At 73.4% G+C, this 56,658-nt stretch carries 52 protein-coding genes and 1 pseudogene (2 of these 53 only partly in view); 32 read left to right on the top strand and 21 right to left on the bottom strand.

Annotated elements, in window-relative coordinates; all coding sequences use genetic code 11:
* The 4 genes from DDJ31_RS37945 to DDJ31_RS37960 form a co-directional block, all read right to left on the bottom strand.
* Positions 1–319, bottom strand: the 5' portion of a protein-coding gene (locus DDJ31_RS37945; protein ID WP_127175901.1) for a DUF3592 domain-containing protein. The gene continues 83 nt to the left of window position 1, outside the view; 319 of the gene's 402 nt are visible here — the first part of the coding sequence; the start codon lies at positions 317–319; the stop codon falls past the left edge of the window.
* Positions 320–407: 88 nt separating this feature from the next.
* On the bottom strand, positions 408–1,490 hold the full coding sequence (locus DDJ31_RS37950) for a WxL protein peptidoglycan domain-containing protein (protein ID WP_127175900.1): 1,083 nt from the start codon (positions 1,488–1,490) through the stop codon (positions 408–410).
* Positions 1,491–1,560: 70 nt separating this feature from the next.
* Positions 1,561–3,537, bottom strand: a complete 1,977-nt coding sequence (locus tag DDJ31_RS37955) for a purple acid phosphatase family protein (RefSeq protein ID WP_127175899.1) — start codon at positions 3,535–3,537, stop codon at positions 1,561–1,563.
* Positions 3,538–3,707: 170 nt separating this feature from the next.
* The gene (locus tag DDJ31_RS37960) at positions 3,708–4,928 is read right to left on the bottom strand and encodes a HupE/UreJ family protein (protein ID WP_127175898.1); all 1,221 of its coding nucleotides are present in this window, start codon (positions 4,926–4,928) and stop codon (positions 3,708–3,710) included.
* A gap of 235 nt (positions 4,929–5,163) precedes the next feature.
* Here DDJ31_RS37960 and DDJ31_RS37965 point away from each other — a divergent pair, with 235 nt between their 5' ends.
* The 17 genes from DDJ31_RS37965 (at position 5,164) to DDJ31_RS38045 (ending at position 22,616) form a co-directional block, all read left to right on the top strand.
* Positions 5,164–5,844: a hypothetical protein gene (locus DDJ31_RS37965; RefSeq protein ID WP_127175897.1), complete on the top strand. Its 681-nt coding sequence runs from the start codon at positions 5,164–5,166 to the stop codon at positions 5,842–5,844.
* A gap of 164 nt (positions 5,845–6,008) precedes the next feature.
* Positions 6,009–6,737: a DUF1684 domain-containing protein gene (locus DDJ31_RS37970; RefSeq protein ID WP_127175896.1), complete on the top strand. Its 729-nt coding sequence runs from the start codon at positions 6,009–6,011 to the stop codon at positions 6,735–6,737.
* Positions 6,738–6,784: 47 nt separating this feature from the next.
* Positions 6,785–8,305 (top strand): ABC transporter substrate-binding protein, encoded by a 1,521-nt coding sequence (locus tag DDJ31_RS37975; RefSeq protein ID WP_127175895.1) that lies wholly within the window; start codon positions 6,785–6,787, stop codon positions 8,303–8,305.
* Entirely contained in the window at positions 8,305–9,270 is a 966-nt protein-coding gene (locus DDJ31_RS37980; RefSeq protein ID WP_127175894.1) for an ABC transporter permease, read from the top strand. Before DDJ31_RS37975 ends, DDJ31_RS37980 begins: the two co-directional genes overlap by 1 nt.
* On the top strand, positions 9,267–10,130 hold the full coding sequence (locus tag DDJ31_RS37985) for an ABC transporter permease (RefSeq protein ID WP_127175893.1): 864 nt from the start codon (positions 9,267–9,269) through the stop codon (positions 10,128–10,130). The genes DDJ31_RS37980 and DDJ31_RS37985 overlap by 4 nt, the downstream gene beginning before the upstream one ends.
* Entirely contained in the window at positions 10,127–10,927 is an 801-nt protein-coding gene (locus DDJ31_RS37990) for an ATP-binding cassette domain-containing protein (RefSeq protein WP_127175892.1), read from the top strand. The genes DDJ31_RS37985 and DDJ31_RS37990 overlap by 4 nt, the downstream gene beginning before the upstream one ends.
* A complete protein-coding gene (locus DDJ31_RS37995) occupies positions 10,924–11,688 on the top strand; it encodes an ABC transporter ATP-binding protein (protein ID WP_127175891.1) in 765 nt (254 codons plus the stop codon). The genes DDJ31_RS37990 and DDJ31_RS37995 overlap by 4 nt, the downstream gene beginning before the upstream one ends.
* A gap of 649 nt (positions 11,689–12,337) precedes the next feature.
* Positions 12,338–13,090: a thioesterase domain-containing protein gene (locus DDJ31_RS38000; protein ID WP_127175890.1), complete on the top strand. Its 753-nt coding sequence runs from the start codon at positions 12,338–12,340 to the stop codon at positions 13,088–13,090.
* Between the two features lie 118 nt (positions 13,091–13,208).
* Positions 13,209–14,390, top strand: a complete 1,182-nt coding sequence (locus DDJ31_RS38005; protein ID WP_127175889.1) for an acyl carrier protein — start codon at positions 13,209–13,211, stop codon at positions 14,388–14,390.
* The gene (locus tag DDJ31_RS38010; RefSeq protein WP_127175888.1) at positions 14,390–15,907 is read left to right on the top strand and encodes a class I adenylate-forming enzyme family protein; all 1,518 of its coding nucleotides are present in this window, start codon (positions 14,390–14,392) and stop codon (positions 15,905–15,907) included. The genes DDJ31_RS38005 and DDJ31_RS38010 overlap by 1 nt, the downstream gene beginning before the upstream one ends.
* A complete protein-coding gene (locus DDJ31_RS38015; protein WP_127175887.1) occupies positions 15,894–17,183 on the top strand; it encodes a type III PLP-dependent enzyme in 1,290 nt (429 codons plus the stop codon). Before DDJ31_RS38010 ends, DDJ31_RS38015 begins: the two co-directional genes overlap by 14 nt.
* A gap of 30 nt (positions 17,184–17,213) precedes the next feature.
* The gene (locus DDJ31_RS38020) at positions 17,214–17,486 is read left to right on the top strand and encodes an acyl carrier protein (RefSeq protein WP_127175886.1); all 273 of its coding nucleotides are present in this window, start codon (positions 17,214–17,216) and stop codon (positions 17,484–17,486) included.
* Positions 17,483–18,658, top strand: a complete 1,176-nt coding sequence (locus DDJ31_RS38025) for an acyl-CoA dehydrogenase family protein (RefSeq protein ID WP_206280602.1) — start codon at positions 17,483–17,485, stop codon at positions 18,656–18,658. Before DDJ31_RS38020 ends, DDJ31_RS38025 begins: the two co-directional genes overlap by 4 nt.
* On the top strand, positions 18,651–19,856 hold the full coding sequence (locus tag DDJ31_RS38030) for an acyl-CoA dehydrogenase family protein (RefSeq protein WP_206280601.1): 1,206 nt from the start codon (positions 18,651–18,653) through the stop codon (positions 19,854–19,856). The genes DDJ31_RS38025 and DDJ31_RS38030 overlap by 8 nt, the downstream gene beginning before the upstream one ends.
* Positions 19,853–20,503 (top strand): 4'-phosphopantetheinyl transferase family protein, encoded by a 651-nt coding sequence (locus tag DDJ31_RS38035; RefSeq protein WP_127175885.1) that lies wholly within the window; start codon positions 19,853–19,855, stop codon positions 20,501–20,503. The genes DDJ31_RS38030 and DDJ31_RS38035 overlap by 4 nt, the downstream gene beginning before the upstream one ends.
* The gene (locus DDJ31_RS38040; RefSeq protein ID WP_127175884.1) at positions 20,500–22,035 is read left to right on the top strand and encodes an AMP-binding protein; all 1,536 of its coding nucleotides are present in this window, start codon (positions 20,500–20,502) and stop codon (positions 22,033–22,035) included. The genes DDJ31_RS38035 and DDJ31_RS38040 overlap by 4 nt, the downstream gene beginning before the upstream one ends.
* 29 nt (positions 22,036–22,064) lie before the next feature.
* On the top strand, positions 22,065–22,616 hold the full coding sequence (locus DDJ31_RS38045) for a flavin reductase family protein (RefSeq protein ID WP_127175883.1): 552 nt from the start codon (positions 22,065–22,067) through the stop codon (positions 22,614–22,616).
* Here DDJ31_RS38045 and DDJ31_RS38050 read toward each other — a convergent pair.
* Complete coding sequence (locus DDJ31_RS38050) at positions 22,607–23,155, bottom strand: CGNR zinc finger domain-containing protein (protein ID WP_127175882.1); 549 nt, start codon at positions 23,153–23,155, stop codon at positions 22,607–22,609. The genes DDJ31_RS38045 and DDJ31_RS38050 overlap by 10 nt on opposite strands.
* A 61-nt stretch (positions 23,156–23,216) precedes the next feature.
* Here DDJ31_RS38050 and DDJ31_RS38055 point away from each other — a divergent pair, with 61 nt between their 5' ends.
* The 3 genes from DDJ31_RS38055 (at position 23,217) to DDJ31_RS38060 (ending at position 25,964) form a co-directional block, all read left to right on the top strand.
* Entirely contained in the window at positions 23,217–24,203 is a 987-nt protein-coding gene (locus DDJ31_RS38055; RefSeq protein WP_164784807.1) for a DMT family transporter, read from the top strand.
* Positions 24,204–24,394: 191 nt separating this feature from the next.
* On the top strand, positions 24,395–24,523 hold the full coding sequence (locus DDJ31_RS39785) for a putative leader peptide (RefSeq protein ID WP_276319287.1): 129 nt from the start codon (positions 24,395–24,397) through the stop codon (positions 24,521–24,523).
* Positions 24,524–24,641: 118 nt separating this feature from the next.
* Positions 24,642–25,964 (top strand): LLM class flavin-dependent oxidoreductase, encoded by a 1,323-nt coding sequence (locus DDJ31_RS38060; protein WP_127175880.1) that lies wholly within the window; start codon positions 24,642–24,644, stop codon positions 25,962–25,964.
* Here DDJ31_RS38060 and DDJ31_RS38065 read toward each other — a convergent pair.
* The 7 genes from DDJ31_RS38065 to DDJ31_RS38090 all read right to left on the bottom strand — a co-directional run bounded on the left by DDJ31_RS38065 (position 25,941) and on the right by DDJ31_RS38090 (position 34,718).
* Positions 25,941–27,149, bottom strand: coding sequence for an MFS transporter (locus tag DDJ31_RS38065; protein ID WP_127175879.1), 1,209 nt, complete (start codon positions 27,147–27,149; stop codon positions 25,941–25,943). The genes DDJ31_RS38060 and DDJ31_RS38065 overlap by 24 nt on opposite strands.
* Before the next feature lie 34 nt (positions 27,150–27,183).
* The gene (locus DDJ31_RS38070) at positions 27,184–27,675 is read right to left on the bottom strand and encodes a cupin domain-containing protein (RefSeq protein ID WP_127175878.1); all 492 of its coding nucleotides are present in this window, start codon (positions 27,673–27,675) and stop codon (positions 27,184–27,186) included.
* Between the two features lie 44 nt (positions 27,676–27,719).
* Positions 27,720–28,739, bottom strand: coding sequence for a PLP-dependent cysteine synthase family protein (locus DDJ31_RS38075; RefSeq protein ID WP_127175877.1), 1,020 nt, complete (start codon positions 28,737–28,739; stop codon positions 27,720–27,722).
* 49 nt (positions 28,740–28,788) lie between these two features.
* Positions 28,789–29,409 (bottom strand): serine O-acetyltransferase EpsC, encoded by a 621-nt coding sequence (gene epsC / locus DDJ31_RS38080; protein ID WP_240677927.1) that lies wholly within the window; start codon positions 29,407–29,409, stop codon positions 28,789–28,791.
* Between the two features lie 92 nt (positions 29,410–29,501).
* Positions 29,502–30,431: a DMT family transporter gene (locus DDJ31_RS38085; protein WP_240677926.1), complete on the bottom strand. Its 930-nt coding sequence runs from the start codon at positions 30,429–30,431 to the stop codon at positions 29,502–29,504.
* Positions 30,432–30,519: 88 nt separating this feature from the next.
* Positions 30,520–30,744: a tautomerase family protein gene (locus DDJ31_RS39560; RefSeq protein WP_240677925.1), complete on the bottom strand. Its 225-nt coding sequence runs from the start codon at positions 30,742–30,744 to the stop codon at positions 30,520–30,522.
* A gap of 20 nt (positions 30,745–30,764) precedes the next feature.
* Positions 30,765–34,718: an amino acid adenylation domain-containing protein gene (locus DDJ31_RS38090; RefSeq protein WP_240677924.1), complete on the bottom strand. Its 3,954-nt coding sequence runs from the start codon at positions 34,716–34,718 to the stop codon at positions 30,765–30,767.
* Between the two features lie 479 nt (positions 34,719–35,197).
* Here DDJ31_RS38090 and DDJ31_RS38095 point away from each other — a divergent pair, with 479 nt between their 5' ends.
* Entirely contained in the window at positions 35,198–36,115 is a 918-nt protein-coding gene (locus tag DDJ31_RS38095) for a helix-turn-helix transcriptional regulator (protein ID WP_164784806.1), read from the top strand.
* 33 nt (positions 36,116–36,148) lie between these two features.
* Here DDJ31_RS38095 and DDJ31_RS38100 read toward each other — a convergent pair whose 3' ends face one another.
* Positions 36,149–37,201 (bottom strand): transporter substrate-binding domain-containing protein, encoded by a 1,053-nt coding sequence (locus tag DDJ31_RS38100; protein ID WP_127175874.1) that lies wholly within the window; start codon positions 37,199–37,201, stop codon positions 36,149–36,151.
* Between the two features lie 900 nt (positions 37,202–38,101).
* Here DDJ31_RS38100 and DDJ31_RS38105 point away from each other — a divergent pair.
* The 3 genes from DDJ31_RS38105 to DDJ31_RS38115 are packed head-to-tail and all read left to right on the top strand — an operon-like array spanning position 38,102 to position 41,881.
* A complete protein-coding gene (locus DDJ31_RS38105; protein WP_127175873.1) occupies positions 38,102–38,632 on the top strand; it encodes an EF-hand domain-containing protein in 531 nt (176 codons plus the stop codon).
* Positions 38,633–38,688: 56 nt separating this feature from the next.
* On the top strand, positions 38,689–40,509 hold the full coding sequence (locus DDJ31_RS38110) for an acyl-CoA dehydrogenase family protein (RefSeq protein ID WP_127175872.1): 1,821 nt from the start codon (positions 38,689–38,691) through the stop codon (positions 40,507–40,509).
* Entirely contained in the window at positions 40,502–41,881 is a 1,380-nt protein-coding gene (locus tag DDJ31_RS38115; RefSeq protein WP_240677923.1) for a cytochrome P450, read from the top strand. The genes DDJ31_RS38110 and DDJ31_RS38115 overlap by 8 nt, the downstream gene beginning before the upstream one ends.
* A gap of 75 nt (positions 41,882–41,956) precedes the next feature.
* Here DDJ31_RS38115 and DDJ31_RS38120 read toward each other — a convergent pair whose 3' ends face one another.
* Both DDJ31_RS38120 and DDJ31_RS38125 read right to left on the bottom strand, forming a co-directional pair.
* Entirely contained in the window at positions 41,957–42,178 is a 222-nt protein-coding gene (locus tag DDJ31_RS38120) for a hypothetical protein (RefSeq protein ID WP_127175871.1), read from the bottom strand.
* Between the two features lie 45 nt (positions 42,179–42,223).
* On the bottom strand, positions 42,224–42,895 hold the full coding sequence (locus DDJ31_RS38125; RefSeq protein ID WP_127175870.1) for a TetR/AcrR family transcriptional regulator: 672 nt from the start codon (positions 42,893–42,895) through the stop codon (positions 42,224–42,226).
* 150 nt (positions 42,896–43,045) lie between these two features.
* Between DDJ31_RS38125 and DDJ31_RS38130 the strand changes: the two genes are divergently transcribed.
* On the top strand, positions 43,046–44,179 hold the full coding sequence (locus DDJ31_RS38130; RefSeq protein WP_127175869.1) for an FAD-dependent oxidoreductase: 1,134 nt from the start codon (positions 43,046–43,048) through the stop codon (positions 44,177–44,179).
* 74 nt (positions 44,180–44,253) lie between these two features.
* On the opposite strand, the gene DDJ31_RS38135 is transcribed toward DDJ31_RS38130, so the two are convergent.
* Both DDJ31_RS38135 and DDJ31_RS38140 read right to left on the bottom strand, forming a co-directional pair.
* Positions 44,254–45,717 (bottom strand): APC family permease, encoded by a 1,464-nt coding sequence (locus DDJ31_RS38135; RefSeq protein ID WP_127175868.1) that lies wholly within the window; start codon positions 45,715–45,717, stop codon positions 44,254–44,256.
* Entirely contained in the window at positions 45,711–46,514 is an 804-nt protein-coding gene (locus DDJ31_RS38140) for a carbon-nitrogen hydrolase family protein (protein ID WP_127175867.1), read from the bottom strand. The genes DDJ31_RS38135 and DDJ31_RS38140 overlap by 7 nt, the downstream gene beginning before the upstream one ends.
* 154 nt (positions 46,515–46,668) lie before the next feature.
* Here DDJ31_RS38140 and DDJ31_RS38145 point away from each other — a divergent pair, with 154 nt between their 5' ends.
* The 4 genes from DDJ31_RS38145 to DDJ31_RS38160 all read left to right on the top strand — a co-directional run bounded on the left by DDJ31_RS38145 (position 46,669) and on the right by DDJ31_RS38160 (position 50,490).
* Positions 46,669–47,466 (top strand): FadR/GntR family transcriptional regulator, encoded by a 798-nt coding sequence (locus tag DDJ31_RS38145; protein WP_127175866.1) that lies wholly within the window; start codon positions 46,669–46,671, stop codon positions 47,464–47,466.
* Positions 47,467–47,863: 397 nt separating this feature from the next.
* Complete coding sequence (locus DDJ31_RS38150; RefSeq protein WP_127175865.1) at positions 47,864–48,769, top strand: LysR family transcriptional regulator; 906 nt, start codon at positions 47,864–47,866, stop codon at positions 48,767–48,769.
* Positions 48,770–48,856: 87 nt separating this feature from the next.
* The gene (locus DDJ31_RS38155) at positions 48,857–49,426 is read left to right on the top strand and encodes a cysteine dioxygenase family protein (protein WP_127175864.1); all 570 of its coding nucleotides are present in this window, start codon (positions 48,857–48,859) and stop codon (positions 49,424–49,426) included.
* Positions 49,426–50,490 carry a YeiH family protein gene (locus DDJ31_RS38160; protein WP_127175863.1) on the top strand — a complete coding sequence of 355 codons (1,065 nt, stop codon included), beginning with the start codon at positions 49,426–49,428 and terminating at the stop codon, positions 50,488–50,490. Before DDJ31_RS38155 ends, DDJ31_RS38160 begins: the two co-directional genes overlap by 1 nt.
* Positions 50,491–50,604: 114 nt before the next feature.
* On the opposite strand, the pseudogene DDJ31_RS39960 reads toward DDJ31_RS38160, so the two are convergent.
* The 3 genes and pseudogenes from DDJ31_RS39960 to DDJ31_RS38175 all read right to left on the bottom strand — a co-directional run.
* Positions 50,605–50,886: pseudogene (locus DDJ31_RS39960) on the bottom strand (SAM-dependent methyltransferase); the annotation flags it as partial.
* A 286-nt stretch (positions 50,887–51,172) separates the two neighbouring features.
* On the bottom strand, positions 51,173–51,370 hold the full coding sequence (locus DDJ31_RS38170) for a hypothetical protein (RefSeq protein ID WP_127175862.1): 198 nt from the start codon (positions 51,368–51,370) through the stop codon (positions 51,173–51,175).
* Positions 51,371–51,571: 201 nt separating this feature from the next.
* Positions 51,572–53,062, bottom strand: coding sequence for an FG-GAP-like repeat-containing protein (locus DDJ31_RS38175; RefSeq protein WP_127175861.1), 1,491 nt, complete (start codon positions 53,060–53,062; stop codon positions 51,572–51,574).
* 634 nt (positions 53,063–53,696) lie between these two features.
* Here DDJ31_RS38175 and DDJ31_RS38180 point away from each other — a divergent pair.
* Positions 53,697–53,906, top strand: a complete 210-nt coding sequence (locus DDJ31_RS38180; RefSeq protein ID WP_127175860.1) for a hypothetical protein — start codon at positions 53,697–53,699, stop codon at positions 53,904–53,906.
* Positions 53,903–54,652 (top strand): restriction endonuclease, encoded by a 750-nt coding sequence (locus DDJ31_RS38185; RefSeq protein WP_127175859.1) that lies wholly within the window; start codon positions 53,903–53,905, stop codon positions 54,650–54,652. Before DDJ31_RS38180 ends, DDJ31_RS38185 begins: the two co-directional genes overlap by 4 nt.
* Before the next feature lie 144 nt (positions 54,653–54,796).
* On the opposite strand, the gene DDJ31_RS38190 is transcribed toward DDJ31_RS38185, so the two are convergent.
* A complete protein-coding gene (locus tag DDJ31_RS38190; RefSeq protein WP_240677922.1) occupies positions 54,797–55,354 on the bottom strand; it encodes a hypothetical protein in 558 nt (185 codons plus the stop codon).
* Positions 55,355–55,856: 502 nt separating this feature from the next.
* Between DDJ31_RS38190 and DDJ31_RS38195 the strand changes: the two genes are divergently transcribed.
* Positions 55,857–56,658, top strand: partial view of a DUF4132 domain-containing protein gene (locus DDJ31_RS38195; protein WP_240677921.1) — the 5' end (the start) only. 2,726 nt of this gene lie beyond the right edge of the window; only the first 802 of its 3,528 coding nucleotides appear in the window; it begins with the start codon at positions 55,857–55,859; its stop codon lies off the right edge, out of view.

The following is a 56,658-nucleotide window of genomic DNA, read 5'->3' on the forward strand; positions in this document are numbered from 1 at the left end:
GTCGCGTCAGCACCCGTGCCTGGCGCGGGCGTCCGGGCGGATGGACCACCGGTACGGTGGCGCCGGTCGGCAGACCCATGCCCCGGCCGCGCATCCGGGGCCTGAACTCCACCCGCCTGCCCTGCTGGTCGGCGAACGCGATCACCGGGATACGGGCCGGACCGTCGTCGACGCGCAGCGGCACGTTGGCGATCACGGTCCCCTCGGTGCGCACCCCGCTGCGGGTGAGCCGCCTGGTGTGCAGGACCTCGATCAGCGCGCAGAGGAGGAGGAACAGGGCCGTCCCCGCGCAGAGCAGCCCCCCGGTCACCGTCGCCATGGTCGGTCTCCCTCGCGCCGTCGGGCTCTGGACAGCTCAGACGCGCCCGGACCGTGCGCGGTTGCGGCCAGGTCCTGGTGCGCGCGGCTCAGACGTCCTGCCGCTCCCGCTCGTGCAGGGCCCGCGCGACGGCGTCACGGACCCGGGTCTCCTCGCGCTCGGCGGCGCGGGAGCGGGCGCGGCGGCGCAACAGGAAGGCGGCGGTCGCGGCGGCGAGCAGGCACAGCACCGCGAGGACGAGGGTCCAGGGCACGGCCCAGCCGGTGACGGTGGCCTCGACGGGCCGCAGGGACGTGGTGGAACCGGCCGCGTCGGTGATCGCCGGGGTGACCGTGGCGGTGGCGGTCAGCCGCAGCGCGGGCGTGACGCCGTGGACGGGTACCGTCACCGTCCAGCGCTCGCCCGGCAGCAGCTCGGGCGCCGCGGCGATGGTGCCCGCGTCGGTGCGCAGGGTGCCGAAGGGACCGGTGAGGGTGACCTGTTGGGCGGCGGAGAGCAGGGCGTTGCCGGTGTTGTGGAGGGTGTAGGTGACGGTGGCGTCGCCCTGGCCGAAGGGGTTGGCGGTGCTGTGGTAGTCGATGTGCGGCCGCTCGACGGCGAGGGTGGGGCGCAGGGGGCCGCTGACGCGCAGCTTGACGCGGATGCCGAGGCGTCGGTCGACGGCGATGCCCTCGGTGTCGTCGGCCTGCTTGAGGGAGGTGAGGATGCCGCCGACGTGGTCACCGGGGGTGGCGTTGCGCGGTATGTCGATGGTGAAGGGGACCTCGGCACTCTTCCCCGGGGCGATCAGGACGCTCTCCTTCCGGGCGCGCACCCAGGCGCCGACGCCCGCGGACTTCTTCTCCCGCGTGAGCAGGTCGAGTTGGCCCTTCTCGGTGGTGTAGCCGTCGGCGGCGTAGACCGTCAGGCGCAGCGGCTCCTCACCGTGGTTGGCGACGACCATGGCGTCCTCGACATGCCCGCCGGGGTTGACGGCGTGGCTGAAGCTCGACCGGTCCTTCCCGTACCCGTTCGCGGCGGTCCTGACCGTCCAGGTGACGTCTCCGCCGGCGGCGCGGGCGGGAGCCCCGGCCGTGCCGGTGAACGCGAGGGCCGCGAGCAGCGTCGCGACGACGGCGCGGGTCAGGGCGCGGAGGCGGGAGGTGCGGGGGTGCGGTGCGGGTGCGCGCATGGCGGGGTCTCCTGGAGGGACGGGGCAGGCGACCTGACGGCCGCCTGCCCCGCGGGTGGAACGGGAACGATCAGCTGCTCAGCGCGGTGATCGTGAGGGTGGCGCGGTAGCCGCCCTTCTGGACGCTGTCCGGGATCTTGAGATCCAGGTCGGCGCCCAGCTTGGCCTTGCCGCGGGCGTGGCCCTGGTCGGCGGAGCCGAGGCCGCGCGAGACGGACAGGCCCTTGCCCTGGTCGTCGTAGCCCGAGGCGACGGAGGCGCCGGCCTTGGCACCGGCCCCCGCGTCGAGGAGGTACGGCGTCCAGCCGAGGTAGGAGCCGGAGAACGTCTTGGCGGCGTCCTTGAAGTCGCTGACGTCGGCCGACACCGACCACGGGGAGAGGGTGCGGCGGGTGTCCGAGACGAGGATCGAGTTGATCTTGCCGGTGGCGGTGAAGTGGTCGCCGTCCCGCTCCTTGGCGGTACCGAGGTCCACCAGGCCGTTGTAGCCGTCGATCGTCCAGCCGAACTCGCCCGGAGCCGGGTTGGGCACGGTGACCTGGAGGGACTGGCCGTCACCCTGGTACGGGTGGACGCTCACCTTGTCGACGACCGAGCCGACCGGCTGGCCCGACGCGGTGTTGGAGCACGACATGCCCTGCTCCACCTCGGAGTTGGGCGCCGCGCAGGTGCCGCTGCGCAGGTTCTCCACGACGAGCTTGTCGTTGCGGACCTGCACCTTGACGTAGCTGCGGACGTGCTCCTGGTTCTGGACCGAGTTGTACCAGTAGTTCTTCGGGTTCAGCGGGTCGGCGCCGTTGCCCGCGCCGCTGGTGCCGCTGCTGTCGGGCGCCGTGATGTCGTAGTACTTCGAGCCCGAGGCGGAGTTGGCGGTGACGTACAGGACGCCGCCGGGACCCGGGTAGACGTCGGCCGCGCCCGGCTGCTCGTTCTTGTCGGCCTTCTCGCCGTTCTTGACGAGGTAGCTGCGGGAGTAGCTGTGGTCGTGGCCCTGCAGGACGAGGTCGACGCCCAGCTTGGAGAAGGTGGTCGGGAAGTCGACGCGGCGCTTCTTGTTGTCGCTGTCCTTGGCGTGCGAGGCGGGCGAGTAGATGGAGTGGTGGTAGACCAGCACCTTCCACTTCGCCTCGGAGCCGTGCTGCTCGATGACGTCGCTGACGTACTTGGTGTGTGCCTCGTCGCCGCCGCCGCCCTGCGTGGTGGCGTAGCTGTTGCTGTTGAGGTCGATGAACAGCACATCCTTGTAGATGTACCAGTAGTCACCGCCCGAGGTGTTGGAGGCGGGGTTGCCGTTGGAGTAGTACGAGCCCGAGCGGTCCGTGTTGGGCGTCGAGAAGTGCTGCTCGTAGGCCTTGCCGCCGACGTCGTGGTTGCCGATGGTGGCGGCCCACGGGTACTGGCGCAGCTGGTCGGGGGCGAGGAACGCGTTCCACTGGGACTCGGTGTTCGCCGTCTCTACCTGGTCGCCGCCCGAGACGAGGAGTTCGGCGTTCGGGTTGGCCTTGGTGGCGACGTCCAGGGTGTCCTGCCAGCCCGCCTGGTCACCCGCGACGTTCCCGGAGGAGCCGATCTGCGGGTCGCCGAGGAACAGGAAGTCGTAGGCGCCCTCGAAGTCCTGCGTCTTGAAGGCGTACGCGGTCGACCAGTTGCCGTCACTGCCGACACGGTAGGAGTACGCGGTGTTCTCCTGGAGGCCGGTGATGGTGGCGTGGCGGTTGTAGCCGCCGCTGGTGGCGATGTTGGCCGCGCCCAGCGCGTCGAACGTGGCGGCGTCGCCGGGGAACTCGCCGCCGGTGAGCCGGGCGGTGGGAGCGAGCTGGATCTTCTGGGCGGTGTCCGCCGAGGAGTACCAGCTGACCGTGCGCTGGGTCTCGTTGGCGCCCACACCGAGGACGATTCCGGAGAGGGTGGCGGTGTCGGCCGCCGCGGCGGGGGACGCGAGTCCGCCGCCGAGGGCCACGAGCAGGCCCAGGGATGCCGCGGTGGCCGAGGCGGCGGCACGGCGTCGCAGCGGCCCGTGGGCCCCCGCGGGGTTCTTCGATCTCATGAGGTGTCGTTTCTTGTGTGTGCACGATGTGTGCGTGCAGTGGAGATCGCCAAGCTTTCGCCGCAAGGTGAACTCCAGCTAAATGTGATCTTGGGTGTGGCTGAACATGCAGGTGGCGATGGCTGATTCGCACCCCTGCGGCCGGCCGCACGCATCCGGCGGAGGCCGGTTCAGACCTCGAACAGGCGCTGCGCGAACCAGACGAGGCCCATCGCGGCGACGCCCGCGCAGAGCGCGCCGGTCATCCACAGGCCCGCCCGCGGTGAGCGGCGGCGCACCAGGAGCAGCAGCGGGAACACCACGGCGATGACGGCGAGTTGCACCGCCTCGATCCCGACGTTGAAGACCAGCAGCGACCACAGCAGCGTCCAGGACCAGGCCGCCTCGATCCCGAGCGCGCCCGCGAAGCCGAGGCCGTGCACCAGGCCGAAGCAGAACACCACGGCCAGCCGGAGCCGGCCGGCCCGGTCGAGGCCGAACCGTCCGCCGGTGGGCGCGAGATCGGTGGCGTGGACGCCGCGTCCGAGGGCCCGCCAGAGGTGCCAGCCGGCCACCACGGCGATGGAGAGCGCGATGACGGGTTCCACGATCCTGGCCGGCACCTCCACCAGGCCGAGGGCGGCGAGCAGGAACGTCACCGAGTGGGCGAGGGTGAAGCCGGTCGCCGCGAGGACGATCTCGCGCGGTCGCCGTGACCCGGCGATGAGCGCGAGCAGGAACAGGATGTGGTCGATGCCGCCCAGCAGATGCTCGGCGCCCAGCCGGAAGAACTCCCAGAACCGCGCGGTCCAGGGCTGGGTGACGGAGAACGACGGGTGGGCGGAGTCCAGCGCGGCGCTGCCGCTGTGCCCGCCGACCGTGTAGGTGACGATGGTCTTGGTCCCCTTGACGTACCCCTCGGCGTCCGGGAAGAGAGCGCTGCGGATCTCGTGGTCGCCGCCGCCCTCGCCGTCCGGCGGGCAGGTCCAGTCGAGGGTCAGCAGGGCGTAGGGCACCCCCTCCTCCTCGCCCATGCGGAAACCGCCGGCCGGCGCGGGGGCGCAGGCGCCGCCGCCGCTGACGGTGAAGCGGCGGGTGACGTAGCCGACGACCGTGTCGCGGTGCGCGTCCAGGGCCGCGGCCCGGTCGCGGCTGTCCCCGTTCTCGAAGGCGTCGGTTCCGGTGCGGAAGAGGGGGTCGTCCTTGCCGGTGTCGGCGGCCGAGACCACCAACAGGTCGTACTCCAGTCTCAGTTCGGTGCGCAGGCGTCCGTCGTCGGCGTCGACGACACGCGCGTACACGGTCGAGGAGAAACCGTGGGCCGAGGCCGACGGCACCGGACCGAGGAGGGCGAGGAAGAGGGGTACCGCCGCGGCGAGGATGACCAGGAGGCGGCGAACAGGGCGTGACATGGGGCTCCTTGGGGTTGCCCGTGCACCGTGCGGGTCGGGTGTGAACCCACGGCGGCCGTTCGGCGAACCGTGTGGGAACAACTGCTCGATCAAGGTCACAGACGTGGAGATCCCGAAAAGCGGCGGCGCAGGATGTGAAGGCACCCCCCCTTGCGACGGGCGGCCGGCCGCGTTCCGCCGCCGGCCGCCCGCGCCCGCCGCGTCGTCGCGGCCCACACTCCGGAGGACGATCGTCTTGCGCCGCCCGCTCCTGGCCGCCGCCGCCCTGTGCGCGGCCACCGCCCTGCTCACCGGATGCGGTTCCGGTGACGACTGGTCACGTCCGCACCCGAGCCCCTCCGCCGTCGGCGAGCTGGGCGCCGGGTTCCTCGGCCTCGCCGATCCGTCCGCCTCGCCCGCCCCCGAGGCGACCGTCACCCCGCGGCCCGGCTCCTGGTCCGGGGTGCGCCCCTCGCGCGGCTACCGGGTGGTGCTCCTCACAGCGGGCACCGACCGGCCCACCAGGACGCTGGTGGCGGCGGTGCGCGCGTGGGCCGAGCGGGAGGACGTCGAGCTGCGGACCGTGGACGCGGCCGACAGTCCCGATCTGCTCACCGCCGCCGACTCCGCGGTCGCCCTGCGGGCCGACCTCGTGATCAGCGCGGGCAACGACCTGATCGATCCGCTCGCGACCGTCACCCCGAACCATCTCGCCCAGCAATTCCTGGTGGTGGGCGCGGAGTTGGCCGAGCCCACGCACAACGTCACCGCCGTCGACTGGACGGGCGCGTCCTTCCGGGGCGAGGGCCTCGGCATGTCGTCGACCTACGCCCCCGCGTCCTTCACCCCGGCCCGCTGCGCCGCCGCCGTACGGGCCGGCACGGCGGCGGTGCTGTCGGGGCGGACCGGCATCGTGGTGTGGCTGGACACCTTCTAGCCCCTCCCGGACGGGCCCGCGCGCCCCCCGTGGCCGTGGACGGCCGTCTCAGAGGGCGAGACGGGGGTTTGACATTAGAAGACCTTATGGACGATAAAGTGCATGCTTTGGCCAGCTACGCACAATCCGTGACGGCCGTGACCTTCTAGCCGAATGAGTACGCCGTGTCCCAGTCCTACGCCTCGCCGTCCTCCGTCGACCGGGGGGAGGAGTGGAACACCTGGCGCGCCGGGCGCCGCCGCGCGCTCACCGCGCCGACCGGGAACCTCGCCCTGATCGAGACCCGCTGGCTGCCGGCCGGCGAGGAGCCCGACCTGGACGCGGCCCGCGCCGGACAGCCCGACACCGTGACCGTCACCACACTGCGCCGCACCGACCTGGTCACCGGCGCCCCCGAGCACGGCCTGCGCTTCTGGGACGCGGCCGCGCCCGCCGTCCGCCACTTCGAGGACGTCGAGGCCTTCCCGTACGACCCGTCCTGGGTCCTGGAAGCCACCTACACGCCGGTGGCCGACGCCCGCCGCATCGCCTTCGAGCACATCCGGGACAACGGCGGCACCCGCGACCTCGTCGTCCCCGGCGACATCGCGCTCACCGTCGACGGCCGCGACTACACCCTCAGCGCCTTCGACGACGGCGGCACCCTGCTCCTCGTCTTCGGCGACCCGACCAACGGGGACACCACCTACGGCGCGGGCCGCTTCCTCTTCGTCCGGCGCACCGACGACGAGAGCCGCGTCGTCCTCGACTTCAACCGCGCCTTCGTGCCGCCCTGCGGATTCTCCGATCAGTACAACTGTCCGATGCCGCCGCGGCAGAACCGTTTCCACCTGCCCGTGGAGGCAGGCGAGAAGCGACCCGTCTTCCGCGACGGCTTCGACCCGCAGCACTGATCGACCCCGCCGCCTCCCGCACCACCCGCACGAAAGCGCTGGACACCATGAGACTTCCCCGGAACACCCGCTACGCCGTCGCCGCCTCGGCCGCCCTCGCCGTCACCCTCACCGCCTGCTCGGGCTCCGGCTCGGGCAGCAGCGCCTCCACCGGCACCTGGGACAAGGACGCGACCGTCAACATCGGCTCCCTCTACGAGCCGCAGAACCTCGACAACACCGCGGGCGGCGGCCAGGGCGTCACCGAGGCCCTCAACGGGAACGTCTACGAAGGCCTGTTCCGGCTCACCGACGACGGCAAGGTCGAGAACCTCCTCGCCAAGGACTACAAGGCGAGCGCCGACGGCCTCACCTACACCTTCACCCTCCGCGACGGCGTCACGTTCCACAGCGGCAAGAAGCTCACCAGCGCCGACGTCAAGTACAGCCTGGAGAAGGTGCTCGCCGACGACTCGCAGTCCGCCCGCAAGAGCAACCTCGAGGTCGTCAAGGACATCGCCACCCCCGACGAGCACACCGTCAAGGTCACGCTCTCGAAGAAGTCGATCTCCTTCGTCTACAACCTCTCCTACGTCTGGATCATCAACTCCCAGGCGAAGAACCTGAAGACGGACGAGGACGGCACCGGCCCCTACACCCTCGACAAGTGGACCCGCGGCTCCGCCCTCAGCCTGAACCGCTACGCCGGGTACTGGGGTGACCAGGCGGCCAACAAGAAGGTCGTCCTCCACTACTTCAAGGACGCCACCGCCCTCAACAACGCCCTGCTGACCAACGCCGTCGACGTGGTCACCAGCGAGCAGTCGCCCGACGCCCTCGACCAGTTCAAGAGCAACCAGAACTACAAGGTCACCGACGGCGACTCCACCACCAAGCTGCTGCTCGCCTTCAACGACAAGGCGAAGCCCTTCACCGACGTCAAGGTCCGCCAGGCCGTCTCCGCCGCCATCGACGACAAGAAGCTCCTCGAATCCGTCTGGGGCGGCTACGGCAAGCTCATCGGCTCGATGGTGCCGCCCACCGACCCCTGGTACGAGGACCTCACCCAGGTCAACGCCCACGACGTCGCCAAGGCCAAGAAGCTGCTCGCCGAGGCCGGTTACGCCAAGGGCTTCTCCTTCACCCTCGACACCCCCAACTACGACCCGCACCCCACCGCCGCGACCTTCATCAAGTCGCAGCTCGCCCAGGTCGGCATCACCGTCAAGATCAACACGATCACGCCGGACGAGTGGTACACGAAGGTCTACAAGAACCGCGACTTCACGGCCACGCTCCAGGAGCACGTCAACGACCGCGACCTCGTCTGGTACGGCAACCCCGACTTCTACTGGGGCTACGACAACAAGCAGGTCACCCAGTGGGTCGAACAGGCCGAGGAGGCCTCGACCACCGCCGAGCAGACCGCGCTGCTGAAGAAGGTCAACCGCAGGACCGCCGAGGACGCGGCCAGCGACTGGCTCTACCTGTACCCGCAGATCGTGGTCGCCAGCAGCAAGCTCTCCGGCTACCCGCTCAACGGCCTCAACTCCCAGTTCTACGCCTACGACATCAAGAAGAAGGGCTGATGGGGCGCTATCTCCTGCGCCGCCTCGCGTTCCTCCTGGTGTCGCTGGCCCTGGCGAGCGTGGTGCTGTTCGTGCTGCTGCGCCTGCTGCCGGGCGATCCGGCCAACGCGCTCACCTCGGTGGGCGCGAGCCCGCAGCAGATCGCCGCGGCCCGCCACTCCATCGGCTCCGACCGGCCGCTGCCCGAACAGTTCACCCACTGGCTCGGGCAGCTGGCGAGCGGCGACCTCGGCACGTCCTTCGTCAGCTCGCTGCCGGTGGGCCCCGAGGTCGCCGCCCGCCTGAACGTCACCGTCCCGCTGACGCTGGCCGCGTTCGTCCTGGCCGTCGTCATCGCGGTACCCGTCGGGTTCGTGGCCGCCCACAGACGGCACACCTGGTACGGCGCCCTGCTCAGCGGGATCTCCCAACTGGGCATGGCGGTACCGGTGTTCTGGCTCGGCATGATCCTCATCGCGGTGTTCGCCCTGAACGCGGGCTGGCTGCCGTCCGGCGGGTTCCCGCAGGACGGCTGGTCCGCGCCCGCCGACGCGATCCGCTCGCTCGTCCTGCCCGTCGTCACCATCGCCCTCGTGATGAGCGCGTCCCTGATCCGCTACGTGCGCTCCGCCGCCCTCGAAGTCCTCGGCAGCGACTACCTGCGCACCGCCCGCGCGCTGGGCGCCTCCTTCCCCGCCGCCATGGCGCGCCACGGGCTGCGCAACGCCTCCGTCCCGGTGATCTCCGTGCTCGGCATCGAACTCGCCTCCACCCTCCTCGGCGCGGTCGTCGTCGAGTCGGTGTTCGCGCTGCCGGGACTCGGCTCGCTCCTCGCCACCGGCATCGCCCAGCACGACTACCCGGTCGTCCAGGGCGTCCTGTTCGTGTCCACCCTCGCCGTCCTGCTGATCGGCTTCGTCGCCGACCTGGCGCAGCGGATCGTCGACCCCCGGCTGCGCGGCCGGCTCTCCGGAGGCGCCCGATGACCCCCACGGACCTCGTCGCCGCGCCGCCGGCCCCCGCCCGCCGCCGCCGGCGCTCGGTGACCCTCGCCGTCGGCGTCACGCTGGCCGGACTGATCGCGCTGCTCGCGCTGGTCTCCCTGGTCTGGCTGCCCTACGCCACCGACGACACCTCCGGCGGACGGCTCGCGGGACCCGGCTCCGGGCATCTGCTCGGCACCGACAAACTCGGCCGCGACCTGTTCACCCAGCTGATGACCGGCTCCCGGATCGCCGTCGAGGCCGGTTTCGGCTCGGTGCTGATCGCCGCGCTCGTCGGCGTCACCCTCGGCGTGCTGGCCGCGTTCGCGCAGGGCTGGCTCGACGACACGCTCGCCGCGTTCCTCGACATCCTCATCGCCTTCCCGACGCTGCTGCTCGCGATGCTCGTCGTCGCGGCCCGCTCGGCCACCCTCGGCTCCGCCGTCCTCGCCATCGGACTCGCCCAGAGCGCCGTCGTCGCCCGCCTGGTGCGCATCCTCGTCAAGCGCGTCCTGGCCGAGGACTACGTGACGGCCGCCCGCACCTCGGGCACCTCCTGGCCGCGCACGGTCGCGGGACACGTCCTGCCGAACATCTGGCCCACCCTCGTGGTCAACCTGGCCCTCCAGTTCGGCCTCGCCGTCCTCGCCGAGGCGGGCCTGTCCTACCTCGGCCTCGGCGCGCCGCCGCCCAACGCCTCGTGGGGCCGCATGCTCCAGGAGGCCCAGGCCACCTTCACCACCGCGCCCGCGGGCGCCCTCGCGCCCGGCGTCCTGCTGGTCCTGCTCGTCGTCGGGGTCAACCTGATCGCCGACGGGCTGCGCGACACCCTCGACCCGGCGACCCGCGGGAGGCGGTCATGACCCTCCTCGACGTCCGCGGCCTGACCGTGCGCACCGACGAAGGACGCACCCTGGTCGACGACCTCTCCTTCACCGTCGGCGGCGGCGAACGCCTCGGCCTGATCGGCGAGTCCGGCTCGGGCAAGTCCCTCACCACCCTCGCGGTGCTCGGTCTGCTGCCCGCCGGGATGACCGCGACCGGCAGCGTGGAACTGGCCGGCACCCAGATCGTCGGCGCCCCCGAGAAGCGGCTCACCGCCGTCCGCGGCCGGGACGCGGCCGTCGTCTTCCAGGAACCGCTGACCGCCCTCGACCCGCTCATGCGGGTGGGCCGGCAGATCGCGGGACCGCTCGGCCGCCGTACCGGCCTCAGGGGCGCGGCCCTGCGCGCCGCCGTCGTCGAGGCCCTCGAACAGGTGCGGCTGCCCGAGCCGGCCCGCGTCGCCCGCGCCTTCCCGCACGAGATCTCCGGCGGCCAGCGCCAGCGCGTCGCCCTCGCGATGGCGCTGGCCTGCGCGCCCGCCCTGCTGATCGCCGACGAACCCACCACCGCCCTGGACGTCTCCGTGCAGGCCGAGATCCTCGCCCTGCTCGACACCCTGGTGCGGGAGCGGGAGATGGCGGTGCTGTTCGTCAGCCACGACCTGGCCGTCGTCGCCCAGGTGACCGACCGGGCCCTGGTCCTGAAGGACGGCCGCGCCGTCGAGGAGGGCCCCGTCCTCGACGTCGTCGGCGCCCCGCGCGCCGCGTACACCAGGAGCCTCGTGGCCGGCGCCCGCACCCTGCAGGCCGCCCTGGATCTGAGGAGTTCGCGATGACACCGGTACTGGAGCTGGCCGACGCGGCGGTGCGCTACCGGGGCGCCGCGGGCGATGTCGTGCGCGAGGTGTCCTTCGCGGTCGAGCCGGGGCAGTCCCTGGCCCTGGTCGGCGAGTCGGGCGCGGGCAAGACGACCCTGCTGCGGCTGCTCTCGGGCCTGGTCAGGCCCACCGAGGGCGCCGTCCGCTTCGACGGCGAGCCGCTGGCCCCGCGCGACCGCCGCCAGATGCGCCGCTTCCGGCGCGGCGTCCAGGTGGTGTTCCAGGACCCCTACTCCTCGCTCGACCCGCGCCGCCGGGTGGCCGCGATCGTCGCCGAGCCGCTGCGCTCCCTCGGCATCGACAGCCGCGCGAGCGCCGCGCCCAAGGTGGCCGCCGCCCTGGAGCGGGTCGGCCTGCCCGCCGACGCCGCCGCCCGCTACCCGCACGAGTTCTCCGGCGGCCAGCGCCAGCGCATCGCGATCGCCCGCGCCATCGTGTGCGATCCGCGCGTCCTGCTCGCCGACGAACCGGTCAGCGCGCTCGACGTCACGACCCGCGTCAAGGTCGTCGAACTGCTCGCCGAACTGAAGGAGGAGCGGCGGATGACGATGGTGATGGTCTCCCACGACCTGTCCGTGGTCGCCTCCCTCTGCGAGCGCACGGCCGTCCTCGAACGCGGCCGGATCGTCGAACAGGGCCCCACCGAGCAGGTGTTGAGCAACCCCGCGCACCCCTACACCCGCCGCCTCATCGACAGCGTGCCCCGGCTGCCCGCCTGAGCGCGGGCCCGGCGCCCGGCCGGGGGACGGACGTCCGCCGCGCGGCCGGCGGCCCGCCGCGGGCGGCCCCCCGGGATGTCCGGTTGTCGGCGGGGAGCGGGGCGACGGCGCGCGAACGGGCGTCCCGGCCGCCGAGCGGGCGGCCGAGCGGGCAGCGGTGGCCGGGAAGCGGCGCCCGCCAGGTCCCGGTGTCCGAGAAGCGGCGGCCGAAATCCTGGTACGGCCGTCGGCCACCGCCGGGAGCCGTAGCGCCCGAGCGCGGCGACCGCCCGCCCGGCATCACCGCATGTCGCTCGGGCATATGCCCGGCCCCCAGAATTCGATCATCCTTTCGAAATCTGACCGAAACGGTGTCTGGACATTCGGGATCCGGCCGAATGCACACCCGCGCACCAGATTCTTTTCCGTCAACGCCAGCCGATCATTCGGAATGAGACAACTGCCCACCCGGTGCCGAGTTCACCGAGATCCGGTTGACACCGTGAGACTCGTGGTGTGACTCTCTTACGGGCCGCGACACCGATTTGAGACAACGTCGTGACGTTGAAGTGATATCCCGGTGTCCGCCTGGCCCAGCTGCCGAAATGTGCCCGGCCAGCTCTTTTCGGAATTTCGCGCGACCCGTCCCACCAGGAATGCGGAGCGTTGGATGTTCGCTGCCGATCAACCGTTAACGCAGAATTCATCGTCGTTGCTCATATCATTCGGAAGGAGACGCGCCGATCCGTCGCGAGGCGATTCTCTCCGCACTGTCCTGTTCCATCCGTCGGGCGGCCGGCTCGGTCAGTACCTGGCACTCGTCGGCCATCTCTCCCGGCGCGGCCCCGTGCACGGGGTGCGGGGGAGCGGCCTCCACCCGGGCGAGGAACCCCACGACGACGTGCACACCATGGCGGACCTCTACGCCGGACTGCTCGCCGACCGCCCCGAGCCGCCCACGCTGCTGGCGGGCTGGTCCCTCGGCGGCCTGCTGGCCTGGGAGGTCGCACACCGCCTCGCCGCCGACGGCCCGCGCCCGGCCGTCGTCATGGTGGACAGCTTCGCCGACCCCTGGTCCGCCTGCCACACCGCACGCGACCACCTGCGCCGACGCATCCTCGACGCCCTGCCCGACACCACCGACGCCGAGGAGCGCGCCCTCGCCGCCCGCACCGCCGACGCCCACCTGACCGCGTCCGCCGTCCACCGCGCCACCCCCGGCAGCCTTGGCCCCGCCCTGCTGCTCGCCTGCGAGAGCGAGGAACTGCCCACCCAGCGGGACGACTGGCTGCGCAGGGACCCCGCCCTCGATGTACGGAGCCTGCCCTGTACGCACTTCGAGGTGTTCGACGCGGCCCGCACCCCGCTGCTCCTGCGCCACCTCGACGACTTCCTCGCCGCGCAGGCCCCCGCGGACCGCTGACCGGCCCTTCCCCCGCGCCCCGCAGCCCGGCCCGCCCCCACCCCTCACCTCAGCCCGCGACGGTCCCCCTCGACGCGCGGCAGACATCGTTGCCCCACGCCCCCACGGGAGTCGCCCTGTGACCGCCGAATCCGCGTTACCCGCCGAACCCGCCCAACTCGCCCTGGACGCCCACCTCTTCGACTGCGTCCAGGTCAACCTGGCCGCCGCCGCCGAACGATGGCACGGACCCGGAACCGGCCTGCGGCTCGGCGCCAGGCTCCGCTTCGACCCCCGTGTCGGACCCTCGGGGCTGCCGACCGTGGAGAGCGGCCCGGCCACCCAACTCGCCCTCGCCGAAACCACCTTGGGCATCACCGCCCGGCCCGGACGCGCCGTCCGCGTCGAGGAACTGACCCCGGGGGAGGGGTGCTTCGTGCTGGCCGACGCCTACCACCTGCCCTGGGTGCCCTACCACCGGCAGCAGCACATCGAGCACAGCTTCCTGCTGGTGGCGGCCGACGCCACGACCGTCACCGTCGAGGACCACTACCACAACGAGACCCCCTGGGGCAGCGCCAGGCCCGGCACCTGGCGGCTCACCCGCACCCAGGCGGCCGCGCTGCCCGAGTGCACCCTCGCCGTCGAGCTGGCACCCGACACCCTGCCCCCGCGCCCCGCGCCGGCCGTCGACCCCGTCACCGGCGCCCAGGAGTACGCGCACGCCTACGCCGCCCACCCCGACCGGGCCGCCGCACTGCGCCAACTCACCCTGGAAACCTGGTTGCTGGCCCGCTCGCGCGCCCTGCACGCCGCCTGGCTCGGCCGGTACAGGACGGTCGGCCCCCGGGCCACCGAACAGGTCGCCGCCTGGCGCGCGCTCGCCGAACAGACCTACCTCGCCTCCCGGCGCGTCGCCCGCGGACGGCCCGAGCCCAGCGGCCTGACCGACCGGCTCGCCGACCTGCTGCGCACCGACCCCGACGCGTTCACCGCACCGGCCGCCCCCACCGCGCCCGCCGCCGCGTCCCCGGAGAGCGGCGCCGCCGCCGACCGGCTGGCGGTCGCCGCCACCGCCGCGCGCGTCCTCGACACCACCCCCCACACCCTGCTCGCCGGTACCCGCTTCAACGACGTACCCGGCTTCTCGTCGTTCCGCCTCGCGGAGCTGATCGACCGCCTGGAGGACGACCTGGGCGTCGAGTTCGACAGCGACGACCTCACCCCCGAGAACTTCCAGGACGTCGACGCCGTCTGCCGGATCGCCCGGTGGACCGCGCCGCTCGGCGCCCAGGACGACCCGGCCCGACGGGAGGCGTGATGCGCACCGAACCCGCCCTGCTGCACGAACTCCTGCACCACACCGCCGAACGGCTGCCCGACCGCACCGCGATCAGCGCCGAGGGCCTGACCCTCGACCACGCCGGGCTCGCCGCCGCGGCCCGCCGCGCCGCCGCCAGGATCAGCGATCTCGGCGTCCGGCCCGGCGACCGCGTCGTCATCAGCGCGCCGTCCTCCGTGCTGCTCACCGCGCTCGTCTACGCCTGCTCCGAGGCGGGCGCCGTCTTCTCGCTCCTGCACGAACAGGTCGGCGGCCCGCAGTTCGCGCACATCCTCGACGACTGCCGGCCCACGCTGGTGATCAGCGACCGCCCCGAGCACCGGGCCGCCGCCGAGAGCCGCGCCCTGCGGGCCACCGGATGCGACGACCTCGCCGCGCACGCCTTCGACGACAGCGCGCCCCCGCCGCCCGCCCCCGCAGGCCGGGACCGGCTCTCCGTCGACCCGGTCTGCCTCATCTACACCTCGGGCACCACCGCCCTGCCCAAAGCGGTCGTCAGCACCCACGGACAGGTCCTGTTCGCCGCCCGCGCCATCCAGCAGGTCCTCGGCTACCGCGCCGACGACATCGTCCACAGCCCGCTCCCGCTCTCCTTCGACTACGGCCTCTACCAACTCTTCCTCGGCGCCCTCAGCGGAGCCGCCGTCCACCTCGGACGGCCCGCCGAGACCGGGCCCGCGCTGCTCACCCGGCTGCGCGAGAGCGGCGCCACCGTGCTGCCCGCGGTGCCCTCCGTCTCCGGCGCCCTCGCCCGGCTGCTGCGCCGGGCCGGCACCGGACTGCCGAACCTGCGGCTGCTCACCAACACCGGCGCCGCGATGCCCGAGGAGACCCTCGGCGCGCTGCGCGCCGCCTGCCCCCGGCTCAAGGTCCAGCTGATGTACGGGCTGACCGAGTGCAAACGGGCCACCGTCATGCCCGCCGACGGCGACCTCGCGCGGCCCGGCTCCAGCGGCCTGCCGCTGCCGGGCACCGACGTGTACGTCACCGACGACGAGGGCCGCAGGCTGCCCCCGGGAGCCGTCGGCGAGATCACCGTGCGCGGCCCGCACGTGATGGCCGGCTACTGGCGCCGCCCCGAGCTGACGGCCGAGAAGTACGTCCGCGACGAAGGACTCTTCCCCCGGCTGCGCACCGGCGACTACGGCTGGCTCGACGAGGACGGCTACCTGTACGTCACCGGCCGCCGCGACGACCTCTACAAGGCGGGCGGCTTCCGGGTGGGCGCCGCCGAGGTGGAGGCCGCCGCCCGGCGGGTGACCGGCGTGCAGTCGGCCGCCGTCCTGCCGCCGCACGGGGAACGCCCCGCCCTGCTCTTCGTCACCGGCGACGTCGAGGAACGCCAGGTCCTCGAAGGACTGCGGGAGCAGATCGAGGAGTTCAAGATCCCGCCCCGCTGCCTGGTGCTCGAACGGCTGCCGCTGACCGGCAACGGCAAGGTCGACCGCAAGGCGCTCACCGCCCACGCCGAGGAGGCGCGCGATGCCCGTCACTGACCGCACCGCCCACCCCGCCGCGCGCCTGCCCGACCTGACCGGACTCCCGGTGCCCGCCTACGTCTACGACCTGGCGGAGGTACGGGCCGCGCACACGGCACTGACCGAGGCGCTGCCCGAGCGGGCCGGGCTCTACTACTCCCTCAAGGCCAACCCGCACCCGGCGCTGCTGCGCGCGCTGCGGGCCGGCGGCGCCCGCGCCGAGGTCTGCTCCACCGGCGAACTCCTCGCCGCCCTCGACGCCGGCTGGCCGCCGGACGACCTCCTCGTCACCGGCCCGGGAAAATCCGACGGCGAACTGCGCCACGCGCTGGAGCACGGGGTGCGCCACTTCTCCGTCGACTCGGCGTACGCGCTGGCCCAGGCGGACCGGGCCGCGGGCCGGTCGGGGGCGTCCGCCCGCTGCCTGCTGCGGATCAACGACGACCGGCCCGCCGCCGGCCAGGGACTGTCGATGACCGGCGTCGCCTCCCCGTTCGGCGTCGACACCGGCGCGGTGCTGGCCGATCCGGCCGCGTTCGCCGACCGCCCGCACGCCAGGATCACCGGACTCCACCTCTACATGGGCACCAACCTCAGCGGCGTCGAAGCCCTGCTGGCCCAGTTCGCGCACTCCCTGGCCACCGCGCGGCAGGTCTCCGACGCGCTCGCGGCACACGGGGTGCGGGCCGACGTCTGGGACCTCGGCGGCGGCTTCCCCGCCCCGTTCGCCGCCGCGGGCGAGCGCGCCGACCTGACCGGACTGCGGGCCCCGCTCGAGGAGCTGCTCGACACGGCCGCCCGGGGCAGGCCCGCGGGCGCGCCCGAGGTGTGCTTCGAGTCGGGCCGCTACCTGGTGGGCACCTCGGGCACCCTCGTCACCCGGGTGCTCGACACCAAGACGTCCCACGGCCGGGACGTCGTGGTCCTCCAGTCCGGCATCCACCACCTCGGCGGCATGTCAGGGCTGCGCCGCCTGCCGCCGCTCGTCCCGCACCTGGTGTCCGCGGACCGCCCCGCCGCGCCCGCGACCACCGAGTCCATGGTCACCGGACCGCTCTGCACCCCCCTGGACACCTGGGCCCAGCGCGCCGCCCTGCCCGCCCTGCGCCCGGGTGACCTGGTCGCCGTACCGAACACCGGCGCCTACGGCCTCTACGCGAGCCTCGTCGCCTTCCTCGGCCACGACCTGCCCGCGGAGATCGTCATCGACGGCGACGACCCCGACAGCCCCCCGGACATCACCCGCCTCACCCTCACCAGGACCCCGGGCGCCCCCGGCCACCCCCACCGCTGAACTCCCCCCACCCGAAAGGCAGTCAGCCCCATGGACGATCAGTTCACCGCTGTCCTGACCCCGTTCCTGAAATTCCACGACGACGGCCCCCTCGACCCCGAGACCGACCTGCGCGGCCTCGGCCTCGACTCGATGCAGGCGATCGACCTGCTGTTCGCCATCGAGGACGCCTACGGCATCTCCCTGCCGGACGAGGCGATGAACGACACCACCTTCGCGACCGCGGGCAACCTGTGGAAGGAAGTCAGCGCCGCCCTCACCGGACAGAGCGGCTCCGGCACCCCGGAACCGGGTGCCGCGTGAGCGCCCCCGCGACGACCCGCCCGGCCAGGACCCTGGACGCGCTCGCCGAACAGGTCTGCGAGGTCGCGGCCCGGCACGCCGACCACGCCGACGAGACGGCCGCCTTCCCCACCGAGGCCCTGGCCGAACTGCGCCGCACCGGACTGCTCGGACTGCTCGTCGAGGAGCGGCACGGCGGACTGGGCGGCGGCCTGGAGGAGATGGTGCGGGTCACCCTCAGGCTCGGCCGCACCGACCTGTCCCTCGCCATGATCTTCTCGATGCACTGCCAGCAGGTCCTGACCATCGACCGGCACGCGGAACCCGGCATCCGCGACCGGCTGCTGCCCTGGATCGCCGAGGGCCACTACCTCGCCTCCGTCACCACCGGAGCCTCGACCGGCGGACACCTCCTGACCTCGGAGACCGGCGTGCGCGCCGACGGCGACCAGCTCGTCGTCGACCGCTTCGCACCGGTCGTCACCGGCGGACTGCACGCCGACGCTTTCCTGATGACCGTCCAGGCCGCCGACACCGACGCGCCGACCGCGGTCAGCCTGCTCTTCGCCGCCCGCGACCAGCTCACCGTGGAGCGCGCCGGGGACTGGCGCCCGATGGGGATGCGCGCCAGCGACAGCCCGCCGCTGCGCCTGACCGGGCGCGTCCCGCGCTCCCAGATCATCGGCCGCGACGGCGACTTCCGCACCATCGTCACCCGCACCTTCGGACCCGCCGCGCACCTCGGCTGGGCCGCAGCCTGGCTCGGCACCGCCGCCGGAGCGCTCTCCCGGGTGCTGACGATGCTGCGCTCCCCGGCCGGCCGGGAACGGACCGCGACCTCCTCGGAACTCCTGCTGACCCGGCTCTCCCGGGCCCGCCAGCGCCTCGACGTCGTCCACGCGCTGCTGGAGCGGACCCTGACGACGGTCACCACGGCGGACGACCTCAGCAGGCCGCCCCACCAGTTGCAGATCAACGCGCTGAAGATCACCGCCGCCGAACAGTGCCACCGCGCCGTCGACGAACTGGTCGACGCCCTCGGGATGCGGCACGGCTACCTCAAGGACTCACCGACGGGACTGGAACGCGCCCTGCGCGACCTGCGCTCCGCCTCCCTCAACTACAGCAACGACCGGCTCCACCTCGTCGACGGCAAACTGGCCCTGCTCGACCCCGAGGTGCGCTTTGTCTGACACCCGCTACGCCCCGCCCGACACCCCGCTCGCCCCCGCCGACCCGCCCCAGGACCACGCCGCCGACCCCGGCCTCGACCCCGACTTCTCCGCGCTGCTGCGCCGGACCCTCGGACCGCTGCCCCCCGACGCCGACGCCGCCGCCGTCTGGCGGGCCCTCGGCCGCGACGGCGTCACCGCCGCCCTCTACCCCACCGGCAGGCCGGGCCCGCCAGGCGCGCCACCGGTCGACCTGGCCCGCCTCGGCGCCCTGCTGGCCGCGCTCGACGCCCGCGCCGAGAACGGCGTCACCCTCAGCGTCCTCGTCCAGACCGCCAGCGCCCTCCCGCTGCTGGCCGCCGCACCCGGCGAACGCTGCGCCACCACCCACGCGCACCTCCTCACCGGCGCCGCCCGGGTCGCGCTCGCCGCGACCGACGAAGGCGCCCCGGGCTCCGACCTCGCCGCGCTCACCACCCGCGTCGACGTCCACGACGACCACCTCACCCTGCACGGCGGGAAACGCTGGATCACCAACGCCGTCGGCGCCGACCACCTCCTGGTCCTCGCCCGCCAGCGGCCCGGCCGGCACTTCACCAGCTTCCGCTGGGTCCTGGTCCCCGCCGACGCCCCCGGCGTGACCGCCACCCCGGCCGACACCCCCCTGCTGGCCGGCTCGGGCACCGGCCACCTCCGCTTCGACGCGGTCCGCCTCACCCCCGACCACCTGGTCGGCGGAGCCGGCCGCGCCCTCGCCTCCTTCGCCCGCCACATGGCGACGGAGCGGATCGCGGGCGCCCACTGGGCCGTCGCCCTCACCGCCCGCGTCCTGCGCGCCACCCGGGACCGGCTCGAACACCGCGAGGCGGACGGCCGCCCGCTGTGGCAGAACCCGGTGATCCGCCGCGACTTCGCCGCCTGCCTGGTCCGCGTCACCCAACTGCGGGCCCTGCTCGACACCGTCACCGAGCGGGTCACCGCCGACCGCGACCTCGCCTGGGCCGGCCTGCTGAAGGCGGCCGTCGGACAGGAGGCCGACGCGGTCCTCAGCCGCTGCGCCGACCTCCAGGGCGCCGACGGCCTCGCCGAGGGCGGCGCCCAGCGGATCCGCGCCGAGGCCGCCGTCCTCGGCCTCGGCGGCGGCGCCACCGACCTCATGCTCGCCCAGGTCGCCGACCGCGCCGACACCTTCCTCGACCGGCTCGGACCGTGCCCATGAGATGGGCACAGGTGGCCGACCTGGTCTGGGTGATCAGCGGCCCCCGCCCCCGGCCGTCCTCCGCACCCCACCCGCGCGACCTCGCCTCCTGCGCAGGACTGCCCCCGTGGCGGGCCGGGCAGCGCCTGGCGGGCCGGGCCGCGCTGCGCGAACTCCTCACCCGGGTCAGCCCCGCCCACGCCGCCGCGCCCGTCGTCGCCGACCCCGGCGGCCCGCCCCGGCTGGCGGACGCCCCCGGCGTCGCCGTCAGCGTCTCCCACGACGGTGACGCCGTCGCCGCCGCCGTCTCCCTCGCCGGACCGGTCGGCGTGGACGTCCAGCAGGTGCCCGACGGCGACCACGACCGGCTGCTGCGCCGCTGCCTCGGACCCTGGGCTGCCGAGGCCGCCCGCTGGCCCCGGCACGAGCAGCGCACCGAACTGGCCTGGGTGTGGACCGCCCAGGAAGCGTGCGTCAAGGCCGCGGGAACGGGACTGCGCGGCCGCCCCTGGACCATCGAGGTACCGCCGCACGCCACCGCGGGACGCTGGCGCGACCTGCGCTGGGTCAGCCTGCGCGACTGGTCCGCCACCCCCCTGAGCTGCGCCTTCCACGATCCGGCCGACGGCGGGCGCACCGCACCCAGCGAACCGGAGAACCGACCATGACGACGGATCAGCACCTGTACACCTGGTTCGCGGACTGCGCCGACCGCTTCGGCGACCACCCCGCCCTCGAAGCGGGCGACACCCGGCTCACCTACGACGAACTGCGCGCCCTCGCCGAGGACATCGCCGCGGGACTCCTCGCCGACCTCGGCGACGTCCCGCGCCGCGCCGGACTCCTCTCCGGGCGCGGCGTCCTCACCTACGCCTCCTACCTGGCGCTGCAACGCCTCGGCAGCACCGTCGTCCCGCTCTCCGCCGCCGCGCCCGCCGAGCGCAACCGGCGCATCGTCGACGCCGCCGCCCTCGACGTCGTCGTCGGACAGCCGGGGCAGAAAGCGGTCGACGGCGTGCGGCGGCACGCGCCCGCGCCCGGCGGCGGCCCGCTGACCGCCCTGCCGAAGGAACCGGCCGGCGGACCCGACGACCAGGCGTACATCCTGTTCACGTCCGGCTCGACCGGCACCCCCAAAGGCGTGCCGATCACCCACCGGAACGTCTCCTGGTACCTCGCCCACCTCACCGACGCCTTCCCCACAGGGACCGGCAGCCGGGCGTCCGCCACCTTCGACCTCACCTTCGACCTCTCCGTCCACGACATGTTCACCACCTGGGGCACCGGCGCGACCCTCGTCGTGCCCTCCCCGCGCGACCTGCTGACCCCGGTGCGGTGGGCGGCCGAACGGGAACTCACCCACTGGTTCTCCGTGCCGTCGGCCGTCTCCCTCGCGCACCGGATGCGGGAACTGCGACCCGGCAGGCTGCCACGGCTGCGGCGCAGCCTGTTCTGCGGGGAACCGCTGACCCGTCAGCAGGCCCTGTGGTGGGCCGAGGCCGCCCCGGCGAGCACCCTGGCCAACCTGTACGGCCCCACCGAACTGACCATCAGCTGCGCCGCCCACATCCTGCCCGCGGATCCCGAGTCGTGGCCGCCCACCAGCAACGACACCGTACCCATCGGCGTGTTGCACCCCGGACACGACCACCTGATCCTCGACGAACGCGGACGGCCCGCGCCGACCGGGGAGTTGGTCGTCCGAGGGCCCCAACGCTTCGCCGGATACCTGGAACCGGCCGAGAACGCCGGCCGGTTCCGCCACCCCGACCCGGCGCGCGGACCCCTCGGACCCGACGACGACGGCGCCCGCCCGAGCGAGGGGCACTGGTACCGCACCGGCGACCGGGTCACCCACGAGGACGGCCGCCTCGTCCACCTCGGGCGGCTCGACCACCAGGTGAAGGTCAACGGCTACCGGGTCGAACTCGGCGAGATCGAGGCCGCGTTGCGCGCCCAGCCCGGGGTCACCGACGCCGTCGTGGTGGCGCTGGCCGAGCCGCGCGGCGACACCGCGCTGCGCGCCGCCTGCGCGGCCACCGGCGCCGACCCCGACACCCTGCTCGCCGGAGTCCGCGACCGGCTGCCCCCGTACATGGTGCCGCGCACCGTCACCGTCCTCGCGCGGCTGCCGCTCAACGCCAACGGAAAGCTCGACCGCACGGCCGTCGCGGAGATCGTCGCGCGCCCGCGCCCCTGACCACCGTCCCCCCAGCATTGGACCGCCTCATGAACCCGCCCGTCTCCCCGCCCCGGGCCCACCGGCCCCGGCACCCCGCCGTGCCGTCCGCCACCTACCGCGCCGCCATCTCCCACCTGCCCACCGGCCTCGCCGTCGTCACCGCGCACGGCCCGGAGGGACCGGTCGGCTGCACGGTGACGGCCGTGCTCTCGCTGTCCGTCGACCCGCCGAGCCTGCTGGTGTCGCTCGCCTCCCGCAGCCGCACCCTGGCCGGACTGCTGCGGGCCCGCAGCTTCGCCGTCAACGTCCTCTCCTGGCAACACCGCGCCCTCGCCCACCAGTTCGCCACCGGCACCGCCGACGCCCGCTTCGCCGGGGTCGGCGTCCGCCAGGTCAACGGGGCGCCCGTCCTCGACGGGTGCGCGGCGGCCGTCGTCTGCGAGACCCGGGAGAGCGTCGAACTCTTCGACCACACCCTGGTCGCGGGCGTCGCGACCTGGACCAGCACCGACACCCGCGAACCCGCCGTCCTCTACCGGCGGGCCCCGCACACCCTGACGCCTTGCCCCACCGCCGACGCCCCGCCCGCTCAGGGCTGACGGACCTGCCGACGGCGCCGGTACGCCGCCGAGTTGGCCGAACTGCCGCAGCGCAGCTTGTCGCACCAGCGGCGGCTCGCGGCCCGTGAGCGGTCCAGGAACATCCGGGTGCAGTTCTCGCGGGCGCAGACCCGGATGTGGTGCCGCTCCTGTGACCCCAGCAGCTCGCTCGCGGCGACGGCGAGATCCGCCAGCACCTGCGACAGGTCACCTGCGCGGTGCAGCTCGCCGATCGCCGACAGGCGCGGCACCACACCCGGGCGCCCGGCCGCGCGCCGGATCACCGCCAGATCGGCCGGGTCCGCCCCGGCCCCCTCCGGGACGCCCGCCGCGGCCCGGTACACGGCCTCGCGCAGCTCCACGGCGGTGCGGAACCCCGCGGCGGTGACCCGCAGCGGCCCGTCCGTGAGACCCGAGAGCCGCACCCACCGCTCCAGCTCGGCCGGGCCGGTCAGCAGCTCCACCCGTTCGGTGGTGCGCCAGGACAGCGTCCCGGCGAAGTCGAGCGCGAGGTGATCACTGATGAAGTCGAAGTCCACACCCCCAGTCTCGGCCGTCCCCGGCATGGTGCGCCACCGCGTTCCGTCATACCCTCAACCGATGACGATGGACGACCGGAACGACGCCCCCCACCCCGGCGCCGGCACCTCGGCCGCGGCCTCCCCGCGCCCGCCCGCCACCGCCACCACCCCCGGTTCCCCGACCCCCGCCGCCCGGCCCACGACGGCCGTCACCACCCTCCTCACCCTCGCGACCGCCGTGCTGTGGGCCCTGCTCTGGGCCCTCGCCTTCATCACCACCAAACTCGCCCTCGAGGACGCCTCACCCGGCTGGGTCGTCGGCGTGCGCTGCCTCGCGGCCGGCGCCGTCCTCGTCTCCCTGCGCGCCCGCCACCTCCCCGCGGCCCGCCGCGAACTCGGCCGCCTCACCCTCGCCGGACTGCTCACCACCACCGGCTACCTCGGCGTCATCGGCTTCGCCCTGCCCCACCTGTCGGCCGGCATGGCCGCGGTCCTCTCCTCAGGCACCCCGCTGCTCGTCGTCACCCTGACCGTGCTCAGCAGCAGGAGCAGGCTCCGCCCGGTCCACGCGGCCGGCCTCGTGCTGGGCGTCGTCGGCATCGTGATGTCGGCCGTCGACCGGCTGAACCTGGGCGTGGTCACCGTCGGCGGCATCGTCCTCGGCTGCTGCGCCGTCTGCTGCCTTGCCCTGGGCACGTTCCTCACGCCGTACCTGATCCGGCCGGGAACCGACCTGTTCCTCGCCACCGGCTGGCAGTCCCTGACCGGCGCCGTCCCGCTCCTGCTGATCACCGCCTGCACCGGCGACCTGGTGCCCGACGGCATGGGCCCGCGCCTCGTCGGCCTCATGCTCTACCTGGCGCTGGGCGCCTCGATCCTCGGGATGACGCTCTGGCTGCTGCTGATACGCAGGGTCGGACCGAGCCGCGCCAGCATCGCCCAGTTCATGCCCCCGCTGTTCAGCATCGCCCTGGCCGCCGCCCTGCTCGGGGAGCCCGTCACCCCGCTTGAGGCGCTCGCGGTCGTCCCGGTGGCGCTGAGCACCGTACTGACCACCCGCCGGTGAACGGCGGCCGGTCCGCGCGGCCCCGTCCCGCCGCCGGACGGAGCACCCGGGCCGGCCGCCCCCATCGCCGCTGCGCACCATTGTCCGGCGACGGCCGAGACGTTAACGTGAGGCACGATCACCGGAGTCGGCGGCCGTCCACCGGCGCGCCCCGACCCCGTGACCGGTCCGACGATCCGGAGGTGAACGGCATGCGGGCGCGACGCGACAGCCGACTGCCGCACTACGGACGGGCCTTCACCACGCGCGTGCTGCGCCGCCACGTCGACCTGCTCCGGGTCAGCAGCGCCCTCTGTCCGGGGACCCCGCCGCGCCACTGAGCGCGCCCGCCCCGCCGGCGTCGCCACGCGCCGCGCACCGATCGCACCGCGCGATCCTCCGCCTGCCCCGAACCCGTTCGCCGCCGCCGTGCGGCGACCCGCGCGTGAGGTGAGAGCCATGTCCCCGTTCGCGCCCCGACCCCAGCTGCATCTGGGGGTGTTCTACCCGGGCGTCGGCGCCCAGCTGATCTGGGACGACCCCGACGCCCTCCCGCACACCGCCGCCGACACCTTCGTCCGGGTCGCCCGGACCCTCGAACGCGGCCTGTTCGACGCCTTCTTCCTCGGCGAGGGGCTGCGGGTGCGGGAGAACCGCGGCCGCGTCTTCGACCTCGACGCCGCCGGCCGGCCCGACGCCATCACCCAGCTCTCCGCCCTCGCCGCCGTCACCGAGCGGATCGGCCTGGTGGCCACCCAGAACACCACCTACAACCACCCCGCGGACCTGGCCCGCCGACTGGCCGGCCTCGACCTGCTCTCCGGCGGGCGGGCCGGCTGGAACGTCGTGACCACCGACAACGCCTGGACCGGCGCCAACTTCCGGCACGGCGGCTGGCTCGCGCACGAGCGCCGCTACGAACGCGCCGACCGATTCATCGACGTCGCCAAGGAGCTGTGGTCGTCCTGGGGCCGGCCCGACGCCACCGTCGAGCGGGACGACGACCTGGTCAGGCTGACCGCCACCGCCACCGTGCCCGGCAGCCCCCAGGGCCGTCCCGTGCTGTTCCAGGCGGGCGACTCCGACGGCGGCCGCGAACTCGCCGCCCGCCACGCCGAAGTGGTCTTCTCCGCCCACACCGAGTACGGCAAGGCACTCGCCTACGCGACCGACCTGCGCGCCCGACTGGCCCGGCACGGACGCCCACCGGACGCGCTGCGCATCCTGCCCGGCGCGGGCGTCGTCCTCGGCGACACCCAGGACGACGCCGTGGAGAAGGCCCGCTGGGTGCGCGAGCAGCAGGTCAACGGAGCCCGCGCGACCGCCTGGCTGGAACAGTACTGGGGCACCGACCTGTCCGCCTACGACCCCGACGGGCCGCTGCCCGACATCGAGCCCACCGCCGACGAACTCGACCCCTCGCGCGGCACCGTCGCGGTCGAGCACCGCACCGGCAAGCTCGCCCTCGTCCAGAAATGGCGGGCGCTCGCCGCCGAACGCGACCTGTCCATCAAGGAGTTGGTGCGGGAGGTCTCCCCGGTCCACCCGACGTTCGTCGGCACCCCGGGCGCCGTCGCCGACGAATGGGCCCGCTATCTGCGCGACGGCGCCGTCGACGGCTTCAACCTCGCCCCGCACACCCTCCCCACCTCCGTGGACGACGTCGTCGACCTGCTCGTCCCGGAACTCCAGGAACGGGGCGTCTACCGCACCGAGTACCGGGGCAGCACCCTCCGCGACCACCTCGGCCTGCCGCCGCTACCGACCGCCGGACGCCCCTGACCGCCGCACGGCCGCGGCGCCCAGGTCGGCCAGGAGGAACACCGTCAGCAGCGCCGCCGTCGCCGGGAAGAGGACGGGCGGGCCGCCCAGGGCCAGTACCGGGCCGCCCAGGAGCGAGCCCGCGCCCGTCCCGGCGTCGAAGGCGATGTTCCACGCCACCCCCGCGAGGACCGGCTCCCCCGACGTCTCCTCCGCCGCCCGCATCGCCAGGACCAGCGTGGCGCTCTGCACCGCCCCGAACCCCACGCCGAACAGCGCGGCACCCCCGAGCAACAGCACCGGCTGATGGGAGGCGGCGCCCGCGGCGGCGCCCACGGCGGTGAGGACGGCGGCCGGCACCAGCACCGGCCGGCCGCCGTGGCGGTCGATGAGCCAGCCCGCGCCGAGCCGGGAGAGCACCGTGGCACCCTGCGCCACCAGCAGCGCCTCGGGCGCGGCCGGCGCCGTCAGCGGCAGGAAGGTGAAGACGACTCCGTACGCCGTCGTCGACGCGAACTCCACGAGCAGCGGCCCGGACAGCGGGCGCAGCGACCGCCAGGTGCCGCGCCGCTTCCGCGGCCGGCCCGCGGCGGCCGGCGGCGCCCCCCGCGGGAAGCCGAAGGCGCCGGCCACCACCAGGGCGGCGGCGCCCGCCGCCAGCGCGAACGTCACCCCGTACGCGCCCCGCCTGGCCAGCGCGATGCCCAGCGGGGCGCCCAGCACACCGGCGACCCCGACCACCGCGCCGTACCAGCCGAGCGCGCGCCCCCGGCTGCCCGGCGGGAACAGCTCCGTCGTGAAGGTGACCCCCGCCACGACGAACACCCCGAACCCCAGCCCCCGCACCGCCGAGAGGACGGCCAGCGCGGGCATCGACGCCGCGACCGGCAGCGCGAGAGCCGGCAGCCCGAGCAGCACGCCGCTCAACGCGAGGGAGCGGCGCCTGCCGAGCCGGGCGAACAGCCGGGGCGTGAACGGCTGCACGGCCAGGGTCGCCGCCATCAGCGTGGCGGTCAGCGTCCCGGCGCCCGCGGGACCCGCGCCCGAGGCGACCGCGTACGCGGGCAGCGCGGAGAGCAGCAGATTGAACCCGGCGAAGCCGCCGAACGCGGCGAGCAGCGCGCCGCCGACCGCCGCCCGCCGCCGCCCGAGGGGCGGAGCGGGCGCGCGGCCGGCGGGCGCGGACGGACCGGCGGGCCTGGTCACCGGGGTACGACCGGGCCCGCGCCACGGGCGCCGGTCAGTGCCGGCCCCAACCGGGAACCGTCCCGTCGACGGTCACCTCGTACTGGTCGTAGCGGGACATCAGGTCGAGCAACTCGTCCTCGGTGGGCCGGTTGCCGTCGGCGTACAGCTCCGCGAGGCCACGGAAGTAGTCCTCGCGGTCCTTGGCCGGGGTGAAGATGATGAGCATGGTGGCCTGGTCCTGGTACGGGTTGCGGAAGCCGTGCGACATGTTCTCGGGCACATTGACATAGGTACCCGGCTTGGCGGGGAAACTGCGTCCGTCGAGGTGGAGTTCCACCGTCCCGTGCAGCACGTAGAACGCCTCCAGCTGCTCCTTGTGTATGTGCGGTGAGGCTCCGGGCGCGCCCGGGTCCATCCGGTGCTCGAAGAGACCGAGGCGGTTGTCGGTCTCCCCTCCGACGGCCTTGAACGTGGTCTGCGTGGTGGTGCCGATCTGCACGGACTCGCCCTCGGCGGGCAGGACGATGCGGGGAAGCTGAGTCATCGTACGGGCTCCTCAATGGGTGGTGGGTGCGGCGGCGGAAACCGTCAGACGGCGCTGTCCTCGGCGGCCGCGGCCGCCTCCAGCCAGGACAGATAGCGCTCGCCCGTGTCGGGGAAGAGGGTCACGAAGGTGTGCCCGGCGTGCTCGGGGCGGGCCGCGAGCACCCGGCAGGCGTGCGCGGCGGCCCCCGAGGAGACGCCGACGAGCAGGCCCTCGGTGCGGGCCAGCAGCCGGCTGGTGTCGAAGGCGGCGGCGTCGGAGACGGTGAGCACCTCGTCGATCAGGTCGGTGTCGGTGGTGTCGGCGACGAACCCGCCGTTGAGGCCGGGGATGCGGTGCAGTCCGCCCCAGCCCTCGCTGAGCACCGGGGAGCGCTCCGGCTCCACCGCCACCACCCGCAGCGCCGGGTGGCGCTCCTTCAGGTAGCGGGCCGTCCCGCTGAGCGTGCCGCCGGTGCCCACCCCGACGACCAGCACGTCGAGACGGCCCCCGGTGTCGGCCCAGATCTCGGGTCCCGTGGTCGCGTAGTGCGCGGCCACGTTGTCGTCGTTCTCGTGCTGGCGCGCGAACCAGGAACCCGGCCTCTCCCGGTGGATCTCCTCGGCCTTCTCGATGGCGGCGGTGTACCCCTCCTCGGCCGGCGTCAGCACCACCTCGGCGCCGAACGCCCGCAGCAGCTGGATCCGTTCCTGGGTGGCGCTGTCCGGCAGCACGATGACGCACGCGTAGCCGCGCGCCGCGCTCAGCGCGGCCAGCGAGATGCCGGTGTTGCCCGACGACGCCTCGACGACCGTGCCGTGGCCCCGGGTGAGCAGGCCGCGCCGCTCGGCCGCCTCGATCATGTAGAGGCCGGTGCGGTCCTTCACGCTGGAGAGCGGATTGGCGCTCTCCAGCTTGGCGTACACGGTCGCGCCCGGGGTGCCGGGATCGATCCGGACCAGCGGGGTGCCACCGACCAGTTCCTCAAGCGAGCCGGCCGGCCGGCGTCCGCCGGGCAGCGGCCCGAGGTCCGCCCCGGAGCCGGGGGGCGCGGTGTCCTGCGGTGGGGAGGTGTTCGTGGTCATCGTCTGCTCCTCGGTCGGCGGTGGACGGTCGGCGACATGCCGTCGCGGATCACCAGTTGGGGAAGGCGGTCGCGGCCGCCGGGGTGCGCGGCGGCGTGCCCGTGGTCACGGCCAGGGCCTGCGGCAGGCGGCGCGGTGCCGGGCGGCGCGGCACGGGACGCCGCGGCCCTGCGGCCGGGGCGAGGACCCGGCTGCCGCTCGGCACGTCCCTGATCACCAGCGCCTGGGCGCCGATGACACTGTCGTCGCCGACGGTCACCGGGCCGAGGACGGTCGCGTTCGCGCCGATCACGACCCGGTCGCCCACCCTCGGGTGGCGCCGGTCGCCGGCCGGCCTGGCCCGGTCGTGCCACCAGCCGGTGGAACCCAGCGTCACCTGGTGGAAGAGCGTCACGTCGTCCCCGATGACGGCCGTCTCGCCGATCACCACCCCCGCGCCGTGGTCCACGAAGAAGCCGCGGCCGATCCGCGCGCCGGGATGGATCTCCACCCCGCCGGACGCCACCCGCGCCGCGTTCGACAGCAGCCGCGCGGTGCGGCGCAGCCCCCTGCGGTGCAGCCGGTGCGCGACCCGGTAGCCCCACACGGCGGGCAGCGCCGGATGCAGCAGGGCCTCACCGCGGCTGAGCACCGACGGGTCCCGGCCCCTGATGGTGTCGAGATCCGCCACGGCCGACCGCAACCAGCCCGGCGCCGCGAGCGCGGACCGCAACCTGCCGACCGGGGGGACCGACCGCGGCCCGCCCGGCGCCGCGCGGCGCCTCACCTGCGTTCCTCCGCCTTGGTCGCCGGCGCGGCGGCCGCCACCGGCGCGTCGGCGGGCGGTGCCGCCTTGGGCGTACGGCGCAACTGGCCGAGCCGGTTCTCCGCGTACCCCATGCCGATCAGCACGATCACCCCGCCGACCAGCAGGTTCCACGACACCGTCTCGCCGAGCGCGATCGCGCCGATCAGGACGGCGGCCACCGGCACGACGTAGTTGACGGCCGAGGCGTTGGTGGCGCCGATGTCGTTGATGAGCCGGAAGTACAGGACGTAGGCGAGGCCGGTGCTGAACAGGCCGAGGAAGAGGATGCTGAGCGTGACCTTCCCGGTGAAGTGCATGGTGTGCCACGTCATGAAGGGCAGCGCGACGGCCATCAGCACGGCGGCGGCGAGGAGTTGGGACGCTGCGGCGGCCAACGGCGCGAGCGCGCGCGGGCTGAGGAACTTGCGGACGTACACATAGCCGGTGGCGTAGCTGAGCGCGGCGCCGAAGCAGGCCGCGCGCCCGGAGAGGGAGCCGGTGGCGTCCGACCACGGGCCGATCACCACGACCACCCCGACGAAGCCGAGCAGCAGCCCGACCGTCTTGCGCGCGGTGGCCCGCTCGGCGGGCAGCGCGGCCGTGGCGATGCCCAGGGTGAGCAGCGGGGTGGCCCCGACCAGCACACCGGCGAGTCCCGCGCCGGTACTGCGCTCGCCGTAGGACAGCAGCAGGAAGGGCAGCACGTTGCCGAACAGGGCGGCGGCCGCCACATGCCCCCACAGGCCGAGGCCCTTGGGCAGCCCCACCCGGCGCAGCGCCGCCAGGGCCAACAGGACGACGGTGCCCAACAGCAGCCGGGCCAGCACCAGCTGACCGGGCGTCAGACCGTGCAGGGACGCTTTGATGAAGGTGAAGCTGCTGCCCCACAAGGCGGCTTGGAGCAAAAATCGTGCGACGGTCGCGTTCTTCACAGGAGGTGTCCTTCGATGAGTGAGCGGTGCGTGTGCTGCCGGCCAGGCCGCGTACGGGGGATCAGTAGGCCGGCGACTTCACCAGGAGGTCGGCGCGGCCGACGATCCGCGGTGCGTAGACCTGGTCCTGCCAGTCGTCGGGGGCGACCGGTTCGAGGGCGATCGACACGGCGCCCTCCTCGACCTCGAAGGCGGCGGTCACCGCCTCGGTGACGGCGGCGACGAGGGCGGCCCTGCGCCCCGCGTCGAGCTCCTTGGGGAAGTGCTGGACGGTGATGTGCGGCATACGGGTTCTCCTCCGGGGGGTCAGTGGTCGTGCAGCCTGCGGATCGCGGCGGCCAGTTCCCGCACGCCCGGCTCGCGCAGCAGCCCGTAGTGGTCGGCGTCCAGGGAGACCGTCACAGGGGGCCGCGCCGACCAGCCGGTCGCGCCCTCGATGAACGAGTAGTCGTCGCCGTCGGCCTTGAAGACCCGCACCGGCGCGCTGATCCGGCGTTCGAGCAGCTCCTCGAAGGTGTACTCGAAGCGGTAGGTCAGCCGGACGATGTCGATGATCCGCCGCACCAGTTCGGGTCCGAGGTGCGGACGGCGCTCGGTGATGAAGCGGGCGAACGCGTCCTGGTCGGTGGCCGCCGCGAGGCACTCCGCCAGCTCGGGTCCGTCGATACGGCCGGCGAACACCGAGTAGAGGATGGTCAGGAACGCGCTGTCGCCCCACTCCGCCGGGCTCGCCAGGGCCGCTCCCACCGGGGCGTCCGCCGCGCCGGCGACCGCCGCCACGGGGGTGTCCTGGCGGGGCGCGCGGCCGGCCGGGACGCGCGGTGAGCCGGGGGCGATCAGCTGGAGCCGGTCGACGCGGTGCCCGGCCGACTCCAGCTGGTACGCGGTCTCGAAGGCGACCCGCGCGCCGAAGGAGTAGCCCCACAGCGTGTACGGGCCTCGCGGCTGGGAGCGCAGGATCAGCTCCGCGTCGGCCGCCGCCATCTCCCGGATCGTCGGATGGGGGATCTCGCCCGCGTTGACGCCATGGGCCTGCACTCCCAGGAAGGGCCGGTCGCCGCCCAGTTCGGCGGCGAGGGCGCGCAGGTTCATCGGGTAGCCGCCGAGCCCCGGCCAGCAGTAGACGGGCCGCCCGGTCGCCGAGCCGTCCGGGGTCCGCAGCGGCACCAGCCGGGACGGCCCGGCCTGCGCGCCGCGGTGTCCCGCGCGTGCCTCGTCCAGGGCGCGGGCCAGCTTCTCCACGGTCGGGGAGGCGAAGACGACCTGGAGCGGCAGCGCGGTGCCGAACTCCTTGTTGAGCCGGTTGACGAGCGCCACCGCGACCAGCGAGTTCCCGCCGGTCTCGAAGAAGTCGTCGAACACCGACGCCTCGTCCCGGTGCAGCAGGAGGCGCCAGAGCGCGGCGACCCGCTCCTCGGTGCCGGTGCGCGGCGCGACGAACGGCCGGTCGGCGGGGCGCCCGGCGCCCGGGTCGAGGCGCTCCAGGGCACGGACGTCGATCTTGCCGTTCGGGGTCAGCGGCAGGGCGTCGAGCACCGTGACCCGGTTGGGCACCATGTAGTCGGGCAGGAACGCCGCCAGATCGTCCTTGACCATCTCGGCGGGGCCGCGCATGTGCACGACGTCCTCCCGCATCCCCTCACTGCGCCGTTGCTCGTCACTGACCCGGCCGCCGACGAAGAAGTACGAAGGGCCCGTCGGCCGACCCGCCCCGGTGAGGATCCCCTCGATCCGCCGCGCCGACGGCAGCGGGTTGCCGCTCTTGGAGCTGTAGCCGGCGGACATGAACCCGAGCCCCAGATCGTTGAGTTGGAGGCGTTGCAGCTCCCGGCCGAGCGCCACGTAGCGCAGCCACTCGGGGCCGGCCGGGCTGATCACGCTGATCCCGAGGCCCGCCCGGTCGTACACCTCCTGGTTGATGGCGATGACGTGCTTCTTCAGCACCCGCTCGGCGCTCAGCGGCCGCAGATCGCCGTCGGTGTAGGCGTACTGGCCGGCCGGCAGCCCGGTCACCCGCCCGGGGTGGGCCTGGACGTAGGTGTCGACGGCGGGGGTGCCGGGCAGGTCGCTGTCGAGCGGGACCAGCCGGAAGCTGCCGAGGTAGAAGTCCTCCTCGGGGACGGCGAGGGGGCCGCGGACCGCGGGGTCGTGGACGTCCGGCACCACCCGCAGCCCGAGGCCGGGCAGCACCTCGTCGAAGAGGCCGAGGATGTGCCCGGTCTCGATCTCCAGGACCTCCTGGATGTTGTTGCGGTAGACCGGTTCGATCGCCGCCCGTCGGCCCGTGAGGTGCAGCCGCACCCCCGGCCGGCCGGTCGCGGCCCGCCGGGCGAGCAGCACGAGCCGGTGGTCGACGGGGTGGTAGTAGGAGAAGCCCGTGGGCAGCCCGGCGACCCCCTCGTGCTCCAGGTGCAGCTGGGTCGCGTAGAGCGAACCGGGCGAGGCGTACCCGTACTTGGGCAGCAGCCGCTCCCCGCTGCGGTACTGGCCGAAGTGGCGCAGCAACTGCCCCCACTCGGCCAGGTCCAGCTCCTCGGGCCCGCGGGCGGCGGCACCCGGCACCCGGCGGGCCAGCACCCGCAGGACGTCGTCCTTGCTGAGGGCGCCGCCCTCGAAGAACCGGTACGTCTTGCGCCCGAACACCAACGCCCGCTGCCGCGCGGTGGGTTCGGCGCCGGGCAGCGCGACGGCCGGCAGCCCGCGCAGCTCCTGGGGGCCGCGCACCCCCGCGTCGGAGAGCTGCGCCCGCACCTGGAGCTTGCCCGCCTTGGACTGGTGGTGGGCGCCGTGGTTGCCCTGGTCCATCAACGCGGCCTCGGCCGGGTCGAGTTCGATGAACGACAGCAGGTTCTGGTGGCCGGTCGCGGGATCGTCGGCGACGATGACGGCGGCCTTGCGGACCCAGCTGTGGGTCTCGATGCGCAGCCGCACCTCGTCCAGTTCGACGCGGTAGCCGCGCAGTTTGACCTGGGTGTCGGCGCGGCCGACGTACTGCACGCTGCCGTCGGTGTTCCAGTAGGCGAGGTCACCGGTGCGGTACAGCCAGCCGCCGTGCCCGCGCGCCGCGTACGGACTGTGCACGAAGCGGTCGGCGGTGAGGTCGGGGCGCAGCAGGTAGCCGCGGGTGAGCTGGGCGCCGCCGACGTACAGTTCGCCGATCTCGCCCGCCGTCACCGGGGTGCGGCGGTCGTCCAGGATCAGGTACTCGGTGTTCGCCGCCGGGGTGCCGATGGACACCGCGCGCGGGCCCTCCCGCAGGGCCGCCGGATCGACCGTGTGCGACGAGGAGTTGATGGTGCACTCGGTCGGCCCGTAGAGGTTGACGAGCGAGACGTGCGGGAGCGCCTGTGTGCAGCGCAGCGCCAGGTCGCGGGAGAGGACCTCGCCCCCGCTGAAGATCTGCTCCAGGGACCCGAACAGCTCCGGCTCCTCGGTGTCGAGGAGCGCCTGGAGCAGGGTCGGCACGCACTGGAGGGTGGTGATCCGGTGCCGCGCTATGTGGGCGGCGATCTTGTCCGGGTCGCGGTGCAGGCCGGGTTCGCCGAGGACTACGGTGGCGCCGCAGGCCGGTGCGAGCAGCTCCCACTGGGCGGCGTCGAAGCTGGTCGGCGTCTTCTGCAGCACCCGGCGACGGGCGTCGAGGCCATGTCTCTCGTGCAGCCAGCGCAACTGGTTGGCCAGCGCCCGGTGTTCGATCATCACGCCCTTGGGCTGCCCGGTGCTGCCCGAGGTGTAGATGACGTACGCCAGGTGGTGGGGCCTCGGCCCTTCGGCGGGGGCGCCGGCGTGCCGGGCGCCGCCGGGGTGGGCGAGCGCGTGCGCCCGCGCGTCGTCGAGGGTGATCAGCCGGGTCGACGGCGGCGCCAACTCCCGCATCCGCTCCCGCAGTTCGGGCTGGACGAAGACGACGGAGGCCCGGGAGTCCTCGATCATGAAACGCAGGCGTTCGGGCGGGTAGTCGGGGGAGAGCGGCAGATAGGCGCTGCCGGCCTGGAGGATGCCCCAGGTGCCGAGGGCGAGGTCGTAGGACGGCGCCGCGAACACGCCGACGCGGTCGTCGGCCGAGGCGCCTAGGTGGCGGAGGTAGGCGGCCACGACGGCGCTGTCGTCGGCGAGCCGGCGGTAGGTGAAGGTGCTGTCCCCGTGCACGACGGCGATGCCGTCCGGGTGTGAGCGCACGCGCTCGGCCAGCAGTTCGGGGATCGTCTCACCGGCCCCGGCGGTCGTGATGCGGACGTCTTCGAGTTCCGTGGTGGGCATGGTCCCGGCTTTCGGTGTGAAGGAAGCGCGGACGGCGTCAGGCGCGGCTCCGTGGCGGATCACCGGTGCCGTCCATTCCCGTCGCCGAGTCCGGCGACCGTGCGGGAGAAACAGACACGCGGTTCGTTCGGAAACAACGGGTGAGCGGCGGCGGTGCATCACCGGAATACCGGGTTCCGTCCGCTGGGATTCTTTCTCCTGGGTCGGGAAACGAGTCGGTCCGTCTCCGGTAGGAACCCGAAGACGGATCGAAAGTGGCTGGATTCAATTCCCTGTGAATCTTGCCCGCGGGGGCCACTTGTTTTCAACTACTCCCAGCCGTCATCATGTTGCAGACAGCAAACTGCAAGGGGGGCAAAGTGGGCATACTGCATTCGACCGGCGTGCAGGGAGCGGAATCCGGCCTGACGCCGGAGCATCTGCGCGTCTACCGATGGGCGCTCTCGCGCCCGTTTGTTTCGGTCTCAGAAACAGCGGATGTGCTGGGTTTAACGGAGAGCGAGGCACGACAGGCCGTCGAGTATCTGGAACAGGCGCATCTGATGGAGAAACACGACGAGCGGGGTGCGCCGCCCGGCGCACCCCGCGAACCCGCCCGGGAAACCCGCTGGCGCATTGTCAACCCGCAGATCGCCGCCTCCCGACTGGCCGCCTCGGAATCACGGCTGCGACAGTCCGTCGTCGCGCTGGGGGAATCACGTCGACAACTGGACGAACTCTTCGACGTCTATTCAGTCCTCGACGGACGGAGAACACCCCGGCATTCCGTCGAGGTGTTCGCCGGGCTCTTGGCGGTGGCGGCCCTCACCGACCGGGCGGCCCTCGCCTGCGAACGGGAGGCGGTCAGCTGCCGGCCCGAAGGGCCGCCGCCCGGCGCACCGTCGGACCCGGAGGCGGCCCGTGATCTCGCGCTGCTCGCCCGCGGGGTGCGGCTGCGCGTCCTGTACCGGCACTCCGCGCGCCACCACCCGCCGCTCAGGGCGCACCTGGAGCAGCTCGTGGCGGCCGGCGCCGAGGTCCGCACCACCCCCGAACCCTTCGGAGCACTGACCGCCTACGACCGCTCCGTCGGATTCATCCCGCACCACACGCTGCCCGAAGGCACCGCCGTGATCAGGGACCCCTCCACCCTCGCCTTCCTCCACCGGGTCTTCGACCAGAGTTGGGACGTCGCGGCGCCCTTCGACGGACCGCCCGGCGCGGCGGTGCAGTGCGAGCAGCACGACACGATCCTGCGGCTGCTCAGCGAAGGCGCCCGCGACGAGACGATCGCCCGCCGCCTCGGCATGTCGCTGCGCACCTGCCGCCGCCACATCGCCGAGGCGTTCAAGGAGATGGGCGCGCAGAGCCGCTTCCAGGCCGGATATCTGACAGGGCGCGGCGGCCGGACGGGGTGAGCGCATTCCCCGGCCGGCCGCCGCGCCCCTCGATCAGGAATTGCTCAGCGGCAGTCCGGGCGGATTCACCTTCGACGTCTCCACCGCTTCGTTGGAGAGATTCCACGCCGCCAGCCACTTCGCGTACTGGCCGTGCTCGATGAGGTAATTGATGGCCTCGGCGATCGGCTCGGCCAGGCCGCTGCCCGCCTTCGTGGTCGCGGCGATCAGACCCTGGAGCGTCCCGCCCGCACCGGAGAACTTGCCCGCGTTACGGGTCGGGTTCGGGGTCTTCGCGGACTGGGTGACGTGGTAGGAGATCGACGGGTTGGGACCGAAGAAAGCGTCGATCTTCCCGCCGGCGAGGGCCAGATAGGTGCTGTTGTTGTCCGGGTAGCGCTTGACGGTCAGCTTCTTGCCCTCGCCCTGGAGCTTCTTCTGCCATTCCAGGAGAATCTTCTCCTGGTTGGTCCCCGCGCCCACGGCCACGGTCTTCCCGGCCAGCGCCTCGTAATCCCCGGTGAAGCTCCACTTGTTGCTGTCGAGAACCTCGAACGCGAGATTGTCCTGACGGTAGGACGCGAAGTCGTACTTCTTCTTCCGCTCCTCGGTGACGGTGATGTTCGAGAAGCCCACGCTCGTCTTGCCGCTGTCGATGCCGACGAACAGGTTCTCCCACGTCGAATTCCGCAGTTCGGGTTCGAGCCCGAGCACCGCCGCGACCAGCCGCCCGAAGTCCGGCTCCACCCCGGTCAGGGTCTTCTGGTCGTCACCGATGTAGTTCAACGGCGTCGAACCCGCCGGCAGCGCCCCGATCCCGATGACCAGCTTGCCGCCGCCGCTCACGGACTTGGGGAGCTTGGCCCTGATGGCGGCGACCTCGGACACCTTGATCGCCGTCTCCTTCGCGGCGCCGTTGGAGCTGCGCCCGATGGTCACGGCGTGCGACGACTGCCCGGCTCCGGCCGAGGTGTCGGCGTCGCTGTCGCCGCCGCACGCGGTCAGGGACGACGCGAGAGCGAGGGCGGCGGTCCCCACGGCGATACCGCGCAGAAGGGTCCCGGGCGACCGCAGGCTGCCTGGAACCCGCTGGATGAGCTTGTGCATGACTGTCCTTGAGAAGCGAGGTACGTCCCGGGCGACTGCGCCGGGCGGTCGGAAGAAGGGGGGAGCGCGGGAAGCGGTGGGGGAGCGCGCCGAGCGGACGGGGGAGAGGGCGGCGGTGCGTGCGCCGGTTCCCGCCGGCGCGCGGGGCGGGACCGTCACCGGGAACGCCTCACCGCGCCCCGGCGTTTTCGAGCCTCGGGGCAGGTGCCGGCGGGCGGTGCGGTGGGCGCGGCCGGCCGACCGGCCGGGAGGGGCGGCGGTCCGTGACTCCGGTCGCCCTGCGGGTCGCCCGGGGTGTCAGCGCCGGGCGGGGAGGCTCCGGCGTGTCACGGCCGGGCGCACGTACAGCGGACGTCGTCGGCGCCCGGCGGCCGGACGCAGCCGCCGGGGAGCGTCGAAGCACGGCGGCCACAGCGCCGTACGACCGTCCCGGTACCTGCTGCGAACATGTGCCACCCTCGCCGGTCCGCCCCCGTGGGGGCTCGGATGCCTGATCGAACATCTGCCCGCCTGTCGGGGCAGCGCGGCAAAACTGACATGCCCGGAAGGTGAAGTCAACGCCGCCGACGGCTCCCGCCCGGCTGCCGGGGGATTGTTCATGGTCGCGCAACATCGGCGCAGCAAAAGCGAGTTGGCCGTCACAGACGACCGGTGAGAGCGGGGCCGGCGCGGGCGGCGGCCGGCCCTCGGGCGCTCGCGGGCGGGGCGCGGGGACCGAACGGTTTTCGAAACCGCCGTCGCCCCGCGGAAATCGAAGATCATCTGGCTGGATATCGCTTACGACGTCACTCACACGGTGCTTTTTTCACTCGAACGGGAGCTTCCTCTGGGGTGGTTTCAGCGGTTTGGCCATCGATACCCTCAACCCCATCTCGGGAAGACAGCGGATCTGGAGGAACCGTGGGTGAATTGCTGGACTGGAAATACGAAAGGCTGTTCTCCTTGCTGGATGCCAACAGCGACGGTGTCATTGCCCAGGACGACTTCACGCTGATGGCCGGGCGCGTCCTCGAAGCCACCGGAGAGCAGCGCACGGCGAAGGGCGAGGCCTACAAGGGCGCGATGATGAACTACTGGCTGTCGCTGCGGCAGACCGCCGACGCCGACGGCAACGGCCGGGTCGACAAGAACGAGTTCCGGTCGGCGCTGAGGAGAGTGAGCGTCGACTTCGACACCCTCATCGGCCCGCTCTACCAGGCCGGATTCCGCCTCGCCGACCGAGACGGCGACGGCCTCGTCGCCCGCCAGGAGTTCACCACCGTCCTCGTCGCCATCGGCGTCCCCGCCACCCAGGCCGAGTCCGCCTTCGACGGCCTCGCCGACCAGGACGGCCGGCTGACGGAGAGCCGGCTCATGCACGCGGCCGGGGTCTTCTACCGCGACGAGAACCCCGACAATTCCGCCAGCCATCTCCTTTTCGGAGCATCGTGATCTCCACCGCGGCGGTGGTGATAGCAGGTACGGAAGGAGACCTCCACACCGACGACATGCCCCTTCTTCCTAATCGTGCCCAGGCGTCCCGACTCACCGACCTCCTCTTCGCCGGACGATTCGACGACCTCCACCGCCCCTGGACGGAACTCCTGCGCCGGGAGATATTCCGCTACCGCGACGGCATGTCACCCGACGCCCGTGCCGAACTGGCCTACGAGCGGCTGCGGATCGTCAACCGGAGCATCGACTCCGTCGAGGACCTGGTGACGGACACCAGCCGTCTGGTGGCGCTGCACGAGTGGCTCGGCGTGGTCGACGGCACGCTCACCACGCTGGCCACCGTCCACTACAACCTGTTCCTGGGAAGCCTCATCGGCCTCGACCCGCACGGCAAGGTCGACCGCACCCCCTTCACCACGCTCCGCCAGTACGGCACCGTCCTCATCACCGAACTCGGCTACGGCAACAACGCGGCCCATCTGGAGACCACCGCCACCCACCACCCCGACACCGACACCTTCGTGCTGACCACCCCCTCGCGGGACGCCCAGAAGTTCATGCCGAACACCGGGCCGGCGGGCGGCGACAAGACCGGCCTGGTCGCGGCCCGGCTGATCGCGCAGGGCCAGGACTGCGGCGTCTTCCTGTTCATGGTCCCGCTGCGCGACGAGCACGGACCGCTGCCCGGCATCCGGATACGCGCCCTCTCCCAGACGCCCGGGTCGGCTGTCGACCACGCCATCACCTCCTTCGACCACGTACGCCTCGACCGCTCGGCGCTGCTGACCGGCGACCACGCGGACCTGGCCCCCGACGGCACCTTCGAGAGCCCGATCCGCAACCGCCGGCACCGGTTCCTGCGCTCCATCCACCGCGTCACCACCGGCAAGCTCTGTCTCGCCGCCGCCGCGCTCTCCGGTGCCCGCGCCACCCTCACCATCGCGGTGCGCCACGCCCACCGGCGGCACACCTCGGCCCCCGGCAGCCCCAGCCACGTCCCCGTCTTCGCCCACCGCGGCCACCAGAGCAGGCTCCTCGCCGCCACGGCCGGCGCCTACGCGGCGACCTTCCTGATGCGGGACATCATCAGGCGCCGCTCCGACCCGGACGACCCGCACCCCGTCGAGACCGAGGTGCTCGTCCCGATCGCCAAGGGCTGGGTCACCTGGCAGGCCCGGGACATCGTGACCGAGTGCAGGGAGCGCTGCGGCGCCCAGGGGCTGCTGTCGGCCAACCGCATCGTCGATCTGCTCACGCCGATCGAGGGCGCCATCACCGCCGAGGGCGACAACCTCGTCATCTGGACGAAGGCCGCCGCCGACCTGCTGACCGGCCGCGGCTACGACCCGCCCGAGCCGCCCCGGGCCCGGCCGGTCGACCCGGGCGACCCCGCCGCCGTGCAGGATCTGCTCGTCCACCACGAACTGACCTGCCTCACCCGGGCCCGCGACCGGCTCGCCGAGCCCGCGGCCGACCCGCTGGAGCGCTGGAACCACGCCGTCGACCCGGCCCTCGAACTGGTCGACGCCTACGTGACCCGACGCGCGGCCGAGGCGTTCCGCGCCGCGGTCCGCCGCCTCACGGATCCGGCCACCCGCACCCTCCTCGAACAGGTGCTCCACCTCTTCGTGCTGGAGGCCCTCACCGCGCACACCGGCCCGCTGCTGGCCGACGGCCACCTGACCGCCGACACCGTCCGCGCCCTGCCCGAGACCGTCGAGCGGCTGCGCACCCGGCTCGCCCCCCACGCCCTCACCCTGGTGGAGGCGTTCGCCGTCCCCGACACGATTCTGGAGGCACCGATAGCCACCGACCGCTATGCCAGGACCTATGACGACCCCCACGGCCCGTGGCAGTCGAAGCCGAGTGAGTGAACCCGAAGTCCAGCAGGAGCACCGCCGCGACATGAACATCGCGTTCACCCGGGAACCCGCCTGGGATCCCCGCCTCTTCCCGCCTGCCAGCCGCACCCCCCGCTCCGTGCAGACCGCGCGGATGCTGATGGACCCGCAGGGGTACGCGCGCACGCTGCGACAGCGGCTGGGGCCCGTCTTCTCCCTGCGCACGCTCCCCTACCGGGGTGCCCTGGTCTGCGCCGCCGACGCCGCGACCAACCGCGCGGTCCTCACCGACCACGAGCGGTTCACCGGCGGCGACGCCACCGCCCTGCTCGCACCCGCGGTCGGCGCCAAGTCCCTGATCTGCACGCCCCCGCCCCGGCATCTGAGCCACCGCAGACTGCTGCTGCCGCCCTTCCACGGCCAGCGCATCGCCGGCTGGAACCAGCGGATCAGGGACCTCGTCCAGCGCGAACTGGCCGACCTGGTGACGGGGCACGCCGTGCCGGTCCGCCCCTGGGCGCAGCGGCTGACGCTCGACGTCATCCTGAACGTCGTCTTCGGCCTGACCGACCCGGTGCGGACGGCGGCCTTCCGGCGCGCGCTGAACGCGTTCGTCGGGATGGACAACCTCGCCGTGCTGTTCCTGCCCGAGCCGCTGCGGCGCGACCTCGGGCCGTTCTCACCCGGTGGCCGGTTCCACCGTCTGCGCGCGACCGTACGGCACCTGACCCGACGGGAGATCGCCGACCGCAGGGCCAGGCCCGAGAACCACGGGCGCGACGACGTGCTCTCCACCCTGCTTCAGCAGCGCGACGAGGACGGCAACCCACTGGACGACACGCAGATCCTGGACGAGCTGACCGGCCTGGTCCTCGCCGGGTACGAGACCACGGCGACCACCATCGCCTGGACCCTGCATCTGCTCGCCCACCACCCCGCCGCCCGCGACGACCTGATCGCCGACCTCGACGCCGGCTCGGACCGGGTGCTGAGGGCCGCCGTCAAGGAGTCGGGCCGGCTGCGGCCCGCCGTGTACAACGCGATGCGCACCGCCGCGTACGACACGGAGCTGGGCGGCCATCCGGTTCCGCGCTACGCGTTCGTCGCGGCGCTGTTCCCGTTGACCCACCTCGATCCCGCGCTGTGGCCCGAGCCCGACGCGTTCCGGCCCGAACGCCATCTGGGCGCCACCGCGACGCCCTACACGCTGACCCCGTTCGGCGGCGGCCTCAGACGCTGTATCGGGGTGTCGCTCGCCCACCTGGAGATCGACACCGTCCTCACCGAGATCCTCGCCACCGCCGTCCCCGAGCCGGTGGGCCCCCCGGAGCGGGCCCGCCTGCTGTCGGTCACCCTCGTCCCCGCCCGGGGCGGCCGGGTCAGATTCAGGGTCAGGGGGCGCTGAGAGGAGCGGACGACGGTCCGGGCGGAGCCGAACCGCGCGTCATCGCTGGGGAGTCCGCCCGTCAGGCGTCAGGTGTCAGGCGTCAGGGTCCTGGTCCTCGGGCGGGAGCACCGTGTGCCCCTCCGACCAGTGGTTCACCCAGCCGCAGTGTCCGCACGCGTACCGCCCGTCGATGCCCGAGATGCCGCTGCCGCAGCGTCGGCACTCGGTGTGGGTGATCTCCTGCCCGGCGAGGAACTCCGCTGCCGCCACGGCCTGGCGCGGGGTCGGCCGGCTGTGCTGGGGATGCCTGCTCATTGCCTCGACTGTAGTGGGCGGTGCCCCGCGGGGGCGCCGGGCGGCTCAGGGGCGGCCTGCGATCCCGGTGAGGATGAGGTCGATCCCGGCGGCGAACTCGGCCCGGTCGTCGTGTCCGCGCAGCTGCTCGGTGACGCTCCGGGTGAACGCGTACTCCTCGGGGTCGAGTTCGGCCCAGGTTCCGGCCACGCGGTCGAGGTGGGCGGCGCGGTCGGTGCCGGGCTCGACCCTGCGGGTGTTGGCGGCGTTCTGGCCGGCCACGCCGAGGATGTAGTTCATCAGTGTGGAGGCCGCCGTGAACTGCGCGGACTCCGGCACCCCGAGCGCCCGCACCTGCCGTCCGATCCGCTCGAAGAGCGGCAGCGTGGGTGAGTGCGACGCCGTGCTCACCAGGTGCGCGCCGACCCACGGATGGACGTCGAGCGCGTCGAACACCCCGAGCGCCAGGGCGCGGACGGCGTCCCGCGGTGTCGCCCGGAGGTCGTCGGCGGCCAGCGCCCCGCCGATGACGGCGTCGGTGGCGGCGGCGAGGAGTTCGCTCTTGCCCGTGACGTGCCAGTAGATCGCCCCCGGGCCGGTCGCGAGCCGTTCGGCGAGGGCGCGGAAGGTGAGCCCGCTCTCGCCCACCGAGTCGAGCAGCTCGACGGCGGCCGCGACGATGCGCTCACGGGAGAGCGGTTCCTGCCGTCGCTCCGGACGGCGCGTCCTGGTTGCCATGCGGCCATCCTAACCGGCATGGAACATCGTTCCAGCTTGACAGGACGTGGAACGGCGTTCCACTGTGGAGGTGCTGGAACGACGTTCCAGAGCGGTCGGCGGGGTGTCACCGGCCGACCGGCCACCCCCGGGAACAGGAGGCGACCACGCGTGAACACGCCGGTCACGATCATCGGTGCGGGGCTCGGCGGGCTGACGCTCGCCCGCGTGCTGCACGTTCACGGCATCCCCGCCACCGTCCACGAGGCGGAGGCGTCACCGACCGCCCGCAGCCAGGGCGGCCTCCTCGACATCCACGAGCACACCGGCCAGTCCGCGCTCAGGGCCGCCGGGCTGTTCGAGGAGTTCCTCGGCGCCGTCCACCAGGGCGCCGAGGCGTCGCGGATCGCCGACAGGAACGGGAAGATCCTGCTCGACGAGGCCGACGACGGCACCGGCGGACGCCCGGAGACACCGCGCGCCGCCCTCCGGCAGATCCTCATCGACGCCCTGCCCGCCGGCACGATCCGCTGGGGGCACAAGGCCACCGGGGCCAGGACCCTCGGGGACGGCCGGCACGAGGTGACGTTCGCCGACGGCACGACCGTCGCGGCCGATCTGCTCGTCGGCGCGGACGGGGCGTGGTCGCGGATCCGCCCGCTGCTCTCCGACGCCACCCCCGCCTACATCGGCAGGTCCATGATCGAGACGTATCTCCTCGACGCCGACACCCGCCACCCGCACAGCGCCCGCACCGTCGGTGACGGCTCGTTCGCCGCCCTCGCCCCCGGCAAGGGCATCTCCGCCCACCGCGAACCGAACGGCGTCCTGCACACCTACGTCACCGTCGACAGGCCGCGGGAGTGGCTCGATGCCATCGACTTCACCGACGCCGAGGCCGCCAGGGCGCGGATCGCCGCCGAGTTCGACGACTGGGCCCCCGAACTCACCGCCCTGATCACCGAGGGCGAGACCACACCGGTCCCGCGCACCGTCAACACCCTGCCGACCGACCACCGTTGGGACCGCGTCCCCGGAGTGACCCTGCTCGGGGACGCCGCCCACCTGATGCCACCGTCGGGCGAGGGAGCCAACCTCGCCATGTACGACGGCGCCGAACTCGCCCTCGCCCTCGCCGCGCACCCCGGCGACACCGAGGCCGCGCTCGCCGCCTACGAGGAGGCACTGTTCCCGCGCAGCGCCGCCGCCGCCGTCGAGGCACTGCACGTCCAGTGGCTCTGCCACGGCGACGAGGCCCCGTACGGACTCGTCGCCTTCTTCACCGGCGCGGGACAGGGCGGATGACGGACACGGCGCCCGCCGGCGCCACCCGGTGGTGAAAGGGTCACGGCCGAGCGGGCGTCCGCCTCGCGCCCGGGTCAGCCGCGCGGGACGACCCGGACCTCCTCGCCGCGCGGCGCCGCCCCGCGCGGCCCGTACAGGCAGCCCGCCGCCAGCGCGGCGAACGGGATCAGGGCCAGGATCACGCTCAGCACCAGCCCGCCGCCGGTGACGAGGGTGAAGTTGACCAGCACGAGCCACATCCCGACGAGCAGCCCGACCACCGCGAGCACGGGGGCGATCCGGGTCTGCCAGACGCGCCCCCTGACCGTCTCCGGGTGGCGCGCGAAGAACACCAGCACCGCCACCGACGTGATCAGCATCAGGACGACCATGCCGACCGTGGCGATGCCCGCCATGGAACCGAACACCCCGACGAGCGGATCCAGCCGCAGCAGCGCGCACCCGACGACCAGCACCAGCGCCGTGACGCTCTGGAGCACCGACGACGCGGACGGCGAGCGGTGCCGGTCGTGGACCGCGCCGAGCCGGGCCGGCAGCAGCCCCTGGCGGGAGAGGGTGAAGGTGTAGCGGGCGATCACGTTGTGGAAGGACAGCACGCACGCGAACAGGCTGCTGAGCAGCAGGACCTGCATCACGTCGCGCAGGGTGGTGCCGACGTACGCCTGCGCGGTGTCCATCAGCATGTTGCCGTCGCCGTCCACGGTGCGCTGCGCCACCGCCGCCGCGTCCCCGGTGCCGGCCGCCAGGACCAGGGCCCAGCACGAGAGCGTGTAGAAGCCGCCGATGATCAGCACGGCCAGATAGGTGGCCCGGGGGATGGTCCGCTCGGGGTCGCGGGCCTCGTCGCGGAAGACGGCCGTCGCCTCGAAGCCGATGAACCCGGTGAGCGCGAAGAGGACGGCGATGCCGAGCGGACCGGAGAGCGCCGCGTGCGGGGTGAAGGGCTCGGCGGTGATGCCGTGCGCCCCGCCGCGCGCGAAGACCACCGCGTCGAGCACCACGACCACGGCGATCTCGAGGACCAGCGCCACCCCGAGCACCTTCGAGCTCAGCTCGATGTGCCGGTAGCCGAGGAAGGCGACGACGGCGACCGCGCCCAGCGCCCACACCCACCAGGGCAGGGTGCCCAGGCCGAAGGCGCCCAGCGCGTCGTTGAAGGCCCAGCCGAGATAGCCGTACACGCCGACCTGGATGGCGGTGTAGGCGACGAGCGCGACCGCCGCCGTCCCCACGCCCGTCCGGTCGCCGAGGCCCCGGGTGGCGTAGGCGTAGAAGGCGCCGGCCTGCGGCACGTGCGGCGTCATGGTGACGAACCCGACGGCGAAGACGAGCAGGATCAGCGACGCGAGCGCGAAGCCGACGGGTGCGCCCGCGCCGGGACCGCCCGCGATGGCGAGCGGCACATTGCCGCCGACCACGGTCAGGGGCGCCGCCGCCGCGATGACCATGAACACGATCGACCCGGTGCCGAGACGGCCCGCGAGCCGCGGGGACGCCTGGTGGGAGAGGGGCTGCTGAGAACTGGATTCGGTCACCATGAGCGGTCCTCGGGAGCGGGGGAGAGGGGTGAGTAGAGCTGCGGGCGCCGGTCGTCGAGGTACGGGTTCGCGGCGCGGGCCGCCGCCACCACCTCAGGATCGACATCGCCGTAGAGCAGCCGGGTGCCGTCCTCGGCCCGGTCGAGCACCTCCGCGGACGGCGCGACGATGCAGCTGCGGCCGACGTAGGTGAGCGAGCCCTCGACGCCGACGTGGTTGACGTAGGCCACATAGACCTGGTTCTCCCAGGCCCGCACCCGCAGCACCTGGTCGGCGACGAAGGCGTACGGCTCCATCTGCGCCGTCGGGACGGCGACGAGGTCGGCCCCGGCGACCGCCGCGGCCCGCACGCTCTCGGGGAACTCGACGTCGTAGCAGATCAGCAGGGCGATGCGGAGGCCGTTGAACTCGACGAGGGAGGTCGCCCGGTCGCCCGCGGTGAAGTAGCGGCGGTCCAGCTCGCCGAAGAGGTGGCTCTTGCGGTGGCTGCCCAGTACCTCGCCGTCGGGGTCGATGAAGAAGGCGCTGTTGTAGTAGACGCCGTCGTCGTGCTCGGGCGCCCCCACGACCAGGGCGAGGCCGTGGCGCCTGGCCAGCTCCCTGACCGGGCCGACGAGGTCGGCGCGGGCCAGCGCGCGCACCTGGTCACCGATGTCGTAGCCGGTGACGAACAGCTCGGTGGTGATGAGCAGTTCGGCTCCCTCGGCGCGGGCCCGCGCGCAGGCGGCGTCCAGCTCGCGCAGGTTGGCCTCGACGTCACCGGGGGTACCGGCGGTCTGCAGTCCGGAGATCTTCATCAGTGCCTTCGGATCGTACGGAGCGGGGGCGAATCCCGGCCATCAAAACATGCTCACTTTGAGCAGGTAAAGGGTTCGGGCTGATCCGCCCCACCGGCACCCCCGTTTCGGCACACCCCGCGGAGCGGTCCACCGACGCCAGTAGGCTGAACCGATGGAACCCGAGGCCCGGACCGCCGCGGCGCACCCGCTCAGCAGCGACCGCCTGACGGCGATCCGGCGCACCAGCGCCCTGGACACCGTCAGGGCGCGGATATCCCTCGCCGTCGATCTGGGCCTGCTCGCCCCCGGCGAGCGCCTCCCGAACGTCCCGGACACCGCGCGGGCGCTCGGCGTCGGCGAGATCACCGTCCGCCGCGCCTTCGGCGCGCTGGAGCGCGAGGGCGTCGTCCAGCGCAGACCGGGACGCAACGGCGGCACCTTCATCGCCGACCGGCCCCGCCACCACACCGTCGCCGAGACGGCCGCCTACCGCGAGGACAGCGCCCGGGTGCGGCGCCTCATCGACGAACGGACCGTCCTGGAGGCGGGTTTCGGCCACCTCGCGGCCCTGCGCGTCGACGACGGGACGCTCGCGGACCTCGACCGCGCCGTCGCCGCCATGGACGACGCGACGACCTGGGCGGAGTTCCACGCCGCCGACCGCCGCTTCCACACGGCGGTGGCGCGCGGCGCGGGGCTGCCGGACGCCTGCGCGATGTACGAGCGGGTCACCGGCGAGCTGTACCGCTACTTCCTGCCCTACTCCATGGACTACCTGCGGCGCAGCAACCAGGAGCACAAGGACATCAGAGCCGCGCTCGCGGCCCACGACGCGCCGCTCGCCGCGCGGCTGCTGAGCGCCCACGCGGCCGAGCTGCACCGCACGATGTACATGGGCCTCAGCGACCGCGCGGCCATGGCGGAGGAGCCGGACAGGAGTGCGCGGACGAGCCCGGAACTGGGAGCCTGAGCCGGTCGGCCGGTCGGCCGGTCGGCCGGTCGGTCGGTCGGCCGGTCGGCCGGTCGGGCAACGGCGACGACGCGGCGCACGCGCGGCCCGGTGCTCCGGTGAGACTCCGTGCCCTGGGCCGGTCCTTCTTCGGTCATGGCACCGGCGGGCTGTGGCCTGGTGACGTCCGCGCCAGTGGGACCAGTCGGGGCGACGGTCGGCTGCGTCGGCCCCGGACCGGCCCCGGACCGGCCCCGGCTGTGTCCTGGCCGCCTCCGCCCGTACGCCGGACCTCCCTGGCGCCCCGTACGCCGGATGTCCCTGGCGCCCCGCAACGCCGGATGTCCCCGGCGCCCCGCTTCCGGCACCCCAAAACCTGCTTATGATCCACGTCGGGACACCCCGCTATGCTGACCCGGTGTTCGATTCGAGGCACATCAAGAGCTTCCACGAAGTGGTGCGCACCGGGTCCTACTCCGCCGCCGCGCGCTCCCTGGGATACACCCAGCCGGCGATCACCCAGCAGATGAAGGCCCTCGAACGCGACGTCGGCACCCCCCTCTTCACTCGCGCCGGACGCGGCCTGCGGCTCACCGAGGCGGGGGAGACTCTGTCCCGGCACGCCGCCGCCATCCTCGACACGATGAGCGCCGCCCAGCAGCAGATGACCGCGCTGACCCGGCTGCACAGCGGGCGGGTGCGGCTCTGCGCGTTCCCCAGCGCCAACGCCACCCTCGTCCCCGAGACCCTCTCCCGCCTCGCCTCCGGGCACCCCGGGGTACGCGTCGAGCTGAGCGAGGAGGAGCCCCCGGAGTCCCTCCAGCGCCTGGTGCGCGGGGAGTGCGACATCGCGTTGGCCTTCACCTACCCGGGACTTGAGGAGGAGGTTCCGGACGAGGTGCTGGAGATCCCCCTGCTGGAGGACCAGCTTCTCGTCCTCCTGCCGACCCGGCACCCGCTCACCCGCCGCCGCACCGTCGGCCTCGCCGAACTGGCCGAGGAACGCTGGATCGCCGGCTGTCTGCGCTGCCGCGTCAACTTCCTCCACGAGTGCGCTGAGCAGGGCTTCGCCCCCGACATCGCCTTCACCACCGACGACAACCTGGTGGTGCAGAGCCTCGTCGCGGAGGGCCTCGGCATCGCGATGATGCCCGGCCTCGTCCTGAACTTCCTGCGCCACGAACAGGTCACCGGCCGGGCCCTGGCCCCCGCCTCCAAGCGGCAGGTCTCCGCGTACGTCCTGAAGGAGCACCTGCGGATACCGGCGACCGCCCTGGTCCTGGACGAACTCCGGACGGTGGCCTCCCACAAGATCGGCTGCTGAACCCCGCGCTTTCCATAAGCGGAATTTGGGGAACGGCGTACGAATCGCTGTTGGACGTGATGGATCGGGCGGCCGCACGCTGCCCGTATGACCACGACTTCGACCGCCGTCACGGCCGCGCGCACGACCGCCCGCCTGGACGCCCTCGTCGCCTCGGTGCGCGAAGCCGTGGGCCGGGGACTGCCGCCGGACCTCACCGCCTACCTCGTGGGGGAGCGCCTCGCCCCGCACCTGGGCGCGGACGACCTCCTCACCCCCGAGCAGCGGGAACCCGACCCCTCCCGCTACCGCCAGCACCTCCTGCACGCCGAGCACGACGGCAGCTTCTCGATCGTCGCCCTGGTCTGGCTGCCCGGCCAGGAGACCTCCGTCCACGACCACATCTCCTGGTGCACCACCGGGGTCCACGCCGGCGAGGAGCGCGAACGCCGCTACCGGCTGGTCCCCGCGACGGAGGGCGCCCGCGCGCACCTCGTCGCGACCGAGGACGTCGTCAACCCGCAGGGCGCGGTGTGCGGCTTCGCCCCGCCCGGCGACATCCACCGGGTCCGCAACGCCTGCGACGACCTCGCGATATCGCTCCACGTCTACGGTGCGGACATCGCCCGCATCGGCTCCAGCGTGCGCCGCGTGTACGAACTCCCGGCCGACCGCTGATGGCCCTGCTGCGGGAACGCCCGACCCGCCACCGGCTGTTCGCCGCCACCCCCGCCACCCCTGCAGCCCCGCGCAAGCTGCCCGGCCTGACCCTGGCCGCGCTGGGCGTGGCCGCCGCCTGGGGAATCCACCGGCTCGTCCCGGCCGTCCCGATGCTGACGGCGGCCGTGGTCCTCGGCATCGCCGTCGCCCACCTCCCGTTCGCGCAGACGGCGGTACGAGGCGCGGCCCGCCCCGGCCTCACCTTCGCCGGGAAGCGGCTGATGCGCGTCGGCGTGGTGCTGCTCGGCCTCAAGCTCAGCCTGGACGACGTGCTCGGCATCGGCTGGGCGACGGTGGCGATGGTGCTCGGGGTGGTCGCCGCGACCTTCTTCGGCACCTGGTGGCTGGGCCGGAAGATGGGCCTGCCCGGCGACCAGCCCCTCCTGATCGCCACGGGCTACTCGATCTGCGGGGCGTCAGCGATCGGCGCGGTGAGCGAGGCAGGCGGCAGCGACGAACGCGATACGGCCACCTCGGTCGCCCTCGTCACCCTCTGCGGAACGCTCGCCATCGCTGTACTCCCGCTGCTGCACGGGCCGTTGGGGCTGACGGACGCCGAGTTCGGCCGGTGGGTCGGGGCGAGCGTGCACGACGTCGGCCAGGTCGTGGCGACGGCGCAGACGGCGGGCCCGGGAGCACTGGGCGAGGCGGTCCTGGTGAAGCTGATGCGGGTGGCGCTGCTCGCGCCGCTGGTGGCCGCCGTCGCCCTGTCCGTCCGCAGGCGCCGACGCGGGTCCTGGCCGGCCGACGAGGACCAGAAGCGCCCGCCGGTCGTGCCGCTCTTCGTGGTGGGCTTCCTGGCGGCGGTGGCGCTGCGGAGCACGGGATGGCTGCCGGGCGTCGCCCTCGACGTGGCGCAGCACGCGCAGGAACTGCTGCTGGCCGCGGCCCTGTTCGGCCTGGGCAGCGCCGTCCACCTGCCGTCGCTGACCCGGACGGGGGGCAAGGTGGCGGGGCTCGGGCTGTGCGCGTGGGTGGTGGTGGCGGGAGTGTCGTACGGGGGCGTGCTGTTGACCGCGTGAACGTGCGGGGCGCGGCTCGCGGGGCAGGGGCGGCTGGGGCTCCGGGCGGCGCGGGTCCGGCCGGTGCCAAGGCGTCGGAGGCCCGGCTTCCCCCCCCGCCGGAGTCGAGCCGAACACCGCCGGGGGGCGATCCGGGCCGACGCCGCGGTAGTTGGCGACGGTGGCACTCTTCGCCGTCGCGCCGTACGCGGCGACCGTGCGGCCCTGCTCACGCGACTGGACCAGCAGCGTGGTGTGCGCCTCGCGGTTCCGCTTCACCTGCACCGCGGAGTTCTCCAGGATCGTTATGTCGACGATCTGGCGCTTGCGCTCCTCGGCGATCAGCGTATCGACGGCCGCCGCCGGCTCCCGACGCGCCTCGCGGGCGACGGCGCAGCACACCTCGCCGCCGTGCACCGGAGGGCGCTCGACGCCGACGAGTTCGAAGCCGAACCCGCGCGCGGCGGCCCGTACGGACGATCTTCACCCGGACGCCCTTGCCCGTGGCCGGCTCGGACACGTCCCGGGACGGGTCACGCCCAGGTGCCGGACGCCCTGTTCGGCGTCGGCCCTGAGCATGACCCCGTCGTTGCAGCCGATCTCCAGCACGAAGGTCCTCCGGCTTGCGAAGGATCAGCTCAGGACACGAAGTCTCGCTGGAGTACCAGGACCGCGACCCGCCGCGTGATCCGAAGGGCAGACCCTAGTCGTCCCCGTCGGACGACGTCGTGCCGATGCCTCGCCGCTGCCTCTTCGCCGAGCCGCGCACCAGCGCGCTCACGCCGAGCGTCATGGCCGCCACGACGCGCACCCAGCGAGGCCCACCGCGGTCGGCCCACACCACGCACACGCATCCCCCGACGACCAGCGCCAGGACCCCGACCAGCAGAGCGATGCCCATTTCTCCCCCACGTCCACGTCAACTCACGGTCACCGTGATCGTCTCACGGGTGGCACGGGTTCCCGGCAGGCCAACGGCCGCCGCACGCAACCCCGGTCACGGGTGGCACGGGCTTCCGGCGGGTCAACGGCCGCCGCACGCGCTCCGGTCACGGGTGGCACGGGCTCCCCGTGGGTCAACGACTCCCGCACGCGCCCCGGTTCACTCGTCGACCGCCGCGCCGAAGTGCGCGTCGCCGCCCGGCGCGGCCAGGGAGCCCCCGCCGTAGCTCCACGAGCCGCGGGCCACGATGCCGTCGGCCGTCGCGGGCAGCAGCCAGGCCACGCCGTCGCCGGTGTTCTCGCCCGGCGCGGTGGCCAGCAGTTCGCCGCGGCCGTCGCGGTCCGTGTCGACGAGCCTGACCTGTCCGCCGAAGCGGTCGTCCTTCTCCACCGTGCCCGGGACGTCCGCGGACCCCTGGTTGAAGGAGACCGCGCCCGTCGCCGTCAGGCCCCGGGCCGTGCCGCGCAGCACCACCACGGCACCCGCGTCCCGCACCGTGCCGATGTCCTCGCCCGGGACGCCGACGGCCAGGTCGGTGTGGCCGTCGCCGTCGACGTCGGCCAGCGACACATCGGCCCCGAAGGCGTCGCCGAGTTCCGCGGTGCCCGGGACGCCGGGGCTGTACTGCGCCCACACCTGGGCGGGCGTGCCGAGATCGTCGAGGTCCTGGAAAGTGTTCGCGCTGCCCAGGTAGACGAGGACGGTCCCGCCGGTGAGCGGTTCGTAGATGTCCTCGGGACGGTCGGGCCTGCCGAAGACCAGGTCGTCGTACCCGTCGTTGTCGATGTCCCCCGAGGCGGTGGCCGGGCCGCCGGGCAGGTCCCGCGCGTAACGGAGCCCGTCCGCACCGCCGTTGTACACGGCCGCCCGTCCGCTGCCGTCCTCCTCCAGGCTGCGGCCCGACACCACCAGGTCGGCGTAGCCGTCCGCGTCGTAGTCGCCCGTGGTCAGCGACGCCGGCTCGATCCGCTCGTCGCCCGGTGCGACGTCGGTGTCGACGCGGCCCGTCGCCTTGAGGATTCCGGCGCTCCAGGTGAACAGGTCAGCGCCCCGCCGGTCGGCCACCGCGAGGACGTCGCCGGGGGTGGCGCCGGTCAGCCGGGCCGCCGCCACCGACAGCCCGAACCGGTCGCCCGCCCTGGGCGTGGCCGCCCCGAAGGTGACGCTGCGGGCCGCGCCGAGTCCCGTGCGGGAGCCGAAGAGGACGGTCGCCCGGCCCGCGTCCTGCACGGCACCGACGTCCTCGCCCGGCGCGGCCACGATCGCGTCGTCGTAGCCGTCGCCGTCGAGGTCCCCGGTGGCCACGGCACTGCCGAAGCCGTCGCCGGCCTCGGCGGTCCCGGGGACGCCGGGGGTGTCCTGGCCGAAGACGGCGGTGCGCCCGGCGCGCGCGCCGGTGGCCGTGCCGATGCCGCGCGCCGCCCCGTACTGGACGGTGACGTAACCGGCCCCCTCGCGCGTGCCGTCGGTGCCGGTCGGCGCCCCGATCAGGACGTCGTCGTAGCCGTCGCCGTCGAAGTCGCTGTTGCGGTCGACGGCGCGCGTCCCGCCGGGCGTGCCCGCGTAGGCGCCGGGGGCCGCGGTGATGGCCGCGCCCGCCAGTATCAGGAAGGAGGCGGCGGCGATCACCGCGGACTGTCTCTGCGTCATGGTCTGTTTCCTCAGAAGTCGCTCAGCTGGTGCCTGCGCCCCGTTGGACCTCCGAGAGACGGCAAGAGTTGTAACCGGCCGCGCGCCGCCCGGAGTTCACGCCCGGCGGATCCGTCACGGCCGTCCCAGCGCCCGGTACTCCCAGCCGACCGCTCGCCAGCGCGCCGCGTCGAGCGGTCCAGAGGGAGGTGACGGTCATCAGCAAGCGCGGGCTTCCGCGCGGACGCCGGGCCGAAGTGCCGCCCGGGGAAGGGCCGTTCGGTGAGGGGCCGGCCGGGGGCGAGTCGCTCTGCCGTCCGCCGCGCCGGGCGGGAGAGCGGCCCGCTGGGCGCGCCCCCAGCCGTAGGAGGCCAGGACGGCGTCCCGGTTGGACATCGGCGGACGGTAATGGAGCCGGTCGCGGGCCTTGTCGATGCTGACGGAGAAGTCCGCGAGCTGGTGCCCTCGATGACGATCGACCGTAAAGGCCGGCGGTTGATCCACTGCACGGTATTCGGCCAGATCCGATGGGTTTGTGCCATTGGTCGGCGACCGGCCGTCCCCGCCGCCGAGTCACCGCTACACAGGAGGACCGGGGTGGCGTCCGACCGCCGCCCCGGACGACATGGCCGGTCGGTGGGGGAGGTCTGGACGGTTGCTGACCATCAACGTGGCGGTGCTGCTCGCGGTCATCGTGGTCTGGAGGCTGAGACGGCGCACGGAGGCCCGCAGCCGGGTCGACGAGAGGCTGACCGTCGTCATCGTCCTGGCGCTGGGTGTGGTGATCGCACCCACCCCGGCGGGCCAGGGAATCCTGCACAAGATCGAGGAGTTGGCGAGCGGCGTCACCCGGGGCAGCCGATGAGCCCCCGCACCCGCGGGCGCCGGACGACGTACCGCAGACGCCCGCCCGCCCGACGTCGCGCACCGGCCCGCCGTCACCCCTACGGACGCGTCGGCCGCAGGCAGCGCGCGAACGACCGGCTGGTCGGCGCACTCCTGGCCGCTGTTCTGGCCGTCGCCGCGGTCCTGGCCGTCGTCAACTGGCTGCTGACGCACTGGTGGGTGCTCGTGGCCCTCGGCATACTCGCGGTGTCGGCAGGCGCGGCCCTGCTGCACCACAGACGGCAGCAGGCCCGGTGGGAGGCGGTGCGCGTGCGGGGCCTGCGCTACGCGCTGCCGCACCTGGACGGCCTCCACCACGCCCGGTTCGAGGACGCGGTGCGGGAGTTGATGCGCCGGGACGGCTGCGCGGACGCGGTCAGAGTCGGAGGCGGCGGCGACCTGGGCGCCGACGTCAAGGCCACCGACCCGTTCGGGCGGCTCTGGGTGATCCAGTGCAAGCACCGCCGCGACGGCCTGGCCGGCTCCGCCGTCGGCACGCCCGACCTCCAGGTTCTCAACGGCACGGCCCGGCAGGTCCACGGCGCGGACATCGCGGTGATCGTGACGAACGGCCGGGTCACCGCACCGGCCGTGGCCTTCGCGAAGCAGCAGCGCCTGCACGTCGTCGACCGCCACACCCTGGGAACGTGGGCGTCGGGCACACACCCGCTGTGGGAACTGCTGCGATCCGTCCCGCCCCCACGGAGACCGACCGCCCGCTCCTGAACGGCGAGGACCCGGCGGGACGTTCTCCGGGCGCGGGATGGGTCGGCTTGGGATGCGGCCCGTCGTCGAAGAACACGCTGTGCCCCGGCCCGCCGGTCGGCCGAAGGCGGCGCCGGCCGTTCCCTGGCCGCCGATATCGCCGTGCTACCGGGAGCGCCGGGGTGCGGCGGTGAGGGCCAACAGCGCCCACACCTGCCGCCCTTCAGAGGTCACTTCCGTGCCGCAACTGTCCGTGCCGAAGTCGCGCAGCGCGGGCAGAACCGTCTCGGCAAGCGGTGCGCCGGGCGCGGCGGCCTGATGACTGAACCCCAGGATCAGGGCCCTGTCGTCCTGCTCGGACAGGTGCACGCTGACCCGCCGACCGCCGTCCTCGACGACCGTTTCGACCACCAGACGCACCACGTCGTCGAGATGCCGCGGTGTCACGAACCCCCAGGCGGCGAGACGGCCCGCGACCTCTCTGGCCGCCTTGGCCGCCACCCAGGGCCGCGCCTCGAGGGACCAGGAGGCGCCGCGCCGGTTCCTCATGACGGGATGGCCGACGCGTCCGGCGCGCTGCGGTACGGGCAGGCCCGCGAGGAGTTCACTCCGGGGCGGCTCCGGAGGCGGCGGGCTCGGCGGTTTCTTCGGGGGAGGCGGTGTCCTGGGCGGATAGTCCGGCCGGGGCTTGATCGCCTCGGGCTCGGTGTACGGCATCTCCATGACGGCCCTCCAGAATCGACTACTCATCGTAGAGGCCCTGTTCACACTCTGATGAGATTCGCCGAGAATGCCGCGATGAAAGCAGCCACGTCCGGCCTGTCTCGAAAGAGTGAGTCACCCGTGCGCCGTTGACCTGCGTCGACCGGGCCCGTCGCGACGGGCCGGCGGGTGCCGGGGCCGACCGCGACCGTGCCTCGCCCCGGTCGGCTGACGACGTCCTCGATCGCGGAGGCGACGACATCGGCGCCGGTGTGAGCGGCGCCCCCACGACGCCGCCGCCGACCGCCGGAACTCCCGCCCCCGGTCCCTGAACTGCCCTCCCTGCCCCTGAACTCCCCTTCCCCGCCTCTGAACTGGCCTTTTCCGTCCCCGAACCGCGGTCGAAGGCCGTTGTCAGTGGTCCCGTCTACTGTGAATTCCGAAGATCAGCCGCGTCGCACGCGGGCTCATCACAGGAGTGCCGACGCGCGTCGGCGCGGATCCGAGGAACGGGGCGAAGGCCGTGCAGGAGACGGAAGACCAGAGGTACGCGTCGGTGGACGCCGGCCACGCGCCGCGGACGGCGGTCACCGCACACGCCGAGGGCGCACCACCCGACGAGGACACCTTCACGCTGCCCGCCGCCTGGCGGCACAGGCTCCGCCCGCGCTGGGGCGGCATCGCCTCCTACGTCCACCACCCGCACGACGCCGCCCTCGACTCCTGGGAGCGGCGCCTCGCGACGGCGAAGGAGAAACTGGCCGACATACTCGCCGGCCGGGCCACCCCGGACATCGACCCCGAACTGGCAGCCGCCGCACGCCGCTTCCTGGACGGCACGGCCGACCCGGTCGGCGCCGCGGTGCTGGCCGTCGCCAGCGATCGCGGGAGGCTGATCTACGACGAGGTCGTCGACGCCTGGCACCTGCGGCACGGGCGGGTCTTCGCGGCCCGCGCCACCGTGGAGCTGTTCGCGATCGACCACGAGGACGACTACGACAGGACCACCCGACTCGCCGTCCTGCCCGAAGACGGCCGCTCGCCCCGCCTGTGGCTGCGCCGGGGCGCCGCCGACCGCACACGGGCGCTGCTGTCGACGGCAGGCGAGCCCCAGTACCGCGAAGTGGTCGCGGCGCTGGCCGCGCACCGAGGCGATGCCCGACGCCGCATCGTGGTGTCGTACCTGGCCCCGGACGAGACCGACTGGGTCGCGGAGTGCTGCGCGGACCCGGGGGAGAGCGGCCGGGAGGACCGTGTCGTACGGGCCATGCTGTTCGAGTCTCTGAACGACGAGAAGCAGCTGCGCTCACTGCTGCGCGAGGGCG

The organism is Streptomyces griseoviridis, assembly GCF_005222485.1.
GTDB lineage: Bacteria > Actinomycetota > Actinomycetes > Streptomycetales > Streptomycetaceae > Streptomyces > Streptomyces hintoniae.

What these genes read in the sequence shown, in the direction of transcription:
- DDJ31_RS37990 (WP_127175892.1), top strand. Translation starts at nt 10,127, where the DNA reads ATGACCCTCCTCGACGTCCGCGGCCTGACCGTGCGCACCGACGAAGGA.
- DDJ31_RS37995 (WP_127175891.1), top strand. Translation starts at nt 10,924, where the DNA reads ATGACACCGGTACTGGAGCTGGCCGACGCGGCGGTGCGCTACCGGGGC.
- DDJ31_RS38060 (WP_127175880.1), top strand. Translation starts at nt 24,642, where the DNA reads ATGTCCCCGTTCGCGCCCCGACCCCAGCTGCATCTGGGGGTGTTCTAC.
- DDJ31_RS37975 (WP_127175895.1), top strand. Translation starts at nt 6,785, where the DNA reads ATGAGACTTCCCCGGAACACCCGCTACGCCGTCGCCGCCTCGGCCGCC.
- DDJ31_RS38190 (WP_240677922.1), bottom strand. Translation starts at nt 55,354, where the DNA reads ATGGAGATGCCGTACACCGAGCCCGAGGCGATCAAGCCCCGGCCGGAC.
- DDJ31_RS39785 (WP_276319287.1), top strand. Translation starts at nt 24,395, where the DNA reads ATGCGGGCGCGACGCGACAGCCGACTGCCGCACTACGGACGGGCCTTC.
- DDJ31_RS38020 (WP_127175886.1), top strand. Translation starts at nt 17,214, where the DNA reads ATGGACGATCAGTTCACCGCTGTCCTGACCCCGTTCCTGAAATTCCAC.
- DDJ31_RS37985 (WP_127175893.1), top strand. Translation starts at nt 9,267, where the DNA reads ATGACCCCCACGGACCTCGTCGCCGCGCCGCCGGCCCCCGCCCGCCGC.
- DDJ31_RS38145 (WP_127175866.1), top strand. Translation starts at nt 46,669, where the DNA reads ATGGAACCCGAGGCCCGGACCGCCGCGGCGCACCCGCTCAGCAGCGAC.
- DDJ31_RS38090 (WP_240677924.1), bottom strand. Translation starts at nt 34,718, where the DNA reads ATGCCCACCACGGAACTCGAAGACGTCCGCATCACGACCGCCGGGGCC.
- DDJ31_RS37955 (WP_127175899.1), bottom strand. Translation starts at nt 3,537, where the DNA reads ATGAGATCGAAGAACCCCGCGGGGGCCCACGGGCCGCTGCGACGCCGT.
- DDJ31_RS38170 (WP_127175862.1), bottom strand. Translation starts at nt 51,370, where the DNA reads ATGGGCATCGCTCTGCTGGTCGGGGTCCTGGCGCTGGTCGTCGGGGGA.
- DDJ31_RS39560 (WP_240677925.1), bottom strand. Translation starts at nt 30,744, where the DNA reads ATGCCGCACATCACCGTCCAGCACTTCCCCAAGGAGCTCGACGCGGGG.
- DDJ31_RS38015 (WP_127175887.1), top strand. Translation starts at nt 15,894, where the DNA reads ATGCCCGTCACTGACCGCACCGCCCACCCCGCCGCGCGCCTGCCCGAC.
- DDJ31_RS37950 (WP_127175900.1), bottom strand. Translation starts at nt 1,490, where the DNA reads ATGCGCGCACCCGCACCGCACCCCCGCACCTCCCGCCTCCGCGCCCTG.
- DDJ31_RS38000 (WP_127175890.1), top strand. Translation starts at nt 12,338, where the DNA reads ATGTTCGCTGCCGATCAACCGTTAACGCAGAATTCATCGTCGTTGCTC.
- DDJ31_RS38175 (WP_127175861.1), bottom strand. Translation starts at nt 53,062, where the DNA reads ATGACGCAGAGACAGTCCGCGGTGATCGCCGCCGCCTCCTTCCTGATA.
- DDJ31_RS38040 (WP_127175884.1), top strand. Translation starts at nt 20,500, where the DNA reads ATGACGACGGATCAGCACCTGTACACCTGGTTCGCGGACTGCGCCGAC.
- DDJ31_RS38075 (WP_127175877.1), bottom strand. Translation starts at nt 28,739, where the DNA reads ATGACCACGAACACCTCCCCACCGCAGGACACCGCGCCCCCCGGCTCC.
- DDJ31_RS38120 (WP_127175871.1), bottom strand. Translation starts at nt 42,178, where the DNA reads ATGAGCAGGCATCCCCAGCACAGCCGGCCGACCCCGCGCCAGGCCGTG.
- DDJ31_RS37980 (WP_127175894.1), top strand. Translation starts at nt 8,305, where the DNA reads ATGGGGCGCTATCTCCTGCGCCGCCTCGCGTTCCTCCTGGTGTCGCTG.
- DDJ31_RS38160 (WP_127175863.1), top strand. Translation starts at nt 49,426, where the DNA reads ATGGCCCTGCTGCGGGAACGCCCGACCCGCCACCGGCTGTTCGCCGCC.
- DDJ31_RS38140 (WP_127175867.1), bottom strand. Translation starts at nt 46,514, where the DNA reads ATGAAGATCTCCGGACTGCAGACCGCCGGTACCCCCGGTGACGTCGAG.
- DDJ31_RS38125 (WP_127175870.1), bottom strand. Translation starts at nt 42,895, where the DNA reads ATGGCAACCAGGACGCGCCGTCCGGAGCGACGGCAGGAACCGCTCTCC.
- DDJ31_RS38070 (WP_127175878.1), bottom strand. Translation starts at nt 27,675, where the DNA reads ATGACTCAGCTTCCCCGCATCGTCCTGCCCGCCGAGGGCGAGTCCGTG.
- DDJ31_RS37960 (WP_127175898.1), bottom strand. Translation starts at nt 4,928, where the DNA reads ATGTCACGCCCTGTTCGCCGCCTCCTGGTCATCCTCGCCGCGGCGGTA.
- DDJ31_RS38045 (WP_127175883.1), top strand. Translation starts at nt 22,065, where the DNA reads ATGAACCCGCCCGTCTCCCCGCCCCGGGCCCACCGGCCCCGGCACCCC.
- DDJ31_RS38135 (WP_127175868.1), bottom strand. Translation starts at nt 45,717, where the DNA reads ATGGTGACCGAATCCAGTTCTCAGCAGCCCCTCTCCCACCAGGCGTCC.
- DDJ31_RS38110 (WP_127175872.1), top strand. Translation starts at nt 38,689, where the DNA reads ATGCCCCTTCTTCCTAATCGTGCCCAGGCGTCCCGACTCACCGACCTC.
- DDJ31_RS38035 (WP_127175885.1), top strand. Translation starts at nt 19,853, where the DNA reads ATGAGATGGGCACAGGTGGCCGACCTGGTCTGGGTGATCAGCGGCCCC.
- DDJ31_RS38010 (WP_127175888.1), top strand. Translation starts at nt 14,390, where the DNA reads ATGCGCACCGAACCCGCCCTGCTGCACGAACTCCTGCACCACACCGCC.
- DDJ31_RS38100 (WP_127175874.1), bottom strand. Translation starts at nt 37,201, where the DNA reads ATGCACAAGCTCATCCAGCGGGTTCCAGGCAGCCTGCGGTCGCCCGGG.
- DDJ31_RS38155 (WP_127175864.1), top strand. Translation starts at nt 48,857, where the DNA reads ATGACCACGACTTCGACCGCCGTCACGGCCGCGCGCACGACCGCCCGC.
- DDJ31_RS38055 (WP_164784807.1), top strand. Translation starts at nt 23,217, where the DNA reads ATGACGATGGACGACCGGAACGACGCCCCCCACCCCGGCGCCGGCACC.
- DDJ31_RS38185 (WP_127175859.1), top strand. Translation starts at nt 53,903, where the DNA reads ATGAGCCCCCGCACCCGCGGGCGCCGGACGACGTACCGCAGACGCCCG.